This is a genomic window from Prosthecobacter sp., assembly GCF_044232965.1.
Classification (GTDB): domain Bacteria; phylum Verrucomicrobiota; class Verrucomicrobiia; order Verrucomicrobiales; family Verrucomicrobiaceae; genus Prosthecobacter.
On sequence record NZ_JBIIKX010000031.1, the window covers coordinates 1 to 57,671 of the forward strand.

Here is a 57,671-nt window from a genome sequence, read left to right on the forward strand (position 1 = left end):
AGAAGCCCTGTCACGCAGGGCGGTTTGCAGACTCCGGGTCAGTTTGTTGAACATGGCTCCTTCTCAACTCCCGCCCATTCCAGCACCTTGCCAGAAAGGCGTTTTATTTGCGAAGACACCGCCTAGGTCGAGCGGATCAGGCATTGGGATGCTGTGCCCAACCAACGCGGATTTTAAGAGACATGCCGGACAGAGTCCCTCGGACCTCACTTTGGTGACGACTGCACCGCAGGACAAACAAGTGGTGTTGTCACTCATATGGGGGGCGTTTCAAACGAGAAAATGCTGTTTGGGGTGGCTTGATCAAAGTCTTTTATCGGGCACCTGCTGTATCTTGTCTGCGATGGACCACAGCAGCAGTCCTTTCGTCGTTACAGTTGCTAAGAAACGACCGTCGCTCGAGAATCCAATTCTGAAAGCGTTCCCTGCACAATTCAGTGAACCGGAGGTGGCGAGTGTCGAAGGATCCCAGAACTGAATTTGGGCGCCCCCGTTTGAAACGGCAAGAACGCGCCCGTCAGGTGAGAAGGCAATGCATTGAAATAAACTCTGTTTTCCCGTGTCGATCTGCCCGGTGATCTTCCCCGTTAAAATGTCGAGGAAGGTGATTTGGTGCTCCAAAGGTGCTGCCGCAGCTAGTTGCTGGCCATCGGGGAAAAATGCGAGGCTCATCACTCCACCGTTTGAGGCAATCCAAGCTCCGCGGCGAACCTTCCATTTCCAGCCAGTGGTGTCCCAAACAATGACCGCGCCATCCCCGCTCGCAGCCGCCATGGATTGTCCGTCTGGGCTGAATTGCAGATCGTTAAGGGTTGCCTGTGGTCCTCTGAGATTGATTTGATGCGTTGCATCAAGAAGATCCCAAATGGCGAGTTCGCTTTCTTGCCGGCCTCCAACCGCAGCTGCAAACTCACCACTTGGCGAGAAGGCGGCACGATTAATCGGATTCTTGAGCTGCCCGAGATTCTTCATCTGCTTGCCAGTCTTCGCCTCATGGAGGGCGACTCGAAAATCTGTGTCTGCGGTGAGAACCCATTTCTGATCAGGCGAGAAACTGGCCATTAAATACTGGGTCGTGCCTCCCGGCAGGGGAGAGTTGATCTTGTGGGTCTGATTGTCCAGAATCAACACCTTGCCTCCAGCGCAGAAGACGAGTGAACTGCTATCCGATGAGAAGGCGAAATCAGAGACCTTTCCTTCATACACATTCAGCGGTGGGTGTTTGATCCGTGCGGCAAAACTAGGGTTGCTGTTGTTCTGAGAACCTCGCCGCTCTTCCGCGCACAGCTTGCTTTTTGGAAAACAGCACATCGCGATGCAGAAGATCGCGGTGAAAAGAATGTGGGAGGTGTTCATGAGTTGAATGAAGGCTTCTCCGTTGATCTCTCATCAGGCCGCCATGCGGCATAATTGCGTGATGATTAACCGCATTTTCACATTGGTCATATCGTGCATCAGGGGGATTGGAAAATCTCGATGAGGGCGGACTGGCGTTTTTCATCAATCCAGCGCTTAAAGAAGGCGTCCTGATTTTGCCGGAGCACTTCTTTCAAGAGGCGCGGGCGTTCTGTTTCGAAGGGTGGGGTGGGTTTGGGCTTTTCGTCTTTGATCCAGAGGAGGACGAAGGCGGTCTCGATTTCGATGACCTGGCTGACGTCCCGTGCCTTCATGGTCTGGAGGGCGTCCTGGAGGGGCTTGTAGAGTTCAGCAGGGTCGATGGTGCCGCGGCAGCCGCCGTTTTTGGCGTTGTCGTCCTGGGAGTAGGTTTTGGCGAGTTGCTCGAAGTCCGCTCCCTGAAGGGCCTTGGCGCGGATTTCTGTGGCGAGCTGGCGTGGGTTCTGGGCCTTGCTGTTGGAATCGCCCTTGGGAAGAGTGATGGCGTGGAGGTGGACCTCACGCGCGGTCTTTTTGACGACTTGCTGGTCGTAAAAAGCGCGGAGTTCTGAGTCGGCGGGTTCTTTGACGCTGGCGGTGACCTGCGCACGAACGTACTGCACGATCATCGTTTCCCGGCGCATCTTTTTGAAACGCTCGACGGTGAGGCCGTCTGCGGCGAGGCTTTTGTGAAAGGCGGCAAGGTCTCCACCAAAGTGCTGCGTGACGAAGGTGCTGAGATCCTGCTCGATGAACTCGTCTTTGAGGGTGCCGCCGTTTTTTTCGAAGGCATCAAGGATAAGAACTTTTTGAATGAGTTCATCCAGAGTTCTTTCCCGGAGAAGCGCGAGTTGCCCATCTATTTCGGCGGGGCGGTCCATGAGTGAACGACGGATGAACTCTTCCTGCGTGCGGGCGTTTTCCTGGACCTCTGTGCGCGGGATGTCGGTGTCATTGACACGGGCGGCAACAAGAGCTGGATCTGGAGGGATGAGGAGAGAGACGGGGCCGATCTGGGCCTTCAGGTCAGCTTCGCCGCTGGTGGACCACCAATACTGGGCGACCGGCCAGAGGAGGTCGGTGGGCGGGGTGCCGGGCTTGGTGCGGAGGCGGGTGACGGCTTCGGCGAGGGGTTTTTCTAGCGCAGGGCCACCGAGGAGATGGATTTGGCGGTCATCGAGCGCAGCGAGCTTGGTGAATAGATGATTGAAGCTTTCCTGTAGACCAAGGGGGGAGCGAAAGAGAAACTCCCAGTCTTTTCGAAACTGGCCCATGGAGAGCTTTTGTGCGGCGAGCCGACGGAACATGGCTGACTGGGGCAGGTTGAGCTTTTTCAGCATGGTCTCGGCCAGCAGGGCTCCATAGGGGCCGATGTCCGGATCCTTGGCGATACGTTCGATGGCCGCCTGGGTGTTTTGAGTGCGGCCCATCTCGGCGTAGAATGCCTCACGCCCGAGTTCCCACAGCCAACTATCAGGCGGGAGGAACTGATCGGCGAACATGAACCAGAGCTCCGCCAGCAGGCTGGAGATCGGAGGCGGCACGTTGCTGTCCTGGACCCGCATGGGAATGGTGAATGAGTCCTTGCTGTTGGAGCCTTTTTGCCAGGCATCGAAAAAGGAGATCATGAAGTGGCTGGAGAGATCAAGGAGGAGGGCATAACGCTCGATCACTTCACGGGTAAGGAGGCCGTCGGTCTTCGACTCGAGGTCGGGGATCTTGAGCAGGAGACGGCCCCAGTCGCTGAAGCTGCTCCAGGGGAGATCCTGGCTCTTTTCTTCTCGAACGAGCATGGCGTCGATGGCGCGCCACTGATCTATGCCCTGGCGGATTTTGACGAACCGCCGGGATTTGCCCTTGGATGCGTCGTCGAGCGGGAAGCTCCACTCACGCAACTGTTGCTGCGGAAGATCCCAAAGGATGCGGACATCCTGATACAGGATTTCAAGGCACTCAACTCCCTGGTCGGAGATGCGGCGGACGATACTGTCCGCCCGAGTGGAGATGCGGTAGAACTCGGTGGGTGTGACAGAAGCTTGCAGCTTGAGGCCGCTGCCAGCAACAGAGCCGTTGCGAATGCCACCGCTGTAAAGAATTGCGCCTGCTGTCTGCCCTTTGTCACTCAGTTGGGTCACAAGACTGAGCTTCATTTCCATGACAGCATTCGGGACGGCTGCATGCCACACCGAGCGCTTGTTGCTTTCATCGAGCAAGGCTTTGATGCCTCCGTGTCCCATGGCAAGGATGAAGGACTTGAAGGAATCCTCAGGGTTGTTACGGGACAAATGAAGCTGGAGTCCTTTCTGGGCGGCCCAGGTGAAGCTAAAGGGCGAGTTTGGATCAGGTGTGCCGTCCGCCAGGAATGTGCGTGCCTCGAGAGTGGTGTCTCGCTTGTCCATGAGGGTGAGCCATTCGGCCAGCTTGACGAACTCCTGCTGGTCCGCATTGAGCGGTTGTTCCAACGGCAGAGCACCAGGCATTTCCTGGATGCCGAGGCAGAGATCAATGCCGTCCTTGGCATCCACCAGCAGCCCGCGCCAGCGGAGAAAGCGCATGGATCTGGCCAGCCTGTCCTCGACGCGCGCGATGATGTCGTCAGAGATGATCATGCCCTCGTGCAATCCGAGAAACTTTAACAACTTTTCGCGGGTGAAGACCTCATGGCCTTTCAGCGTGATGGTGCGCAAGACCAGAGGAGGACCTTCCTCGACGATCACGCGGGTGTCGGCCAGCCCCGTGTCCGCATGTTGCTGGTGGGAGATGGTCACCTTCGCAACGGACACGCCTTTCCAACGAAGCGCCTGGATGATTCGCTGCTCAAGTGATTTGTCCGCCGCCACGCCGAAGGAGGCGGTGTCGCCAGCCTTCCATGCGCTGAAGTGGTTGACATGGGTGATGACCGACTTGTCACCGACGAGTCCTTTGACGGAAAGTGGATCGTCATCCGATTCGTTGAAGAGTTCGCTACCGGGCTCTTTGGTGGTGACAGCCTCGCTGATGCGGCGGGCAAAGGAGTCCGACTTTTCAGCCGTCTGAAGAAAGTCTTGGGTAAACGCGGTGGCGTCGAGTGACTTGAGACCTTCGATCTTGAGCGCACCCCAGCGAAAACGCGGCCCTTCGTCGATGGCGGCTTTGATCAAATCGCGGGGAGCGTCGTAGTTCACGGTTATCCGGGCGTCAGGAAAGCCGGAATGGGAATAACCGCGATGGAGGCAGCCTTGCAGCGCTTTTAGAAATGCATCGAAATCCTCAGTGGGATACGCCGCCAGCAGATACTCCGAACTGCTGAGCAGACCGCGCCGCAAGAGCGCCCGCATGAAGGTTTTGTTTCCCTCAAAGACGATCATGTCCGCGTGCGAATAACGCCCGACATGGTGCGGACGCGCAGGCTTGGTGCCCGGAGTGGTGATGCTCTCAGCCCTGCGCTGGGTCGCCTTTTCATTCTCAGCGCAGCAGGCTGGCGCTTTAAACAGGCCGAAAAAGCCGCCGACCACAACGATGGACAAAGTGAGACGGCTTGCACTCATCGAATGGGGAGTGGTGTTGATGTTTCTAACGATGCATTTGGGCGCATCCATCGGATTGTTTTCGAGGATGACGGCGACACGGGTCCGGGGCAGTGACAAGGAAGTCATGGCGAACTACACCTGGAAAAGCTGGGTGCAGGCTTCATGGGATCAACATTTTGGGTTGAACCATGGCAAAATCCTCCATGCGCGGATTGGATTGCTGAAGGGTGGTTTTTTCATTGGAGCTGTATTCCAGGACGCCGCGAGAAAGATCGACACGCGCAAGACCATAATCGCGGATTCCAGGAGCATAGGCTGCCGACACCGAAGCTCGTCCGTTCAGGATGATCTCATTGGTCGCCGCCCGGTAGTGAATCTCGTCGGCACGACAATAATAGGAGCCAAAACGGTCGATCACGTCGATGCGGGCGTTTCCGCGCACCCGGGCGATCTGGACATCCTTCCCGTTTTTGGCAGGAACGTAGCGGAGTTCAGCTCCGGATAGCTTGATCTGACAATCAGGAGAAGGCGAGATCGTGCGCGACCTCAGGGACGGCTCAACGAAAAGATCTGGCATGTTGGTCGGCCAGTGCATTTCGGGTGGTCCGAAGCCAGAATAAATACCGGCAGCCACCAAGAATGACCCGACAACCACCGTGCCCGTAACTATCAGTGCAGATTCCACGGTTGCGCCGACCGAGAGTGAAGGCTTCTTGGTACGCAAGTTCTTGGCGTTCATCAACTCAGCGTCAGAAATCATGCGTGACGGACTCACCTGACAGGATTGAAGCAAGAGTGCGGGATGGCGGGTTGTCGATGCCGTGTGGCCAAGTTTTTGGTTTTCACAGGATGAGGAGCAGGAGGACAGGGCGAGAATGAGGTTCGCGGTAATCCAGTGCCGGGTTAGTTTGATGATAAGGCATGGTTTCATAGGATGAGGTGAGGATTCATCGCGGTATGAGCACCGCTTGATCCCCTACCTCCGGAATGGCCGTCAAAGGTTACAGGCCATCCTTGATTTCCACACGACTGCCAAAAGCATCCTCCTGACGGATGGCTTGTTCGCGTGTCAGCACCTTGAAGTTTGCCCAGGTAATCGAGCCATTTTCAGCTAGCACACCCCGCATGCTGGCAACGATGGCTGCCTCCACCGGCATGCCTGAGAAACCTTTTGGGCCGGAGGTCAGGCAGACGAGAAAACGCAGCGGTAGACGCTCTTCGGAACCCTTTTCTGACTCCACATCAATCGTGAATCCGTCAGGGTATGCGGTACCGTTGCCTCGATTCTCCTGAACGGCGGCGGTATAGGGTTCAGGTGCCGCCGCCTTCACGCGCTTCAGTATTTCTTGTTGGGATGTTCTGAGGAGGTCGGTCTGCCAAACAACACGACCATCGGCGATCTGTAGATAGGCCAGGGAGCGATGGCACCACTTGCCGGCAACGGCCCAGAGCAAGCCTGAGCCATCCTTCGTCCATTTCGCATACGCGCCGCCATGATTCATCTTCTGCATACCCGGTCTGGCCTGGATGACGGCCAGAGCTCGTCTGGTGGCGACCTCAACAAGTTTGTTCTGATGCTGTGACTCATTGAATTGATCGAGAGTTGGCACAGTGACGCCCATTTTGCCATCGGGGGAATGAGTGAAGGCGGGAACGTCCAAAGAATGCTCCACCTCAGTGACATGGAGAGAGTCCAGTCGCGTTTGCAGATCATCGGGGATGGGGGAAGGGAGGTTTTCCAATGCCCAACCTCGCAAGAACTCCGCGACGGTTTGATCTTCGGCGTGCCGGGCCAGCGCATAGTGCGCTAGCGGGCTGGCGGGATCATATTGAAGGGCCTGACGCAACTGAACCGGCCCAGCCTCTGCGGTGATCAGGCGGTCGGCAACCGCGTGGCGCGTGTCCTTGCCACCTGGTCGCACGGGGCGCTGCTCCGCAGGCGTCAAAAACCAGCGAGCGATTTCGCCAAAACGTGAATTATCCTCCCTGCACGCATCTTCAATGCTCTTTCGAAGACTTTCGGCTGTGTCCGGGCCAAGGTTGCGCGGTCGGCCGTTTTTTTGCGCCACTTCTCGTCGCACCAGGTAGCGCAGAAAATCCGCAAACCATGCAGGCACGGGGCCTTGAAAGCCTGGCAGTTCCCAAATCAGTGGGCCGCCACGCCGGGATGCCGTAATGACGCGTCTGCCATCTTGACTGAAGGCGATGCTTCTCAAATCCATCTCCGGCCAGCGCAGGCTTGTGACGAGTTCTCCCGTTCGTGCTTCCCATAGATTGAGCGCAGCCGCACGATCTGACGCCGCAGTGACAAATCTGCCGTCGGGGCTGAAGATCGCGCGTTCCATGCTCTCCCCGGATTTCTTGATGAGTGACAGACGCTGCCAGGTGGCCGTGTTCCAGATTTGCACCACGCTCTCACGCCAGCAGGCCGTGGCCAACATGGTCCCGTCAGGACTGAATGTGACCGAGGACACGGTTTGCGGATGATCCTTCAAAGTGGCCGCCAGCCGCCCGGACGCATGCTCCCACACTCTGGCCACGGAGTCGTTTGAGCCGGTTGCCAGCAGCGTGCCGTCAGGACTGAATGCTGCGGAAACCACCTCCTCATTCTCATCCAGAGAGGATTCGAACATCACTCTGCCAGAGGGCACTTCCAGCAGTCGCAGATGGTTTTTGTCAGGCACCAGCAGGCGCGTGGAGTCCGGGCTGAACAAAAGGCAGCCCAACTCAGAGCATTCATTCGGAGTTTGAAACACTTGGCGGCCGGTGCGGATTTCCCAGACACGCACGATTCGGTCTTGGGCTTGGGTCGCCACCCATTGACCGTTGGCGCTGAAAACCGCTCTTTGAACCGGCCCGGCATGGCCTTGCAGCTTCGCCTGTGATTGTTGGGTGGCGAGGTTCATCACCTCCGCTGTGCTGGCCTCGGCATCCGTCTTCGTATCTTGAGGGCGACAAACAAGTGCCATGGGGTGGTTGAAGTTCACCTCCCCAACGATCTCGTGGTTCTCAAAATAGACAGGTGGCCCGCTCGCCTCTCCGGTTTCCAAATTCCACGTCCAAAACTTTTGCCCGAACGTGCGGGCGATGATGTCCCGGCCTGAAGCACTGAAGCCCACATCCATCAGGCTATCTTCGCCGATGTCACCCGCCTGCACCATGAGGCGTGTTGCGGCGGTCTCCCAAATGCGGGCCGTGGTATCCTCCGAGCAGGTCACCATCTTGGCTCCATCCCGGCTGAAACGTGCTTGTGTCACAGGTCCGGCATGCCCGATGATCCATGCGCGAACTTCTTCTGTCTCGACATCGTGCAGGAGGGCGTTCTGGTCGGTGCCGCCAGTGACTAGCGCGAGTCCGTCAGACGAAAAACGGGCGCACAGCACTTCTCCCTCGTGTCCGTCGAGAGATCGCCCCTCTTTGCCTGCCACGTCTCGCAGCACGGCTGTTCCATTCTGTGTAATCACGCTTCGCGAACCGTCCGGCGATGGCATGGCGGTGTCACGGACGGCATTCGATTCCCAAGGCCAGTCAAAAGCCAGTGTGCCGATGCTCATCGCCACACTGGCGGGCTTTTCATTGAAGTCGGTTCTATCGGCTGCTTTCAACGCGAGACTTTCTTGAAGACGACCGGTGTTGGCATCCCACAGATGCGCAAAAGGACTCGGGGCCGTTCCTTCTCCGAAAGCTTGAGGCATGGTTTGAACCGAGAAGATGTGACGGCCATCCGAGGTGAACGCAGCATCATCGGCCCCCAGCCACTGATGCTGCTCCAGGCGCTGCAGCCAGCCATTTCGATTCAAGGGTTCGGTTGGAAACTCGCCTTCGCCCTTCAGCACCAGCAACTCTCTGGCCAGGCTTAAGGTGTTGAGTTGGAGAATCGCTGTCTCCGCGGCCAGAGTGGATTCGGGGTCGTAGTCGCAAGCCCGTGCCAGAAAGGCGAAGGCGTCCCGATGCCGGTTTTGCCCGAAAAGCTCCATCGCGGTGAGCCGGTCTGTCCGCGCCGCTTCTGCGAGTTGTCTTTTCCGGCTACTGTTTTCCTCGCTGGCATGATTTTTCGCCATCACTGCCGCATCACGCGCCTGACGCGCGAGCGATGCCTGCCAGAGGCTCACGACGGTGCCAACGGCCAAGGCCGTGCCAACTGCCACCGCCAGCAGGATTGCCTGCTTGTTTCTTCTGGCCAGCTTACGCAGACGGTAAAGCCGTGATGGAGGGCTGGCACTCACCGGCTCGTCATTCAAGTGACGCCGAATGTCGTCAGCAAACGCGCTGGCTGTTTCGTAGCGGCGGCTGCGTTCTTTCTCCAGAGCCTTCATCACGATCCAGTCCAGCTCGCCCCGAAGCTGCCTGGTCAGTTTGACAGGCTCCGTCCCGCGCTTTCGTGCGACGGTCGGCAGCGCCGCGCCCAGCGTGCTCAGGCGCGTGCTTGGACGTGGTGGTTCCTCCTCGCGGATCATGCGCTGGATCTCTTCGTAGCCAGCCTGTCGCATCCGCTGTGAGTCCAGTGGCGTGCGGCCGGTGAGCAGTTCGTAAAGCACCACGCCGAGCGAGTAGAGATCGCTCCGCGTGTCCACGTCCAACGCGTTCACCTCCGCCTGCTCAGGACTCATGTATTCCGGCGTGCCGATCATCCGCCCCAGTCCGGTGAACAGCGTTTTCGAGGTCAATTCCACGCTCAGCGCCTTGGCGATGCCAAAGTCGATCACCTTGACCACCGGTTTGCCATTGTGCGACGACACCAGAATGTTAGACGGCTTCAAATCGCGGTGAATGATGCCCTTTTGATGCGCGTGCTGCACGGCAGCCAGGACATCGAGGAAAAGCTCCACCCGCTGGCGGGTGCTGAGCTTTGCGTCATCGCAATATTCCGTGACGGGTGCGCCCTTCACCAGTTCCATCACGAAATACGGCCTTCCTTCCGTCGTTGTGCCGCCGTCATAGATTTTCGCGATGTTCGGATGATCCATCAACGCTAAAGCCTGCCGCTCCGCCTCGAAACGGGCCACGATCTCGCGGCTGTCCATGCCCGGCTTGATGACTTTCAGCGCCACCCGCCGCTTCACCGGCTCCGTCTGCTGCGCCAGATAGACGATGCCGAATCCGCCCTCGCCAAGTTCCTGGAGCAGCTTGTAGCGCCCGATCATGGCACCGGACATCGCAGATGCCGAGATGCCTGTCGGCACCTTGAGCGTGACTGTGTCCTGCCCAGTTTCATCGTGGTCTTCCAGCAGCGCTTCCGTCGGCAGTTCCAGCGGTTCCCGCACGGCTTTGAGCAGGCACTGCGGGCACTGGCCTTGGGCGCTCCCGGTCGGCAGGAGCTGTCCGCATTTTGCGCATGAATTGGAGTTGTGGTGCATCACGGAATGAATGAGCCAAGGTTGTCCAACACGACCTCCTCAAGTCTGGAGCAACCAGATTTGAGCGGCAAGCTTGTCATTACGGTCGCTGGGTCTTCGCCTTGAACGCCGCCACCCGCTTCTTGCCTTCGGCGAGCTGTTCGGGAGTCAAGATGCTTTCGAGCGTCTCTTGGCTGCTTTTCGCCTGCGTATGCCCCTGTGCGGCGGCGAGGCTTACCCATTTGTAAGCTTCCACTTGGTCCGGCGTTGTCCCCAATCCCTGGCCGTAACAGATGCCGAGCATCCATTCGGCATCGGCCAGCCCCTGTTCTGCCGCTTTACGGACCCAGATAATGGCCTCGACCTCATCTTTGGGAACCCCGATGCCCTGACCATAAAGCAGACCTAGGTAATGCTGAGCCAGGGCGTGGTTCTGAAGTGCTGCTTTGCGGAACCAGGCAAGGGCCTCAGTGTTATCTTGGGGGGCCCCTTGCCCCTGCCGGTGAGCGAGGCCCAGGTTGTATTGAGCGGGTGCAAAATTTTGGACCGCAGCCTTGCGGAACCACTGTACGGCTTGCACCTCATCTTTGACTCCGCCTTGACCGAACAGATACATGATGCCGAGGCCATGTTGAAACTGCGGATCGTTTTGATCCGCCCCCTTTTGGGTGTATTCACGCAGTTCCTCGTTCTTGCCGAGCTTTTGAAGGCTGCGGCAGAGGTTGCCCAATAAACGCAGGGTGACCGGGTGGCCGGGGCCGAGCACGCGCTCCAGGAGCTTGAGCAGCGCGCGCTGTTCCACTTCGGCCTCCACAATCCTTCCTTGGCTGGAGAGCACAAGGGCCAGGTTGATGCGGATTCTCAGTGTGTCGGGATGCTCTGGACCAAGCACACGCTCGCTGGTCTTGAGTACCGCACGTTGCGCCGCTTCCGCTTCCGCACTCCTGCCTTGGGCATCCATCACGTTGGCCAAATTGCCTTTGTTGCTCAGCGTGGTGGGATGCTCCGGGCCGAGCACGCGCTCCATGATCTTCAGCACCGCACGTTGCTCCGCCTCTGCTTCCGCGTATTTTCCTTGGTAATCCAAGGCATTGGCCAAGTTGTTCCGATTGAACAGTGTTGTGGGATGCTCCGGGCCGAGCACACGCTCCATGATTTTGAGCGTCGCGCGGTGCAACGTTTCGGCTTCTGCGCTCTTGCCTTGGGAATTCATCGCGGTGGCCAAATTATTTCGACTTACCAGAGTGTCGGGATGCTCCGGGCCGAGCACTCGTTCCCTGATTTTGAGCACGGCACGTTGCTCCACTTCGGCTTCGGCGAAGCGGCCTTGATCATACAGCGCAACCGCCAAGCTAGTTCGCCAGTTCAGCGTATCAGGATGTTCAGGCCCGAGTCGTTGTGTCCGGCTTTTGATGCGTGCCCGGTGCTGCAATTCCAGATCCGCCGCCTCTGCTTCCGCCTCGGTTACCTGGCCTTGGGCGCGCAACATGACCACGAGGGAATCCCGCGTGGTCATGGTGTCATCGTGGTCGGCACCGAGCACCCGCACCTGCAGGGAAAGCACTGTGCGCAATTCTTTGACGGCCTCCGCCGGTCTCCCGGCATCTCCGGCCAGCCGCGCCAGCCCCATTCGGTTGCGCAGCGTGAAGGGGTTCTCTGTACCGAGGCTGTTCGTCGCCTCCGCCACCACGGCACGGAACGCCGCCTCAGCCTCCAGCACCTTGCCACCTTCCGCTAGCGCGACTGCGCTCTCACGCTGCTTCACCAGTGCGGCATCAGGCTGCTTTCCGCCTTCAGCACAGTGGGCGGGTCCGCTGAACAGACAGAGAACGCCGCAGATCGCAGCGATGGAGAGGATGGATGAAGGGATCATGAATTGAGGAGATGGGGTTCACTTGCTCGTTGTCTTCGCTTGGAATGCTGCCATCCGCTTCTTCCCTTCAGCGAGCTTCTCGGGTGTGGGGATGCCTTCGGTGCTTCCCGGTCTCGTCACACCTGTCCTCGTTGTATGGTTTCTCGGCGGAAGAGACTGCTTTTTTCCCCGTGTGCTTCTTCTCCGCAACCCGGTGGGTTCCAGGATCGCCGGGCAAGAGCAGGGTGATGAGGCATGGCAGTTTCATGGCGAGGTGTCGTCACTCTTCATTACATCCAAATCACAGAGCAGAAGGTTACACCCTGGTGCGAAGAAAAAACCGGGTTGCCCGCATCAGCCGCCGCTCTGTCCAAACACCTTGAACAGATGCTCGATCTCCAGGTTCACCTCGTCGGGTGAGTCCAAAGTCAGGGCGATCTCCTCCTGCAACAAACGCCGATAGCGCTGCCGCAGTCGGTAAACGGCCACTTTCATCGCGCCCTCGCTCATGCCCAGCGACGCCGCGATCTGTGCCAGCGTGGTGCTGTCCCCATCCGCGGAGAGGCGGTCCTTCAGCGCGTTGAAAATCCCCTCTTTGCCATCCTTGGCATACTCGTCGCGCAGCTTCCCGAGCACTGAGTCCAGCAAGGCCAGCGCCCACTGCCGTTCAAACAAGACCTCCGGGGTCACCGCCGTCGCCGGCTCGGTGAAACCAGCCTGCTCCATCTCTTCCGCGTCCAGGGCCACTGTCATCTTCCCGCCGCCGCGCTTCAGGGCGGAGGCGCGTTCGTGCTCGTTGGCCGCGAAGCGCTTAACCGCCACCAGCAGGAATGAGCGCAACCGGCCTTTCCCCTCCTCGACAGTGGCGAAAGAGCCCCGCTCCAGCAGCATGGCAAAAAAGCCCTGCGTCAAGTCCTCGGCGTCATGCGGCGTGTTCCCCTGGCGGCGCAGGAAGGCGTAAACGGGCTTCCAATAAGTCTGGCACAGCTCCGCCAGCGCCTCGGCCGCCAGCGGCTCGCCAGCCTGCCGGGCCCGCAGCACGACGCTCCAATGCGTGGCAGGAAAAGCCGCGCCGTTTTGGGGGGCGGACTGGCCAGGCATGGTCAGGGCGATGGTTTCCTCATTCATGCGGCTCATCATAGCAACAGGCCCGGACTGTTGGCGAGCTTGATTTAAGGGACCTGCTGCTAACAGGGGAGAACCTGGGCCTTTATGGATGAATGGTTTGATGCAGGCGGGCTTTCTTTGGTGGATGATGCGTCAATGAGATACCGCGACCAACGCCGCTCCGCATCACCGCCCCCACGCCCGCACTTCACACCCCGCAAGAGCATGGGGCAGAATTTCCTCCAGGATGAGGAGACGGCTAAGTGGATCGGGGATCAGGTGCAGCCGGATGGGGCGGAGGTGGTGGTGGAGATCGGGCCGGGGATGGGGGCGCTGACGAAGCACCTCGTGGGCAGGCCGAAGAAGCTTATCTTGATCGAAAAAGATTCCCAGCTCGCGCCGGAACTCATCCGTGAGTTTGAGGAGCGCGAGGATGTGGAGGTGATTCACAACGACGCCACGCGCATCGACCTGCGGCCGTGGTTCCGGCATGGGCCGCTGAGTTTGGTGGGCAATCTGCCGTATTCCGTGGGTAGCGAGATCCTGAAGCACTGGCTGACGTCGCCTTCGCCGGTGGGCTGTGCGGTGTTCATGCTGCAAAAGGAGGTATGCGACCGTCTGGCGGCCACTTGTGAGGACGACGCCTACGGGGCGCTCAGCCTGCTGGTGCAGAAGGACTGGAATGTCGAACTGCTGCGCGTGGTGCCGCCGGAGGTGTTTGATCCGAAGCCAAGGGTGGATTCCGCCGTCATCCGCCTCACCCCGCGTGATCCGGCCACGCTGCCGGTGTTTGACCATGTGTTGTTTGATCGGCTGGTGCGCATGGGCTTCTCTCAGCGGCGCAAGCAGCTCAAAAATCTGCTGCCCGAGGCTCCGGGCGGCTGGGAGGCATTGATTCAAAGCCTCAATGTCTCGCCCACGGTGCGGGCCGAGGCGCTTTCACTCACGCAGTGGGTTCAGATCGCCCGCCACTACGAGCAGCGCCACGAGGCCGATGCCGGGCAGAAGGCCAGTGAGATGTTCGACGTGGTGAATGAGCGCAACGAGGTCACCGGTCAGCTCACGCGGGGGGAAGTCCACAAGCGCAAGCTGCTGCATCGTGCCGTTCACATCTTTGTCATCAACAAGCGCGGGCACATCTACCTCCAGCAGCGTTCGCACCTAAAAGATGTGTCGCCGTTGAAGTGGGACAGCAGCGCTGCCGGGCACCTTGATGCCGGAGAAGGTTATGCCAGCGCCGCGATCCGCGAAACGCATGAGGAAATCGGCATCCAGGTCGATGCGACGGAGGTCGCGGCGCAGATTCCTGCCGGAGAGAACACCGATCACGAATTCGTCGAACTGCATCTGACCCGTCACGATGGTCCCATCCGCTGCCTGCCCGAGGAAATTGCCACTGGCGATTGGTTCAAGCCTGAAGACATCACGGCGTGGGTCGAGTCGAGGCCCCAGGACTTCGCGAAGGGTTTTGTGACGTGCTGGAAGGCGTGGACGAGCAAGAAATGAAGCGGACAAGAGTGTTCCGCGCTCCCTTCGATTACCGCAGTGTGCGCGGAATAAAAACCGCCTGCATGCCGGCGGCTTTGGCGGCTTCCAGGCCGCTGTTGCCGTCTTCGAGCACGAGGCATTCGCTTGGAGCGATGCCCATGCGCTCCGCAGCCAGCAGGAACATGTCAGGTGCGGGTTTGCCGTGCTTCACGAGTTTCGGGGTGATGATGTTTTCAAAGAGGTGAATCAGACCCGTGGCTTCCAGGCAGCCGCGCACGGTGGGTTCCTCGCTGCCTGAGGCCACGGCCATGGGGAAACGGCCTTCGAGAGACTTGGCAAACTCGGCCACCGGGCGCACCGGTTGTACTTCAGGGATGCGCCTGCGGAAGATTTCCATTTTCAGTTCGTCCACACTCACCGGGTCGATGTTCGTGCCGTGCCGGGAATTCAAGATCTTGACGACATCCTGCTCCTTGATGCCAGCATGCGCGTAAAACACCTCCTCAGTGAATTCAAACGGGGCGTCGTGCTGTTTGAGCGCCTCCACCCAGGCGAGGTAGTGCAGGGGCATGGAATCAACGAGGGTGCCGTCGCAGTCGAAGATGTAGGCTTGGAAGGGGTAGTCGGGAATGTCGAGCATGGGGACGAATGACGAATGACGAATGACGAACGCGCGGGGATGGCTCAAGCGCCACCGGCGAGGGCGGAGCCACGGACGAGCAGATCAAGGAAGCGTTCTTCAAAGGCTTCGTTGCTGGTGACCTGCATGAAGTCGATGCGGTGGCTGGCGCACTCACGGGCGAGGCTTTCAGAGAAGGCGTCGAAGGTCTCGACGTAGCGCTGCACGTCCTTTTTGGTGAGCCAGAAGCGGCGGCGCTCGCCGGTTTCGACCTCGGCGAGTTCGAGTTCACCCTCCAGCTCGGGCTGGCGCTCCTCGGGGTGGATGATCTGGAGGAAATGATTTTCACCGGGCCAGGCGGAAACACGGGAGACGGCCTCGGTGGCGCTGCCGATTTCGTGGCCAAAGAAGTCGCTGATGACGAAGATGATGCCGTAGCGCTGCTTGCTGGGTCTGTACTCCTCAAAGCAGCGTTTCATGTTGGTGAGGCCGTCGAACTTCAGCTTGGAAACCGCCTGGATGACCTTTTCGATGTTGCCCTGGCCGCGTAGCGGCGGCAGTTCCTGATGCACAGTGTCACTCATCGAGTAAACGCTCACCCGCTGCTGAGCGCTGAGCGCCAGATAGGCCAGTGCGACGGAGAATCTGAGCGCCTGCCGCCGCTTCTCGGGAAATGGCTGGGCCATCGAGGTGCTGGTGTCGAGCAGGATATGCAGATTCAGCTCCTGCGTTTCCTCGTAAAGACGCACGAAGAGCTTGTCGAGCCGCGCATACAAACGCCAGTCGATGGCCCGGTAATCTTCACGCGGTGTGTAGTGGCGATAGTCTTTGAACTCGCGTGTGAAACCGGTCGCGGGAGAGGATTGAGCTCCACGCCGCATCAACTGCCGCCGTTTGCGCAGTCGCAGCGCCAAAACGCGCAGCCGGTCCAGAAAGGAGGCGTCGAAAAGGTCTTCGCGTTCGAGAGTGTCGGGCATGCGAGCGAATCACGCCGAGGTTAGGCCGCCATCTGCGCCGGAGTTTTCACCTGATCGAGCAGCTTGCTGATGATGTCGTCCACTTTGATCTGCCCGGCCTCGCCTTCGAAGTTCAGGATGATGCGGTGACGCAGGGAGACGTGGGCGATGGCGCGGATGTCGTCGGTGGAGACAGCGGTGGCTCCGTGAATGGCGGCCCAGACACGGGCACCGCGAATGAGAGCCTGCAAACCACGCGGGCTGGCGCCGTAGCTGACGTAACGCTTCACCTCAGGGATCGCATCGGGCTGCTCGGGGTGGCTGCTGAGAATCAGCCGCGAGGCGTAATGCGCCACGGGATCAGCGACGGGCATTTGCGAGAGCTTGTGCTGAATCTCCATCAACTGCGGACCGTTGGTCATGTTGGCGAGCTTCGGCTCGGAGAAGCCGGTAGTGCGGCGGGAGATTTCAACGAGGGAATCGAGGTCGGGGAAGGGGACCTTGATTTTGAACATGAAGCGGTCGAGCTGCGCTTCGGGCAGCGGGTAGGTTCCCTCCATTTCCATCGGGTTCTGAGTGGCGAGCACGAAGAACGGCTCTGGCAGCAGATGGCGCTCGCCGCCGGTGGTCACACAGCGCTCCTGCATCACTTCGAGCAGCGCAGCCTGCGTCTTGGGCGTGGCGCGGTTGATTTCATCCACGAGCAGCAGGTTCTTGAACACCGGGCCTCTTTCATAGCGCAGGGTGCGGTGGCCCTTGTCGTCCTCACCGACGATGTGGGTGCCCAGAATGTCCGCCGGCATCAAATCGGGCGTGCATTGCACGCGTCCGGGCTCCAGACCGACGACCTGCGAGAGCGTGCGCACGAGATAGGTTTTGCCGAGGCCGGGCACACCTTCGAGCAGCACATGCCCGCCGGAAAAAATCGCCACCAGCACGTCGCTGAGGAGCGCATCGTAACCGACGATGGCTTTTTGCATCTCGGCCTTGAGGTCAGTGAACAGGGTGCGGAAAACGGCGTGGTCGGGCATGGGGCGATTCTCGCCAGCGGCTCCGTTTGCGCAAGGCTGGTTGTCGCTCAATCCATCTGCACGAGAATCTCGCGCGGCTTGGCGCCTTCTCCAGGGCCGATGATGCCGCGGTCTTCGAGGAGGTCGATCATGCGGGCGGCGCGGCCGTAACCGAGGCGCAGGCGACGCTGGAGAAGGCTGGTGCTGGCCTTTTTCTCCTGACGCACGACTTCGAGGCACTTTTCCAGACACTCCATTTCCTCGGCGCTGACACCATCTTCATCACCTTCGTCATCGCCAAACGCGCCGCCTTCTTCATCGACTTTGACATCGAAGACCGGCTTGCCCTGAGCGACGCAGTGGCTGACGAGGGCGTGGATTTCATCGTCGGTGACGAGAGCGCCCTGGCTGCGGACGGGCTGCGCTCCGCCGGGCGGCACATAAAGCATGTCCCCTTTGCCGACGAGGTTCTCGGCACCTTTGCGGTCGAGAATAACGCGGCTGTCGAGTGCGGAGGAGACCTGGAAGGCGATGCGGGTGGGGATGTTCGCCTTGATGACGCCCGTGATGACGTCCGCTCGCGGCGTCTGGGTGGCGACGATGAGATGGATGCCTGCCGCGCGCGCCATCTGCGTGATGCGGGCGATGGCAACTTCGATGTCCGCAGGCGCGGTCTGCATCAAATCGGCCAACTCATCGACGATGACGACGATGTAAGGCATCGTGTCGGGAATCACGACCTCCTGCTTGCGTGGTGGTGGCGGCTGTGAATCACCGAGCCAGGTGCCGCTGGCATCGCGCATTTCAGTGTCGCCATCCACTGTGCCGACATGGGCCGTTTTGGGAGCAGTGTCAGGTGCGGCGGCTTCTTCAGCAAAGGCGGCGGAGACACTGGCGTCATCGACACCGGCTTTGATTGGCGGAGCTCCAGCCGCATTGCGGGCGGCACGGGCGGCGTCTGCCTCGGCCTTGCGCTTGCGATTGCGGTTGTTGAAGGCTTCAAAGTTGCGGCAGCCTTCCTGGGCGAAGATTTGATAGCGGTTTTCCATCTCCTTCACCACCCAGCGCAGCGCGAGCAGTGCTTTCTTCGGATCTGTCACGACAGGCAGGGCGAGGTGCGGCAGTTCCTCGTAGTTCTGCATTTCCACGACCTTCGGGTCGATCATGATGAAGCGCAGCTCATCAGGCGCGAAACGGCAGAGCAGGCTGGTGATGATGGCGTTGATACAAACCGATTTACCAGAACCCGTGGCACCCGCGACCAGGAGATGCGGCATGGCAGCGAGATCGCCGATGATCGTTTTGCCATACACATCCTTGCCGAGGGCGACGGGCAGCTTGGACTTGCCGTTGACGAAGATGTCGTCCTCCAGCAATTCGCGCAGCGGGACGATGATTTTTTCTTTATTCGCGAGTTCGATTCCCACGGTGTCTTTGCCTGGAATCGGGGCGAGGATGTTGATGCGCTCGGCACGAGTCGCACGGGCGAGGTCGGCGTCGAGACTCGCAATGCGGCTTACGCGCAGGCCATCGACGGGGCGCACCTCGTAGCGGGTGATGGCCGGGCCGCGGGTGATGTCACCGGGTTCCACGCTGATGCCGAAACTGGCGAGCGCTTTGACAATCGTGGCCTGAATGCCGAGCAGTTCGCCTTTGTCGGTTGGAGCATGGTTGCTGTTCTCCGGCCATTGGAGGAGATCCATCGGCGGCAGTTTGTAGTCCTTGAAGCGCACCGTGAGATTGCCCAGTGAGCCGTGGGGGGCCTGTTCCATCTTCTGGGCGCGCTTTTTCTCCCATACTTCGGCCAGCTTCGGCTTGTCCGCGTTGTCTTCGTGCGAGCGGGGAATCGAGGAGTCGATGATCTTTGGCGCGGGCGGGTCAAACTTGAGCGGTAGCTCCATGGTGGTGGCCACGGGAGTGTCGCCACGCAGTTCAGCGCCCTTCTTCTTGCGACGGAGTTCAGTGGGAACGGGTGTCAGTGTGCCGGGGATCGTGTTCGCGGCCTCCTCGGCGAGTTTTTCCTCGATCAGTCGCTGCGCCTCGCGTTCCTGCTGCCAGCGGGACAGTTCAGCGCGGATGCTGCGGATGGCCGTCAGCGGATGCTGGCCGGTGGTTAAAAACAAACCCACCACATAGACCACCGTAAGCAGGAGTGTGGCACCAATCTTGCCAAACAAGGTCTTGAGGATGCTGCCGCCGACGAAATAGCCCAGTGCGCCACCACCGCCGAGAGGGGTGATGTGATCGCGCTCGTTGAGCAGGTTTTGCACCTCCAGCAGGCCAGCCGCTGTCACGATCATGACCACCACACCGAGCCAAGCCACTCGGGTGATCTTCATCTTCGAGTGCAGCTTGCTCACGCCGAACCACGTCATGCTGAAGGGCAGGAGATAGCCCGCCAGGCCCATCAGCCACAGCAAATGTCCCGCTACCAGCGCCCCGGTGCGGCCCACGAAGTTTTGCGTCACCTCGCCGGAAGACTCCGACAGCGCCAGGAAGGACCACCCTGGCATGTCTCGCGGATCGTAGGACACCAGCGCCAGCAGCAGCATGGCCGAAAGCATCAGTAGCAGGATACCATGCACATCATTCCACGGACTGACCTTCTCGTCCGTGGAACGGGCGCGAGGGGGGCGGGAGGCAACAGCAGCGGCACGGCTCATGAGAATCACGAGATTCTGGCAGACGAAATTATTTAAGGCTACCGAAATATTTGGCTTGCCTCACTTTTGTGAATCGGCTTCGATCCTTGTCAGGGTTGCAGCTTGACCACGAAAAATCCTCGTGAACATCTTCACCCGCCCGCTCGTTTCACACCACCCATGAAAAACACACTCGCCCTTACCCTCGCCGCCGTGCTTGCCCTCGGTGCTTCTCTCACCTCCACCAGCAGCGCGCAGGACGCGGGCAAGGTGGACTTTGAAAAGCAGATCCTCCCGATCCTCAAAGAAAGCTGCTTCAAGTGCCACGAGAAGGAGCACGAAGAAAACGGCAAGGTCAAGAAACCCAAGGGCGGCCTCCGTCTCGACGGTGCCGCGGTCATCATGAAGGGCGGTAAAGAATACCCGGATGAAAACGTCGTCGCTGGCAAGCCTGACGCAAGCTGGCTGGTCAAGACCATGCTGCTTCCAGATTCCGATGACATGGCCATGCCTCCTGAAGGCAAGGGCGACCGCATCACTCCTGCCAACATCGACCTCATCAAGAAGTGGATCACCGAAGGCGCGAGCTTCGGCGCTTGGAAAGGCGTCGAATAATTTCCCAGCACAACATCTCACCACGAAGGGCGGAGCCTCGGCTCCGCCTTTCTTATTTCTCCTCATGAACGCCCCCTTTCGCTTCACCACCTGCCGCGCTGGATCAGAACCCGTGCTCAAGCGCGACATCGCCACGCACTTTGCCGGTGAGCTCACGCCTGCGTTCATGAAACCGCAGTTCATCACCTGGAAGGTGCGCAGTCCCGGTTTCAGCCCGCCGCGAACGCTCAGCACCTTTGCCCGTGTGAGCGGCACCTCGCTGGGTTTGTGCAAAACGATCGCCGAAGTCGTCGATCATGCCCGCAAACTCACCACCAAGCCGGTTCGCCTCCACGTCTTCCCACGCCTCACGAATGAAGACGGTGTCGAAGCTGCGGAATGGCAGCGCATGGACGCCCTCGCAGTCGAAATCACGCGTGAGCTTCAGCAGGCAGGTGTTCAACTCGAAACCCGGCTGCCTTATGCTCACGGCGATTTGATTCTCGATGTCATTGTCGGTGAAACCAATGCCGAACCGCTCTTTCTCGGCCATCACGAGCATCAAAACAGCTCCCACACGCATCCTGGTGGCCTGCCTCGCATCACCTTGCCAAAAGACGTGCCTTCGCGGGCCTGGCTGAAGCTAGAACAAGCCCTTGCGTGGCGTGGCTGGGATCAGCTCGATCTGCGCGGCCAGACCGCTCTTGATCTCGGTTGTGCGCCCGGCGGTGCCACCTTTGCGCTGCTGCAACGCGGCATGGATGTCCTCGGCATCGATACTGGCGAGATGGACGAGCGCGTGCTCCAATTCGCCAAAGCCCAAGGCGTTCGATTCGACCACTGGCGCACCGCCGCAGGCCGCCTCAACCTCACCGCCTTGCCTCAGGAACCCGCCTTGTTGCTCTGCGACATCAACCTCGCCCCGCCTGAGGTACTGCCACAAGTGGCGCGCATCCAAGAGGCCGTTCAGGCCCGCCGGCTGATCCTCACGATCAAACTCAACACACCGGCGCTCGAAGACCGCGCCCACGAGTTCATCGACGCCATTCGTGACTGGGCACCCGCGCCCGTGTTTGCCACGCAACTCGCGGCTAACCGTCGCGAGATTTGTGTGTGCGCTGGTTAAGCCCGCAGCGGCACCACCTTGCGGTCCAGATCATGCACGGCGTGAATGCGGCGCACGGTGCCGCTGCGTGAGCGCATCAGGATCGAATGCGTTTCGACACGGTGACCAACCAGACGGCAACCGGGCAGCAAAGGACTGTCGCTGATGCCGGTGGCGCAGAACAGAGCGCTCTCGCCGACGATGAGCTCATGCACACGGAAAACCTGGTTCAGTTCCGAGGCGGAAACCTGCGCGGCCACCTCGGCCCGGTGCGCATCGTCATGAAACCACATGCGCATCTGCATGTCCCCACCGAGGCATTTCAGCGCGGCGGCGGCCAGGATGCCCTCAGGGGAGCCTCCCATGCCGACGTAGAGATCGCAGGATGATTCGGGCATGGAAGGGGCCACGGCGGCGGCGATGTCGCCATCCGTCACCATACGCAGCGCCGCGCCGGTGCGGCGCACCTGGTCCACGATGTCGTGATGACGCGGACGATCCATGGTGACGACAACGAGGTCGCGCTCACGTTTGCCCAGCGCCTCGGCCACAAAAGTGATGACCTCTTGCAGCGGCATGTCGAGGAAGCAGCGATCGCCCCGGCCTTCGAGCGCGCGCTTCACAGCGGGGCCGTAGGCGATCTTGTGGCTGTAGAAGCTGGGGATGCTTTTCATCGCGCAGGGAGCACCATCAGGGATCTGGGCGGCGGCGATGACGGAAATGCTGTTCGGCAGGCCCTTGGCGATGTTGCTGGTGCCGTCGATGGGATCGAGCGCGATGTTGAAGCGCGGGCTGCCGTCACGCCAGGTGCCGAGGTGCTCGCCCACGAAGATGCCAGGGGCGTTGTCCTTGATGCCCTCGCCAATGACGACCTCGCCGCGGATGTCGAGGATGTCGAAGACGCCGTAGATCGCACTGCATGCCGCGCCGTCGGCCAGTTCCTTTTCGCCACGTCCCAGCCAGTGGATGGCCTGGAGCGCGGCATTTTCCGTGGCACGGACAAATTCAAATTCGAGGACGCGTTCGAGGTCGTGGGCGCTGCGCAGAGGTGGGAGGCTGGTGGACATGGGAGGGAAGGACAAATGACTAAATCCGAATGACGATGGAATGTCGAAGCAAGAATGACAAACCAGGGTCAGAAAGGCTATTTTTGGCACTTCGGGCAGAAGTAAGTCGAGCGCTGGCCCAGGACGATGCGTTTGATCTTCGCTCCGCAGATCCGGCAGGGCTCGCCCTCGCGGTCATAGACACGGAGCGTCTGCGCAAAGTAGCCCGGTTCGCCGCTCTCGTTCACGAAGTCGCGTAAAGTCGTGCCTCCCATCTCAATCGAGGCTTTCAGCACGGCCTGAATGGCTTTGACGAGGTTTTCGAGGCGCGGTTTCGTCACTTTACCCGCTGGTTTGCTTGGATCAATGCCTGCCATGAACAGCGCTTCGCTGGCATAGATGTTGCCGACACCGACGACCACATGCGCGTCCATGATCAGTTGCTTGATGGCCGCCGTTTTACCCTGGCAGGCGGTGCGCAGATGCGTGGCGGTGAAATCACTGCCCAAAGGCTCGGGGCCGAGGTCTTTGAGCAGAGGATGCTGCATCGGATCGCCCTCAATCCACAGCGCGGCTCCGAATCGGCGCGGATCGTGAAGGCGGAGTTGTTTGCCAGAGTCGAGCGTGATGGCCACATGATCGTGATTCTTGAACGGTGCGTCTGGAGTGAGCACCCGCAGATTCCCGGACATGCCGAGATGAATCATGAGCGTGCCCTTTTTTGTGCCAAACAGCATGTATTTGGCCCGTCGGATGCCAGTGTCGATGCGGCAGCCTTCTAGCTCATAAATCGTATCCGGCACCGGCCAGCGCAATCGTTTGTCCCGCACGATCACCTCCCGCACGCGTTTTCCGATCACATGCGGCAAGACGCCGCGTAGCGTGGTTTCGACCTCGGGTAGTTCTGGCATGGCCTTATTTGCCTTCGAGTGCCTGCTCCACCGCCCGCCAGGCCAGCATGGCGCATTTCACGCGCTGGGGGAATTTTTGCACTCCTTCGAGGAGGATGAGTTCGCCGAGAGCATCTTCGTCGGCAGGAGCGCCGTCGCCCATGACGACACGGCGGAAGTCCTCGCGCATGGCGGCGGCCTGCGTCTTGGATTTGCCTTTGATCTTTTGCGTCATCATCGAGGCGCTGGCCTGGCTGATGGCGCATCCCTGGCCGGTGAACTTGAGGTCGTCGATGTTTTGACCGTCCTCGGACAAACGCAGCCAGACGTCGATTTCATCGCCGCAGGAGGGGTTGTCGCCATGCGCGTGGAGGCAGGGCGGGGGAATCTCGCCGCGATTGCGCGGGTTCTTTGAGTGATCGAGGATGACCTGCTGGTAGAGGTCGCGGAGCTCTTCGGAGAGGGGCATCAGGAGAAGAATTGGTTGGCGGCACGCAGCACTTCGACGAGGCGGTTGATTTCCTCGATGGTGTTGTAGAAGTAAAAACTGGCGCGGGTGGTGCCGGGCACTTTGAAGCGCTTCATCAGCGGCTGCGTGCAGTGGTGCCCGCCGCGCATGGCGACTCCGTGCGTGTTGGCAAACTCGACCAGATCGTGCGGATGAGCGGAATCGAGGTGGAAGGCGACCAGGGAGCCACGTTGGCCGGACTGCGGGCCGAGGATGCGGATGCCGGGCACCTCGCTCATGCACTGGACAGCGTAAGTAGCGAGATTGTGGTCGTGGCGGTGGATGTGTTCAAGTCCCACAGCCTCCAGGTAGTCGATCGCGGCGGACAGACCGATGACCCCGGCTATGTCGGGCGTGCCGGCCTCGAAGCGATGTGGCGGCGGCTTGTAGGTACTGCCTTCAAGCGTGACGGAGAGGATCATTTCGCCACCACCCTGCCACGGCGGCATGTTTTCCAGCAGCTCCATTCGTCCGTAAAGCACGCCGATGCCGGTGGGGGCGCACATTTTGTGACCGGAGAAGGCGAGGAAGTCGCAGCCGAGCTCACGCACGTCGATGGGCATGTGTCCGACGCTTTGCGCCCCGTCGAGCAAGGTCACCGCGCCGACGGCTTTCGCCTTGGCGCAAAGTTCGCGGGCGGGATTGATGGTGCCGAGGGAATTCGAGATGTGGACGAAGGCGAAGATCTTCACCCGCTCCGTCAGCAGCGTATCGAGATCAGCGAGATCGAGCGTGCCGTCGTCGAGCACCGGAATGTGCTTCAGCGTGGCTCCGGTGCGCTGCGCCAAGAGCTGCCAGGGCACCAGATTGCTGTGGTGCTCCATGCCGGTGACGAGAATGACGTCCCCGGCGCGAAGATTCTGCGTGCCCCAGGTGTTGGCCACGAGATTGATGCCCTCCGTCGTGCCACGGGTGAAGATGATCTCGTTCTCCGAGGCGGCACCGATGAAGCGGGCGGTCTTTTTTCGTGCCACCTCAAAAGCCTCGGTGGCACGGGCGCTCAGCTCGTGCAGGGCACGGTGTACGTTGGAATTGTCCCGCTCGTAGTAGTGCGAAAGCGCCTGGATGACAGCCCTCGGTTTCTGGCTGGTGGCGGCGCTGTCCAGATAGACCAGCGGGTGCCCGCTCACCTGCTGGGCGAGGATGGGAAAATCAGAGCGGATGCGGTGCCAGTCCATGGGGTTGGTTTCGATACGTCTGCATCTCCACAAAGATCGCCCCGGAATCAAGCGCGGCTTTTGGCCGCCGGTGTTTGCCTGCCATCAGATGACGGGGAACTTTTAGCGTGCGGCAACCTTGCCGACGGGCAGGGCTTTGCCACCCACGCCACCCGCGTAAAGTCCTTCGGATTGCACCTGGCGGGCTCGCTCCTCAATGGATTGTGGTTTGCCGTTGGCTGGAAGCGTGTTGTCTCCCAAATACCCCATCAATGCAGAGCCGGTCTGGTCCAAGATCCGAAATGCAGAGCTGTTCATCAGACTTGCCAGTGTGCTGCAACTGGTGAGGCTGATGGCAATCAGGGCAGAGATCGTGAGGCGGGCGAATTTCATTGTGGTGGTGTTTATCATGAGGCGTTGTTTCTGTAAACAACGATTCTTAGCGGGCAGCCATCTGCTGGCGTGCGGAAGGCAAAGTATGGTTTGGCGTCTGATAAAGACCACGGTTTTCGATGAACTCTGCACGCTGCTGAACACCCCCCGAGGGCTTGGCTGGCGATTTCTCCACCAGCATTAGCAATGGGGCTAAGCGCAAGGCTGTATTGATGAGGCCACAACTGTTCAGCAGCAAGCAGGCTGTGAGGGCGAAAACAAGGCGTCCAATAGAAATCATTTTATCTTGTTTATCACACCACGCCATTTCCGTAAACCCTTTTGCTTCCGCTTGGGCAAAGCGTACGCATCAAGAGGCGAATGATATCGGCGATGAACTGGGTCCGATGGCAGGGGATCAAGGACGGTACACATTCGCTTGGCGCACACCGGCCGAAGGTCTGCGCTCGACCCTCTGCTGCGGTGAGCTCTCATGGAAGTTCTCAAAACCCGGTGCCACGCGGGCGAGGAGGTCGCGGATCTGGTTGCAGTTCGTCCCCAGTTCCAGCCATGGGGTCCGGCTGCGGCTGCTGAGAGCGGTGGCCGCCGCCTTGCGGGCGACGATTTCCGGCTCGGAGAGCAGGTTAGGTGAGGCCGGGTGCAGCTTGCCGTGGGAGGCGTGGACCACGCTCATACTGTTCTCCACCGTGAGGAACTGACCCACCCTATTTCGCGTTTCTTTTTCGCTACGTCCGAGGCAGGGCAGGATTAAATCGGTGCGACCGGTGATGACGTGGCTGCGATTAAGCTTGGTGCAAATGTGAACGGTTAAGTAACAATTAAGTAACGTTAACGACGTAAATACTGTGTAAGGGGTGGCTTGGATGTAGTCGCCGCTAAATGCGTAAAATACATTCGCTTCTCCTTCATGCATAGACATGATTGACGTCACAGTATCGTAACCATGCTGGCGCGCAGTTTTGAGTTGGAACTCGCGTTCCAGATTGCTCAAAAACCACTCCGGCATCTTCTCAAAGACGCCCATGGTTCGGTCGCCCTGGCCGTTGTTGTGGCCGCGCACCGGGCAAAGCCCTGCGCTGTCGCGGCCGATGGCGCCCAGCAGCAGATGGAGGTTCACCAGCTCCTGAATCGTCGCCACGGTGTTCTTGTGCTGCGTCAGTCCCATGGCCTAGCAGGTAATGACTTTCTGCCCACCTCGGGCGCAGGTGCGGGCGACCTGTTGCATCGCCTCCCGGGAAATCCCGCTCTCACGCTCCAGCTCCACCCAGTCCAGCGTCCGCAGATGCGCCTCGTAGTCGGCGAATCCGACCGTGTGCTCGGAGATGAACGCCCGGTCGATCGTGCCGTCCTCGGCCAGCGTTTTGGCGATGCCCTTGAGCAGCGCCTGGTCGCCGTTGCCACGCACCTGGAGGAATTGCTTCGCCAGCGGCGTCGCCATGCCCAGCACGCCTTCGACCTGCTGCGGGTGCATGAAACCCGTCAGCCCGGCTTCCTTCATCAGGTTCACCGCGATGATTTCCGCGCCGTTTTCCACCGCCCTTTGCAGGGAGCTGAGCATGCGCGGGTGGTTCGTACCCGGATTCTGCCCGATGATGAGGATCGTTTCCGCCTTCTCCAGATCCTTCAATGTAACGGTACCTTTGCCCACGCCCACGCTCTGGTTCATCGCCGCGCCGCTGCTCTCGTGGCACATGTTCGAGCAGTCCGGGAGGTTGTTCGTGCCGAACTCGCGCACAAAGAGCTGGTAAAGAAAGGCCGCCTCATTCGTCGCCCGGCCACTGGTATAAAACGCAGCCCCATTGGGTGAATGTAACGGATTGAGCGATTCTTAATTAACGGCAAAAGCGTCACTCCACGAGATAGCCTCGTAGTGCTGCGCTCCAGGCCGCAGAATCACCGGCTGAGTGATCCGCCCGGCCTGATCCATCTCGAAATCGCTCATTTTGGCGATCTCCGACAGCCCGAACTGGGCGAAAAACTCCGGCGTCACCCGTTTCTTCGTCGTTTCAGGGGGCGATGGCCTTGGCCCCGTTCTCGCAGAACTCAAAGGCGCTGCGGTGGTCCTCCGGGTCAGGCCAGGCGCAGCTCGGGCAATCAAAACCCTCCCACTGGTTCAGGTTCAGCATCGCCGACGTGCCACGCATGAGTCCGCTGCTGCCATAGACATGCTTCAAGGAATTCGTCACCGCCGGCACCCCGGCGGCGGCCGCCTTCGGATCATCCAGCTCGATCCCGGTGAAGGCTTCAGGCGGCTGGGACGAAATGACGGGAATGGAAGCAGGGGCAGGGGTCATCGGGGAAGTTTTACGTCAGCCATGCCATTCCAGACGGCCCAAGCAAGTAGATCGAACTTCCAAGTTCGGTCTCAGGCGCGCCACGCATCCTCAGCTCTTTCTCGGGCCAGCCAAGTCACCAATTAATTGGCTGGAATTGGTTATGTACTTGGTTCAAGAAATCAAAACCGCCTGCAACGGCCTTCCGAAAGAAGAACTCTGGATTCTTGCGGATTTGTTTCTGCGTAAAGGAATAGGGGTTGGGTTGACTGGATTTTTTGTTTGAGGAAGCCGTAGTCGTCCGTCAGGCCAGATGATAAGGCATTTTAAGCCCTCAAAGTCTGGTCTAATAAACTACAAACAATCAATGTAATGTTGAGTATCCAGGTGGTGGGTCTGCGTGAATGTGGGGATTTTTGTATTCAGGGTGGGCTACTGAATCAGTTCCTCCAACTCCCCCTCGCTCAGGCCTTCCATCATGGGGGCTTGGTCGTTGAGGGCGGCTTCGACGAGGCCGCGTTTTTGGGTTTGGAGTTTGAGGATGCGCTCCTCGACGGTGCCGCGAATGGCCAGGCGGTAGGCGTTGACGACCTTTTGCTGGCCGATGCGGTGGGCGCGGTCGATGGCCTGGGATTCGACGGCGGGATTCCACCACGGGTCCGCCAGGATGACGCTGTCGGCGGCGGTGAGGTTCAGGCCGTAGCCGCCGGCTTTGAGGCTGATGAGGAAGATGCGGCAGTTCGGATCTTTTTGGAAACGCTCCACCTGGGCCGAGCGGTCCTGGCTGCTGCCGTCCAGGTAGGCGTGATCGAGTTTCTGGGCCTGGAAAAGTTCACGCATGAGGCGTAAGAACTGCACGAACTGGCTGAACACGAGTATTTTACCGCCAGATTCGAGCGCGGAGTCGACCTGATCGTGCAAGGCGGCCCATTTGCCGGACAAGTCGTCTGGCTCCAGCCCGGCCAGCGCCTCCGGCCGGATGCCTGTGAGGCGAAGATCGCAGCAGACCTGGCGCAGGCGCAGCAGGACGGTGAACATGGTCATCTTGGCACCGTTCTGGCCGGAGCGGCGGCGGGCGGCCTTGATCTCCTCCCGGCCCTCCTCCAGGATTTTGCGGTAAAACTCGGCCTGGGCGGCGCTGGGCACGCACCAGAGCACCTGCTCGATCTTTTCCGGCAGATCCTTCAACACCTGCCGCTTCATGCGGCGCAGGAAGTACGGCTGGGTCAGCTTTTGCAACCGCTGGGCCGCCGCCTGGCCGGCGGGCAGGCTTAAACCGGACTCGATCGGGCTTTCAAACCGCTCTTTGAAGGATTTCTGGTTCCCGAGGTAACCCGGCAGCGCGAAGTGGAAAATGGACCACAAATCCCGCACCCCGTTCTCCAATGGCGTCCCGGTGAGCGCGATCCGGCCCGTGGCCTTGAGGCTGCGCAGCGTTTTGGCAGCGTCCGTGTCGGGATTGCGGATGAAGCTGGCTTCGTCGAGCAAAATTAGCCCAAACTTGATATTTAAGTAGTGTTGATTATCTCTGATAATCAATTGATAAGAGGTCAATATTACGTCATGGGCGGCTATCTGCCCCAGCGCCTTTTCCCGGCTCGAACCCTGCACCTGGAGCACTTTCATCTCGGGCGCGAAGCGCTCAAACTCCGCCTGCCAGTTCCCCAGCAGCGATTTCGGGCACACGACCAGCACCGGCCCCGAATTCCCGCCCTGGCGCTTCAAAAAAAGCGCCAGCGCGATGCTCTGGACGGTTTTTCCCAAACCCATCTCATCTGCCAGGATGCCGCCGCGTCCTTCCAGGATACGAGAGGTCATCCAGCACACGCCTTCCATTTGATAAGGCCGCAGCAGACCGGCCAACTCGCCGATCTGGGCGCGGATTTCCTGGTCTGAGACGGTCTTTTGCCCCCCTGCTCCGCTGTCCTCGCCACCAAAGTAAGCCGCATGCGCCCCGTGCATCCGCGCTCCTTCCGGGGTCAGTTCCAGTGGCACGTCCCGCAGAGATTCTTCCAAATCGTCCACCGCCGCTAGGTCGAGAACGTAGCGCTTGCCGTTGCCCTGCACCGAGCGCTGCCCGGAGCGCACCAGCCGCAGCACCTCCGCGCGTGGCAGGCGGAAGCCGTCGGCTGATTCATAGGCGAACTCCATGTTCATCCAATCGCCACCGCCGGAGCGTCCCGTGTCCGGCACAAACCGGGTCGTGGGAGCGATCCGCTGCACGCCTCGGGTGGCCGTGCGCCAGCGTTCGCCTTCGATGATCGTGGCCAGTTCACGCAGGCGGTTCAGTTCCGAGGCGTAGAACCGCAGGACGTTCTCCCCGCCCTGCAAACGCCAGCTTTGAACCGTGTCCGGCTGGAAGCCGAGCGCCTCCAAACGCCGTGAGAGGCGGGATTCACTATCTATGTTTCGAACGTAAAATATAAACTTATGTGAATCATCTTGAAGCGGAAATGGCGAGGTATTGCCGCTGACCTGCCCCCCTTCCGGCACCACCGGCCAGCGATGCGGGCCGTGGCGGGCAATGATCCGTGCTTCGACACTTTGAAGCGAGCCTTCGAGGTGGATTTCGAACTCACACGGCACCGGCGAAACGTGAAAACGCTCCAAACCGCCCCGCAGCTCCATTTGGAAGCATTCGCCCAAGCGCTCCCCCTGCTCTGCCAGCCAGCGCAACGGCCGGGTGGCGGCAGCGCGGCCCAATTCGGCTGCCAGGGTGGCGAGTTCGGGATGGTCCGAGGCATGGCGAAACAGCGCCCCGGTTTCCTGGCAGACCCACCAAGCCCCCCAAACCGGGCGCTGGGCACCACCCGCCAGTTGCAGCCGCACGGTCTGCCCGGCGGCCGATTCCACCACCAGCGGCAGCCGCACCGGCTCGGCGGCGACCTGGAGCAGCCGTTCCTTGCCATTCGGCTTCCCGGCAAAGACGCGGGGATGGTCCGCCAGTGTCTTGAGGAAGGTGTTCAAGCCATCCCCCCGCAGGGTGATCGGCAGGCTCTGTGGCTGCTTGATCCCCTGCCCCGCCAGCCAAGCTGCGAAGGCGGAGGTTTCTTCCTCACCCCCGGCCTCAAACTTCACAAACACCCCAAACGGCTCCCTCGCCTGCCCTGTGAGCACTGTTTCCGGCAAATAGATCGAAAACCGCCCCGGCACGGTGACAATCAAAGGTTTGGGTATCGTACTCCCGCCTTTAGGCGGCTCAGAACCGCCTGAAGATGGGGCTACAGTGGTCTTTCTGACCGGCGCGGCATTCGCCCGCACCTGCATCAGCGCCACCGCCAGCGCGTGCTCGCAGATCTGCCCGCTACGCCGGGCATGCGGGCAGGTGCAGAGATTGTCCACATCACTCGAACTGCGGATGCGCAGGCCGGTGGTGAACTTCATTTTGCCCGATCCAGCCACGCCGCGCATCAGTCCGTCCTCGGTGCTCGACACCGCTGCCAATCCAGCATCCGCCAGACTGCGCGCGGCCTTCATGACCTGCCAGCCGCCGATTTCACCGAGCCATTTCTCTGTGATTTCCATTTCCTTCTGGCGTGTCCCATGGTTTCTCGCCAAAGTCCAGCGCCAAGTGCCTATGCGGATCGTTGCTATTTCCAATCAAAAAGGTGGGGTCGGAAAAACGACCACCGCCGTGAACCTCTCCGCATGCCTCGCGCAACGCGGCGTGCGCGTGCTGCTGGTCGATCTCGACCCGCAAGCGAACGCCACCAGCGGCCTCGGCCTCGCCCAGGAAGACGGCGGCAGCCTCTACTCGGCCCTCGTGGATGGCACCGACCCACGTCTCGCCATCCGCAGCACCCGGCTGCCGAACCTTTCCATCATCCGCTCCCATCAAGAACTGGCGGGTTGCGAGATCGAGTTGGCGCAGTCTGGCAACCACCTCGCCCGCCTGCGCGAAGTTTTGGAGCCGTTGCGCTCCTCCGGCCACTTCGATTACGCCATTCTCGACACCGCCCCGTCCCTCGGCGTCCTCATGACCGGCGCCCTGGCCGCCGCAGATGAACTGATCGTGCCCATCCAGTGCGAGTACTTCGGCCTCGAAGGTCTCTCCAAGATCGTCAGCATCACCCAGCAGATCCGCGACTGCGGTGCGAATCCCAATCTGCTGCTCGAAGGCATCGTCATGACGATGTTCGACAGCCGCGCCAACCTTGCCAATCAGGTCGTCAACGACGTGCGCAACTACTTCGCTGAGACGGTCTATCAAACCATCATCCCGCGCACCGTGCGCCTGGGCGAGGCACCGAGCTTTGGCAAGAGCATCATCGAATACGAGCCGACGGGCAAAGGAGCGCTCTCTTATGTAGCGCTGGCGGATGAGTTCATCGCCCGTCGCAGCGGCCAGACCGCTCAGGTTCCCGCCGCAGCCTGATTGCATCCCAGGAGGCCCGCATGGAGACTCCTTCCAGCATTCGCGGACGCGGCGCGGGTTTCAATCCCGCCCAGCGCTTTGCCGAACTGCGGTTGGATTACGATCCCGGCGAAGCGCCGGAAAAAATCGCCACCAAGTTCCTCCGCGATCACTCGTCGTCGATCATCTCGAAGAACAGCAGTCCTGATCTGCCGTTCGAGGCCAGTTTGAACCCCTACCGTGGCTGCGAGCACGGCTGCGCCTACTGTTACGCCCGGCCCACGCAGGAATATCTCGGCTTCTCAGCCGGAGTGGACTTCGAGTCCCGCATCATGGTCAAGGAGGACGCCCCTGCCCTGCTCCGCGCCGAATTGCTCAGACCATCCTACAAACCCGTCACCCTCTCCCTCAGCGGCGTCACCGATCCGTATCAGCCCGTCGAGAAAAAACTGCGCATCACGCGTGGCTGCCTCGAAGTCCTGGCCGAGGCGCGGCATCCGGTCGTTTTGATCACAAAAAACCATCTGATCACACGGGATGTCGAGCTCCTCGCCGAACTCGCCCGTCATCACGCCACCGCCGTTTACATCTCCGTCACCACGCTCGACGCCGACCTCGCCCACAAACTCGAACCCCGCGCCTCCGCGCCGAAGATGCGTCTGGAGGCCATCCGCATCCTCAACGAGGCCGGTGTGCCCGTCGGCGTTTCCACCGCGCCGATCATTCCCGGCCTGAACGACTCCGAAATCCCCGCCCTCATCGACGCCGCCCGCGCCGCCGGGGCGCAATTCGCCGGCTACACCGTCGTACGCCTGCCCTTCGCCGTGAAGGACATCTTCCGCGCCTGGCTGGACCAGCATTTTCCCAACATGCGCGACAAGATTTTGAGCCGCATCGAGGAAACCCAGGGTAAAACTCTCTCCCACGGCGAGTTCGGCAAGCGCCTCAAAGGCATCGGCGTCTGGTCCGAGCAAATCGCCTCCCTGTTCCGTGTCTCCATCCAACGCGCCGGCATGCTTCACCGCCGCCCTCAGGTCAATGCCAACGCGTTTCGCCGTCCGCGTGATCCCAGCGGGCAGATGGAGCTGTTTTAAGATTCGAGTTTCCAATTGAGTCACCAATCCGTTCTTGCCTCTATGCGATCCGATGGCATTTCCTCTTCTGACATGAGCAACACTTGGGATGTCATCATCATCGGCGGCGGGCCGGCGGGATCTTCCGCCGCTTGCACGCTGCGAAAGGCTGGACGGAAGGTGCTGGTGCTGGAAAAGGAAAAATTCCCCCGCTTCCACATCGGCGAGTCGTTGCTGCCCTACAACCGTCCCATCTTTGATGAACTCGGCGTGTGGTCAAAAATCCAGGCCGCCGGCTTCATGGTGAAACGCGGCGCCCAGTTCTGGATGGGCGACGGCTCGCTGCACACGCGGTTGAATTTCTCCAAAGGCTCCTTCACCGAATTTCCCGAGTCCATCCAGGTCGAGCGTGCCAAATTTGACGACATCCTGCTCCGCCACGCGGAGGAACTCGGAGCCGAGGTGCAGGAGGAAGCGCTCGTCACCGAGCATCGCATCGAAAAAGAGCGCGTGACCGTCAAGTTCCGCGCCAAAGATGGCACGGAGCACGAGGCGCAGGCCGCCTTTCTCATGGATGCCAGCGGCTTGAACAACTTCACCGCCAACCGCGATAAACTGCGTGAGTATTATCCCGGCCACAAAAAAATCGCCATCTTCGGCCACTACAGCGGCGTGCAGATGACCGAGGGCGAGGAGAAAGGCGACATACTCATCGTGCGCCGCGAGAACTCCTGGTTCTGGATGATCCCGCTGGCGGATGACAAGGTCAGCGTGGGCCTCGTGCTCGACGTGAATGATTTCAAAGCCCTCCAGCAAGAACCGCAGGCGGTGTTCGATGACGCCGTGCTCAGCACCAAGGCCGTGCATGATCGCATGATCAACGCCAAGCCGATCACACAGGGCCATGTGCTCAGCGACTTTTCCTACACGAACCGTAAGCTCGTCTCCGACCGCGTCGTGCGTGTGGGCGATGCCGCAGGCTTCATCGACCCCATTTTCTCCAGCGGCGTCATGCTCGCCATGCACAGCGGCCAGCGTGGCGCGCAGGTGGTGCATGCCGCGCTTGCTGCTGGCAAGGCGATGACCTTTGCCATGCGGCGTTACGAATGGTCCACACGGAAGCATGTGAGCCGCTTCTGGCAGTTCATCGAAAAATTCTACACCAAGCACTTCGCGCAGCTTTTCTTCCAGCCCAGCAACAAGTTTCGCATGGTCTGCGCCATCAATTGCGTCCTCGCCGGCCGCCCGGAGATGACCTTCGCCACTTGGTGGCGTCTGCGCTTCTTCTTCGCCCTCGTGTGGCTTCAGAAGCGCTTCTCACTGGCAAAGCCCATCGAGATTCGCTGATCACCTCAGCTTCACGCGCAGCATCGGCGCGGAGCGCGTGTCATTCTCCTTCGTGGCAAAGGCATGCACCAGGCCGCTGGCGGCGTTTTCATTCGTCTCTCGGCAGATGATCAGCGTGGCGATCTGATTTGTGTCGGCAGCGAGGAAATCAACGAGGTCTTTGCCACGCAGCTTCCGCGTGCCACGGTTGATGCCCTGGGCGATCTCGAATTTGCCGAGCAGTTTCACTTTCGCGGCGGCTGGCAGGTGGTGATCTGGCTGTGAAGGATCATGCGCGGGAGCTTGCTGCCATGTCAGACCGTTTTCTTCCCAATGATCCGCCGCTTCATCGAGCACGCCATAGACAACGAACGTGCTGTCCGGCACGAAGCTGGCGAAACCAAGTTCGCTCGGCTCGATGGTGAGCACCAGTTCCGCATCTTCAATGTTGCGACCGCTGAACTTGCTTAAATCAAATGCGATATAGCCCTTGCGGTTCAGTTCCGGCTTCGAGTCGATGCTGTGCTTCACACGGAAGAAAGGATGCTGGCCGAAATCACCGGACGTTTTGTCGGATGACTGGATGTAGCTGTCCTTCCCACGGCCAAAAGCCGTGGTGATCGCTTGCCAGCCGTCGCCAGCGTCCATCACTGTCGTCGGCTGCCAGCGGTTCGGCTCGGGGTCGTCCCCAGCAGGGTTTAAGAGGCTCTTCGACCAGCCTCGGTCCAGGCGCTGGCCTTTTTCGAGCCTCTTTGAGGCGGTGCCGGATTTGTCATCGACCTCCACAAGACCTTCGAGCACCTGCACCATGTATTTGCCATCCTCACCGGCACTGATGCCGAATTTGGTGCCCCAGTCGATGACTTTGGCATCCTTGGTATCAATGCTGAAGCCCTTAGCCTGAGGCGGCACTTCAGCGACGAGCGTGCCACGGCGGAGTTTGCAATTCATCGCGTCGAGCACTTCCACAGTCGCAGGGGCTTCGAGAACGAGTTCCGCGCCACTATCGAAGCGCAGCACGGCCAGGCCCTCGATCAAATCGAGCACGCCGGGCTGCAAACGCGCGCCTTCCACCGTCGGCAGACTGCTGCCGGCCCACTGGCATTGCTGGGAACGAATCAGCGTCGCCACCGTGCCATCACGGCTGCTTTGGAGCCAGAAAATGCCAAAGGTGATGCACGCCGCCGCTGCCGCTGTGATCGCATGACGCCACCAAATCGGCTTCGCAGCAGGTTTGGCCTCCGCAACGGTCTGCGTGTGCCATGAATCATCAAAACACAACTCGGCGCGTTGATGCAGCGCTTTGGCGAAAAACGCGCGTGCTTCCGTTTCGTCGCGCAATTCGGCTTCCAGCGCGGAAATCTCCTCCGCGCTCAATTTTTCGTCCGCGTAGCGCTCGGACAGCTCCAGCAGTCGAAATTGATCGGCAGGTTTCATGCTCATGCTCCTTCCAGTTTGAGTTCTTTCTCCACGCAGGTCATGAGACTCATGCGAATGCGGCTCAAAGCGCGATAAACAGCCCCCGCCGTGCTGCGGATGCGCTCGGCAACACCGTCGATCTCCAGGTCTTCGAAATAGCGCAGCGTCACGAGCTGGCGGTGCGCGGCGGGTAGTTTGGCCACGCAGGAGCGCAGCGCGTCGCGACGGCGGTCGCCGCTGTCGCTGAGCTTGGAGACCTCGTCGTGCAGCAGTTCCAGGATTTCATCGCTCAGCGGCGTCGCCTCACGCTTCTTCTGCCTGCGATGCGTCAGCACCTGATGAAACGCCGTCTTCCGCGCCCAGGCCAGGAAGTTTGTGCCCGTCTCGAATTGATCAAAGCAGCGCCACAGAATCATTTTTGTCTGCTGAAGGATGTCATCCGCGTCATGGGGCTGCGGCACCATGCTATAAACATAGACACCCAGCGCACGGTCATGGTGCGTGAGCAGTTCGAGAAATTCCTGGGTGCGGTCAGTGTCAGGCATGGCGTGGAAACATCGCGGAAGGGGCGGTCGTACTCAACAGGTCGCTGCGGCGGCGCTTTGGACAGAAAAAATCATGTCCAAATGACCCCACGCGGCACACTCTATTGCCAGCACCATGATCCGCGCCTTTTTCCTCCTCTCCGCCACTGCCGCCGTCGCCGCCCCGAATGCGGAGTCGCTCAAGTTTTTTGAGAAGGACGTGCGCCCGCTGCTGGTTGAGGCCTGTCAGGAGTGCCATGGCCCGCAGAAGCACAAAGGCGGCCTGCGCCTCGACAACCTGCCCTACATCCTGCAAGGCGGCGAAAGCGGTCCGGCCATCGTGCCGCACAAGCCAGATGCCTCGCTGCTCATCAAGCTGGTCAATTACGAAGACCCCGACATGGAAATGCCGCCGGACGGCAAGCTCAGCTCGGCGAAGATCGAAATTTTGAAAAAGTGGATCGCCATGGGCGCTCCGTGGCCTGAGGCGGAAGTCGCGGCGGCCAAACCCTCGCGCAAACCCGGCGACATCACCGAGGAAGACAAAAAGTGGTGGTCCTTCGTGCCGGTGAAATCGCCGACGGTGCCGAAGTCGAAGGCCTCATCGCCGATTGATGCCTTCGTTCAGGCCAAACTCGCCGAAAATGGACTCAAGCCTTCGCCACCAGCCGATCCCGTGGCTTTCATCCGCCGAGCGACCTTTGATCTAACCGGACTGCCGCCGACGCCGCAGGAAGTCGAAGCCTTCGCGCATGAGGCGTATGCATCGAAGGAGGCCTATGCAAAGCTGATCGACCGCTTGCTCGAATCTCCGCGCTACGGCGAGCGCTGGGCGCAGCATTGGCTCGATCTCGTTCGCTACGCGGAGAGCGAAGGCTACCGCCTTGACGCCTACCGCCCGAATGTCTGGCCGTATCGTGACTACGTCGTGCGCTCGCTGAACAACGACAAGCCGTATGACCAGTTCGTGCGCGAGCAGATCGCAGGTGACGAGCTGCTTTACGCGACAGGCAAAACGGTGCCGCAAACCGCCGACGATCTCGACTTGCTCACCGCCACCGGCTTCCTGCGCCACACGATCTACGAATACAACCAGCGCGACTCCGAAGGCCAGTGGAAGCTCATCATGAACGAGGTCACCGATGTGACCGCCGATGTCTTCATGGGCATGAGCGTGCAGTGCGCGCAGTGCCATGATCACAAGTTCGATCCCATTTTGCAAAAGGACTATTACCGCCTTCAGGCCTTCCTCTCGAACATCACCTGGGCCGAGGACAAGCCCTTCGCCACGCAGGCGCAGATCGACGACTACAACGCGAAGCTCAAGATTTGGGAAGAAGCCACGAAGGAGCCGCGCGCGGTGATCGATGCCATCGTCGAGCCGAAGATCATCGGGGCGCAAAAAAGCGCCATCACGAAGTTCCCGGAGGAAATTCAGGCGATGTTTGCCAAGGAGCGCGGGCAGCGCACGCCGTATGAGGAGCAGATCGTCCAGCTTGCGGGCCGGCAGGTGTATTACGAGCGCGAACGCTACAAGGCGGACAAATTGAAGGAACCCGAGGCCACGCAGTATCGCGAGGCGCAGGTGAAGCTGGCCGAATTCGCGCATCTCAAGCCGAAACCGCTCATTCCCACGCTCGCTGTCGGTGAAACCGGCCCGCAGGCTCCCACGACGAAGTTTGTGACACGTAAAGTCGGCGAGGTCACCACCACGCCCGGCTTCCTGACCATCCTCGATCCTTCTGACGCCAAAATTCCCGCGCCCAAGCCTGACGCTCTCACCAGCGGACGCCGCACGGTGCTGGCGAACTGGCTCGCCAGCCCGCAGAACCCGCTCACCGCACGCGTGATCGTGAACCGCGTGTGGCAGTATCATTTCGGCAAAGGACTCAGCACCACCGCGAGCGATTTCGGCCGCCTCGGCGACAAACCATCGCATCCCGAGCTGCTCGACTGGCTCACCAGCGAGTTCATCAAGAGCGGCTGGAAATTGAAGACGCTGCACAAGCTCATCATGGCCAGCGCCACCTACCAGCAGAGCACCGCGAGCGACAAAGACGCGCTGCTCAAAGATCCCGAGAACCGCCTGCTCTGGCGCTACAGCCCGCGCCGCCTCGATGCGGAGCAAGCACGCGATTCCATGCTCAGCGCCAGCGGTGAACTCGATCTCACCATCGGCGGCGAGGGCGTGGAGAAGTCCAAGCCGCGCCGCAGTCTCTACTTGCGCAAAATGCGCAACACGCCGGACGATTTCCTTGCCAGCCTCGACGCTCCTCCCGGATTCCAGAGCACACCTGAGCGCCAAAGCACCACCACCGCCACGCAAAGCCTCCTCATGGTCAATGGCGACTGGCCACTCGACCGCGCCCGCGCCATGGCGGCCCGCTTGACGAAGGAAATCCCCAAGGACGATGCCAAACGCGTCGCCAGCGCCTACGCGCTCGCCTTTTCACGCCAGCCGACGAAACAAGAGAGCACAGCGGCGCTCGCCTTCCTCAAATCCCAACGCGCCGTGCTTCAACGCGAAGCTCCGCCGCCTCCGCCCGTCGCCACGCCGCTCGCGGACGCACAAAAGTTCTTCGGCCCGAATCCCGCCGCACGCACCACGAAGACCTTCCTGCTTCAACCCGGCTCCGCGAATGAAAAACTGCGCGTGAACCTCGAAGGCAAGACCGAGAGCGATCAATTCGCCATCGAGGCCGTCGTGAAGCTCAATTCGCTCTATCCCGATGCCAGCGTGCGCACCATCGCCGCGCGTTGGGACAACGACAAAACCAAGCCCGGCTGGTCCCTGGGCGTCACGAGTGAAAAATCCGCGCACAAGCCGAACAACCTTATTGTGCAGCTCAGCGGTTCCGATTTCCAAGGCAGCCCTGCGTATGAAGTCGTCGCCTCCGGCCTCTTCATCCCAGTCGGAAAGCCGTATTACATCGCCGCCAGCCTCGACAACCATCCCGCGCCCGGCCAGAATTTCGGCGGCACCGTCACCTTCTACGTCCGCGATTTGAGCGATCCCGCCGCCGCGATGCAAACGGTCACCGTCCCGCATCAAATCGTCGGCAGCTACATCAACAAGGACCGCGCCTTGTATGTCGGCGGTCGTGAGATCGACAAACGCAGTGTCTGGGACGGCGCCATCGCCCGTGTGGCCCTCCGTGCCGGAAAACTCGACGCCGGCAAGCTCATGAGCTGGACCGTGAACAGCGATCCCACCTGCATCGCCGACATCTCCGCCGACCAGGCCGCCACGATGCTTCAGGCACCCAAAGAAAGCCGCTGGGCCTGGGAAAGCAGCGCCGCGCCGACGAAAAACAGCGGTGCGCTCGATCCGAGTCGCGAAGCACTCACGGATCTGTGCCACGCGCTGCTGAACTCGAACGAGTTCTTCTATTTGCAGTGATGCGATGGGGAACGAGTTGGAAAACTCGTTCTACTTCTTGTCCGCCTTCCCGAAGAACATCAGGTGCTGCCAGGGCAGGCCGTCGTATTCGCGTTTGAGCACGAAGCCGTTGGCGTTCATCTCCTTGTTGATCTGATCCTTGGTCATCTTGTGCTCGGGCTTGATCGGCACGTTGTCGTCCTCGGCGCGGAATTCGACGAGGACGAGCTGGCCCTCGGGTTTCAAGGCGGCGCGCATGCTGGCGAGCATCTGCACCGGATGCGAGAACTCGTGATACACATCGACAAGCAGGATCATGTCGCAGGTGTTCGGCGGGAGTTTGGGATCGTGGTAGAGGCCGTTGATCGGCTCGATGTTTTTCAGGCGCTTGCGCTCGATGTTCTGGCGCAGCATTTCGATCATCTCGGGCTGCACATCGACGGCGAGGATTTTGCCCTTTTCCCCGACCATTTCGGCCAGCGGGAGGGTGTGGTAGCCGTTGCCACAGCCCATATCGCAGATGACCATGCCGGGCTTCACCTGGAGCTGCGCACGCATCTTGCTGGGGCCTTCCTCCTGCTCACGCACGCGGCGCATCAGCCACTCGGCACCTTTCCAGTGCATCGTTTGGGCGATCTGGCGGCCCAGATACTCCGTCAGCGCGGGCGGGGCCTCCTGGGCGGGCAGATTCAGGATGGCGAGGACGAGGAAAGAAAGGATCAAGCGCATGGGTGGGTGCCATCAAACGTCGGTTTGAGCGGAAATGTAGCGATTTGGCGCAGGGAGAGACTTTTCCAGACTCGCGCTGGAAATCGCCGGGCGACTCCGTATCATCGCCCATCATGACTCGCGGACTCCTTTCTCAGACGCAGCTTTTCGTTCTCGCCACAGCTTTGGCGCTGCCGCTCGCTGCCCAGGAGGCAGCACCGCCCGCCCCGCCGAAAAACCCCATCCCGGAGGACATCATCGGGGATGAGCATGTGCGTGAGGAGTTTGGCGTGAACGAGTTCACCACGCCCTCGATTCGCAAGCTCTTCGACATGCTCAACCATGTGGGCAAGCTGAGCTACGACAACCTGAAGCGCCCTTTCACCGACAAGACCCCGGCGGACCGTGTGCTGGTGTCCATGGGGCTGGGCACGCTCATCGCCGACGGCTTCCTCATCGTGCAATGTGAGAAGGTGGAGGAAATGGAGGCCGTGGGCCGGGCGATGATCAAGTACGGCAAGGCGCTCGGCGCGGGCAACCGCATGAACAAGCACACGGGCAGCCTGTTTGAGTACAGCATGAAGGGCAACTGGCAGGATCTGCGCATCGAACTGGCCAAAACACAGGCGGATGTCGAGGCGGAGATGGTCATGCTGCGGGATGTGGACATCGCGCATCTCATCAGCCTCGGCGGCTGGCTGCGGGCGCTGGAGATCTCCACCCAGAGCATCGCCGACAATTACGCCGAGGAGAAAACCCGCCAGCTTTCGCGCCGGGACATCGCTGAATATTACCTCATGAGCCTCGACAGCCTGCATCCCAGCCTGATGAAGAACGTCACGCTTCAGGCGCTGCGCAAAGGCATTGAGGAGCTGATGCCCGTGGTCGATGTGCCCGAGGGCAAGGCCCTCACGCATGATGAGGTGAAGGCGCTGCATCAAAAAGCCGCCGCCCTCTCCCATCTCATCACCGACAAGATGAACGGCTGATCCTCACGTTCTTTCCGCCTCGCAAACACCCTCATGGCCAATCTTTCCCCGCAGCAGCGTCAACTCGTCGAACAATGGGCCGCTGAAGGCGCCAACCTCAATCAAATCCAGGACCGCCTCCGCTCTGAGTGTGAGATGACGCTCACCTACATGGAGGCGCGTCTGCTCATCCTGGAACTGGGCGTCAAAATCCAGGACAAGCCGCGTGAGGTGCCACCAGAGGAAAAACCCGCGCCTCCGCCTGAGCCAGTCGCCGAAGATAAAGCCGCCACGCTTCCCGGTGATGACTCCGCTGACCTGCCCGCAGGCGGTGGCGATTTGAAAGTGACCGTCGATGAAATCCCTCCCGCTGGCGCGGTCATCAGCGGCAAGGCCACCTTCAGCGATGGCAACACCGTCATGTGGTTCATGGACCAAATGGGCCGCTTCGGCATGCGCGGACCCACCCCCGGCTACCAACCGCCCGCCGCAGACATCCCCGTCTTCCAGCGCGAACTCGACACGATCCTCAGCGTTCGCGGCTTCTGAAACTTGAAACCTTAAACTTGCCAATCTGATCCCGTGCTCCTGATCATCGACAACTACGACTCCTTCACCTACAATCTCGTCCAGTACTTCGGCGAGATGGGAGCCGTCATGGAAATCCGTCGCAATGACCAGATCACGCTGGAGGAGATCGAAAAGCTCAAGCCCGACCACATCTGCGTCTCCCCCGGCCCTTGCACGCCAAAAGAGGCGGGCATCAGTTGCGCGGTGATCGAGCGCTTTGGCAAATCCATCCCGCTGCTCGGTGTGTGTCTCGGTCATCAGGCCATCGGCCATGTGTTCGGTGGCGATGTCGTCCGCGCCGGACGCCTGATGCACGGCAAGACGTCGATGATTCATCACAGCGGACAGTCCGTGTTCAAAGGCCTGCCGGAGCCGTTTGAGGCCACGCGCTATCACTCCCTGCTCGTGAAGCGCGACACCCTGCCCTCCTGCCTCGAAATCACCGCTACTGCCAGCGACGATGAGTCCGAGATCATGGGACTGCGGCACAAGGAACTGCCTATTCACGGCGTGCAGTTCCATCCCGAGTCCATCCTCACACAGGAAGGCAAGCGGCTGCTAAAGAACTTCCTGGAGATGTGATCAGCCTTCTTTGCGCGGGCGCTCGCCAAAGATGGCGGTGCCCACGCGCACGAGGGTTGAGCCTTCCTCGATGGCGATCTCGAAGTCGTGGCTCATGCCCATGCTGAGCAGCGGCAGTGGCTTTCCGCCGCTTTTTTCCAGTTCATCACGCAATTCACGCAGCCGGGTGAAATAAGGGCGGCTCAGCTCAGCATCAGCTTCAAAGGGCGGGATGCACATGAGCCCCTGAATGTTGAGACGGTCCAGGCCATGCAGAGCCTCCAGGCTGGCACGCAGGTCTTCCACCTTGAAGCCGTGCTTGGTGCTTTCCTCGGCCAGATTGACCTCCAGATAGACCTTGGCAGTCAAACCCAACTCGGTGGCGATGCGGTTCACATCCCGCGCCAAGTCTAGTGAGTCGATGCTATGGATGGCCTTCACCAGCGGCAGCACTTTGCGCACCTTGTTGGACTGAAGATGGCCGATCAGGTGCCAGTGCAACTCGGCGGGCAGTTGCGGAGCCTTGGCGAGGATCTCCTGCACTTTGTTTTCACCAAAGAGAAGCTGCCCGGCCTCCACCGCCTCCCGGATCACCTCCACCGGATGAGTCTTCGACACCGCGAGCAGTTCAACCGTCGCAGGATCACGCCCGCAGCGCACAGCGGCGGTGTGAATGCGGTCGCGGATGACTTGCAGGCGGGCGGAGAGTTCGTTCATGGGTTTTAGAAGGAGAAAACGGAAGATGCACCGCCTGCGCAACGTATTTTCGCGCTCATTCGACCTCTCACTCCCGACTTTTCTCCTCACATGCAATCCCGCCGCCATTTCATCCGTCAGTCCGCCGCCACACTCTTTGCTGCCCCCTGGGTCACCACCGGTGTGCGGGCCGCGTCTCCGAACGGCAAGCTGCGTCACGCGGCCTTCGGCGCGGCCGGGATGTCCATGGCGGACATGACCGCCATGTCGAATCATGCGATGTGGGAGCTTGTGGCCGTGTGCGATGTGGACACCCGCAACTTCAAGAAGGCGCAGGAAAAGTGGCCGAACATCAAGGTCTATCAGGACTGGCGTGAGCTGTTGGAAAAAGAATCCGCCAACATCGACAGCGTGAACGTCTCCACGCCCGACCACATGCATGGCAGCATCGGCCTTGCCGCCATCGCCAAAGGCAAGCATGTTTATGGCCAGAAGCCCCTCGCCCATAACCTGTGGGAATGCCGCCAGATGGTCGAGCGCGCGCGTGAAAAAGGCGTCATGACGCAGATGGGCATCCAGGTTTCCTCGGACTTCACCGAGCGCCTCGCCGTCGAGCTCATTCAGCTCGGTGCCATCGGCAAAGTGAAAGAAGCCCACACCTTCTCCAACAAGAAGTGGGGCGACATGGAAACGCGCCCCGCCACGAGCGATCCCATCCCTGAAGGCTTCGACTGGGACAAATGGCTCGGCGTCGCCTCCGAGCGCAGCTACATCAAGGGCTACGATCATCCCGGCAACTGGCGCAAACGCCGCGACTTCGGAACCGGCACACTCGGCGACATGGGGTGCCATATGTTCAGCGGCTGGTTCCGCTCCCTCGACCTCGCCGCGCCGACATCCGTTATCTCCCGTGGTCCTACGCCGAACAAGGATAACTGGGCCATCAACGCGGTCGTCGAATACACCTTCAAAGGCACCAAGTTCACCTCCGGTGAAAGCATCAAGGTCACCTGGACCGACGGCGACGCCCGTCCGCCCGCTGAAGTGATGGCCTTGATCGGCGACACCGCCAAGTTCCCCGGCCAGGGCACGATTTATCTCGGCACCGAGGGTGTTCTGCTTCATCCGCATGGTTCCACGCCGATGCTCTACCCGCGCGACAAGTTCACCGGCTACAAATACCCGAAACTCGAAAAGCGCGACCACTGGGGCGACTTCATCGACTGCTGTCTCCGAGGCGGCAGCCAGAAACCCACTGCGAACTTCGACTACGCCGGCCCGCTCACCGAAGCCGTTTTGCTCGGCTGCCTCGCAAGCGCCTTCCCGAACGAAAACCTCACCTGGGACGCCCCGGCCCTCAAGATCCCCAACAACGCCGCTGCTGACAAGATGGTTCGCCGCGACTACCGTAAAGGTTGGGAATTGGTGTGAGGTCACGCTGCGCTTGAGGCAAAAGGCACGGACCTTGCATGAGCGATGATGCTCGTCACCGTTGCTTTCTATGAGCAAGCACGGTGGCACATTCCTGTCGGGGGTTTTGACTCTTTTCCTGGGGGCGGCCCAGCCAGCGCTGGCGGAGACGATCCAGGTCAACGTCCGCCTGGTGCGTGAGGATGGAAGCCCGCTGGCAAACACGGCGGTGCGGGTGGTCATTGGCAGTGAGAAGGCGGCACGCTCCCCGGACGCGGGCAAGCGCCTGACGACTGACGCGGACGGCCGCCTTCGCTACCAGGTGGAGGCTCCGATCAAACAACGCCGCATCAAACTGGACTCGTTTTTCGCCCGTCATGACTCACAACTCGTGGAGGTGGGCTTGGAGTTGGAACTGCTCGGACGACGGGCTCTGTACTGGGTGGAGATCGACCTCGTGAAGGCGGGGCCGCTGGCGGGCATGCATGTTTTCCTGCCGGGCCGAAGCGGGCAGTTTGACCTGCCGCTGCGGTTCAACGACAAGAGCCATTCATGGAGCTTCCCCGACCAGCCGGACGGCATGCAACTGACGGGCATGGGCGTGCGATTGCTGGAGCATCACATGAAGATCAGCCCCAGCGGTGTCTGGATGGTGACACTCAAGATGGAAAAGCAGCAGTTCACCGTGCGGTAAGGTCTTCCGCCATAGTTTGCACGACAGGGCGGATTGGCGTGGAGAGGACGGCGGAATCAACGTGCTTTCCTATTCGTCATCATCATCGTCGCGGCCACCGTTGACGGAGCGTTTTTTCTTCACAGCAGAAATGTTGCGGTGGACCCAGACGCTCTGGACCATGCCCATGAGGAAGAGTGTGACGATGACAAAGGTGCCGCCGTAGCTGATGAAGGGCATGGGCAAACCAATGACGGGGAGCATGACGAGATTCATGCCGGCGTTTTGAAAGGTGTGGACGAAGAACATGGCCACCACGCCGACGACAATGAGCCGCCCGAGCTGGTCGCGGGCACAGAAGGCGACGAAGATGCTCTGCAAGAGGAGCAGGGCCATGCCGGAGAGCACCAGCACGGAGCCGCGGAACCCGAACTCCTCGGCGATGACGCCGAAGATGAAGTCGTTGATGGACTCGTGGGGGAAGAAGGTGCGGTGGATGGAGGCCTGGTCGGGCACTTTTTTGGACTCGGGCCCCTTCCCTTCCAAGCCACCAGTGGAGACAGCGATTTGCAGGTGCTTGGCCACCCAGCCCTCGTTTTGCAAGTCCACCTTATCGAGCTGATTGGTCATCATGTACCAAGTGGAGTTGATACGGGCCTGCTGGTAGGGCTTGAGGGCAAAAACATACACCAGCGGCACGAAGCTGGCGACGCAGAGCAGCAGGGTGATGAGGTAACGCAGCGGGATGCTGCCAATGAGCATCATGGAGAGAAACACCGGACCCCAGACAAGGCCGGAGCCCAAGTCTTCCTTGATGACCATGATGGCGGGCACACCGGCAACCATGCCGGCCAGCATGATGCGCAGCCAGGGACGGCGGAAGACGGGCAGCAGGCGCGGCAGCTCACCAAAGATGACGGCAAGGATGAGGATGCCGGACATGATGGCGAACTGCGAGGGCTGGATCATCATGCCACCGACGCGAATCCATGCTTTGTTTCCGCCAATCTCGACGCCGATGAGCAACACGGCCACGAGACCGCCAATACCCGCCAGATACATGGGCAGGCAGGCCCAGCGGATCCATTTGTAGTCGAGCAACGAGGCGGCGAAGAAGAACGGCAGGCCCATGAGCACCCAGCGGATCTGATCGCGCCATTTGAAGGCGAACTCGGCCTCCTCCTTGTGCGCGGAGGCGTTGAAAATGGCATACACGCCAAAGACGATGAGACCGGCGATGTTCAGAATGAGCAGCCAGTTCATGCCGAGGAATTTTTTGAAGAGCGGAGTCATGGAGGCAGTAAAAGAGAATCAGGGATGTGGCGAGAGCGTCCTAATGACGAAATCAGAATGACGAATGACGAACTTGATCGCGAAACGGCGGCTCATTCGGCATTCGGGCATTGGAAGTTCATTCGTCATTCGGTTTTAGTCATTCGTCATTTGCCAGCGCCGCACACACCTGCGGCTTTGTTAAATGAGCGCTGGCACGGCTTCGAGCAGGCGCTGGGTGTAGTCGTGGCGCGGGTTTTCGCAGAGTTCGTCAGCATCGCCCTGCTCGACGACTTTGCCGTGGTGCATGACAACGATGCGGTCGCTCATATGACGGACGACGGCGAGGTCGTGGGCGATGAAGAGGAGGGTGAGCTGAAATTCTTCCTGCAAGTCCTTGAGCAGGTTCAAAATCTGCGCCTGCACGCTGACGTCGAGGGCGCTGACGGGTTCGTCGCAGATGAGAAACTTCGGCCGCACGGCGAGTGCGCGGGCGATGCCGATGCGCTGGCGCTGGCCGCCGCTGAATTCATGCGGGTAGCGTTGCAGCGCGTCCTCCGGCAGGCCGACTTTGCGTAGCAACAGGGCGGAGACCTCGCGGTGCTCGTCGCGGCTCTGCTGCTTAAAGTGAATCTGCTGCGGCTCGGCGAGAATGGACTCGACCGTCATGCGTGGGTTGAGGGAACCGATGGGATCTTGAAACACCATCTGCATCTCCTTGCGCAGCGGGCGGAATTCATTCTCCGGCATGGAGAGAATTTCGCGTCCCTGGTAAGTGACCGTGCCGCCGGTGACGGGCGTGAGCTTCAACAAGGCGCGTGCCACGGTGGATTTGCCACTGCCGCTTTCACCAACGAGGCCGACGGTGCTGCCCTCCTCGACATCGAAGCTGACCTTGTCCACCGCCTTGATGACGTCGGTGGCACGGCCGAACCAGCCCCCGCGCACGGGGAAGTGTATTTTGAGATCCTGTACTTGCAGCAGCGGCATGATGGAAAGACGTGAGTTTAGCACAGGAGACGAAACGAGCGAAAGTTTCATTGCGTGAAAGGCTGGAAGTGCCAGCGTCCGCCCCCAATGAATGAGCGCTACGAACTCCTCGCCCCCATCGCCGAAGGCGGCCTGGGGACTGTCTTCCGAGCCCGCGACCGGCAGTTGGGCCGTGAGGTGGCGGTGAAACGCATCCGGGCGGACAAGGCGGGAGACGTGGGCTCCGCCGTGGACACGTTGATTCGTGAGGCGCAGCAGCAGTCCGTGCTGCAGCACCCGAACATCGTCACCGTCCACGATGCAGGCGTGGATGACGAGGGCGGCTTCATCGTGATGGAGCTGGTGAAGGGTGAGACGCTGGAGGACATCATCATGCGCGGGGCGTTGACGCTGGAGGACTTCGATTCGCTGGTCCGCCAGGTCATGGAAGGCATGAGCGCCGCGCACGAGCAGGGCATCATTCACCTGGACCTGAAGCCTGGAAATCTCATGGTCCAATGGCTGAACGCCGGGCGCTTCCAGGTGAAGATTCTTGATTTCGGTCTGGCAAAAACGGCCAAGCAGCCGGTGCAGCAGGACACCGACTCGCAGGGCGCGTTGTTTGGCTCCGTCCACTTCATGGCTCCTGAGCAGTTTGAACGCTCCGAAGTGGACATGCGCACCGACATCTATGCGCTGGGCTGCATTTTTTATTATGCGCTGACGCAGAAATATCCCTTCACCGGTGACACGAACCCCCAGGTGATGGTGGCGCATTTGTACCACCGCCTCACACCGTTGTCCGCGCTGCGCCCGGATCTGCCCGCCAATCTCGTGCAGTGGGTGGACTGGCTCATCAACCGCGTGCCGGCCAGCCGCCCGGCTTCCATCGCCGAGGCGCTGCAGGTTTACCAAAACACCGTCTCTGAAACCGGCGCAGGTGCAGGAAGCGGCACGAAAAGACTCATCACGGGCGGATCAGTGGGCACGAGTTCCTCGCGTTTAGTCACAGGCGGCACGACCGGCACCTCCTCATCAAGACTGGTCACAGGTGGCACCACGGGAGGAGCATCCGCATCACGCCCGGCCTCAGGTGTCGGTGTTCCACGTTCTCCGCTGCCGACCCCACCGGCCAAGGTGGGCTTTCCGAAATGGGCGTCTGTGACGCTGCCGTTCCTCATCATTCTTATTGGCGGTTTTGGAGTGAAGCGTTTCATCGAGCGCTCACGCGAGGCCGGGCGTCAGCAGCGGTTCGCGGAGATCGCCAATTCGGACAAGGCGCAGGTCACGCCGCTCGACATGCAGATGCTGTTTGACTACCTGGAGAATCCCAAGACCAGCGCCGCCGCCGCGCAGGCGTTGAGCCAGGCCGAGGGTGGAGACCACATCGACAGCATGCTGGTGAGCCATCTGGGCTCTGCGAGACACCCGATGGCGCGGGCCAACCTCGTCAAAATCATCGGCCTGCGCGAGATCAGCGGCACCTTCCCGCAAATCCTGCCCCTGGTGCGGGACAAGGACACCAACGTGCGCCGGGCCGCCTGGACCGCGCTCGGATTCATCACCCAAGGGGAGAACCTCGCGTCGTTGCTGGCCGAACTGCGCAACGTGCCGGACAAAGAGGCCGACTTCGCCGAGCAGGCCGCCGTTTCCGCCATTGAATCACAAAGCGACCGGAACACCGCCGTCGCTCCAGTCATTGCCGCTTATCGCGGCGGCGCGGGCAAAGACGCGCTTCGGGCCTTGCTGCTGCGCGTGCTCGGACGTGTCGGCGGGGGCGATTCACTCGCAGTGATCATGGAAGCTGTCGCAGATCCGGCAACAGGTGTGCGCAAGGCCGCGCTCATCGCCATCGCCCAGTGGCCGTCATGTGACCCCGTGCCCGCATTGGCCGCGCGCCTGCCGCGTGAGAGCGATCCCGCCTGCCGTCTGCTGCTGCTGACGGCCGCCACACAGCTCTGCTCGCAGTCGGGCGAGTTGCCGCAGTCCGAGCTCTTTGCGCAGGCGCAGCGACTTTACGAAGCCTCCAAGGACGTGCGTGAAAAAGACCAGGCTCTCGCCGCGATGAGCCGCATCACCGATCCGCAGGCCGCCGCGTTTTTTGACGCGCTGTCCGTTAGTGAACCTCAGCGCAAGGCCCAGGCCGCCGCCATGAGCAAGGCCATCAACACCGCGCTGGCCAAAGTCACGGTGGTGACCGGCAACACCACGGTCTCCGCTGAAAAAGCCGACTATCCCAAGCTGGGAACCATGGATTTGATGGCCGATATTCTGGTGAACTGGCTCAGCGTGGGCGACTGGGCCGCCTGGTATCTGCAATTCGACCAGCCGGGCAAGTATGAGATCGCCGTGCGCCAGGCCTCCGATTCGCAGCGTGAAGGCGTCTATCAAGTGGTCATCGGGGGCAAAACCCTGCGCACCAGCGTCGTGCGCACTGGCAGCGCGCAGGAATTTCGCTCCTGTATCGTCGGCGAGGTCGAGATCACACGTCCTGGCATTTACCGCCTGCGCATCAACGCCGTCGAAGTGCCGGAGCGGCAGCAGCTTTTCCGCCTCAAGGCTGTCGAACTGGTCAAGAAGTGACCTGCTCGGCTTCAGGATGACGAAAGCTCCTTGCCATCGCGAGAAGCGGCTTCCATCATGCAGGGCTATTTTATCAAAATGACCATGATCCGCGCCATTTGCCTCCTCCTGACCGCCGCTTTCGCTGTTCTCATGCTCAACTCCTGCGGCATGATCCAGGCTCTCGATCCTGAATTCAAAATGCCTAAGATTCCGCTGCCCAGCCTGCGGACCGTGACCAAACTCATCCCTGGCATGCCCGAGAAAGATCAGGTCAATGCCGAGGACCCCACCGTGCCGTTCAACTCACGCGGCACTCTCGGCTACGGCCACACGGTGCGGGTGGAAGTGTATGAGGGAGCGCGCGGCTCGGAGCAAATCTACCGCGACATCTCCATGGTGGACACTCAGGGTCTGCTGCCACTAGGCAGCGTGGGCACAGCCCGAGTCGGCGGTTTGACACTGCCAAGAGCTGCTGAGGCCATCGCTGCCGTGTTTCGCTTGGCTGGACGCAACACCCGCCCCATCACCGTCCACATCATCTCCGTGGAGAATACGCCGGTCATCTCGATCAATGGCGATGTGCGCGAGGCTGAGTTTGTCCCCGTGTTTCAAGACATAAGCGTGCAGCAGGCGGTGACCGTCAGCGGCGGGCGCAAGCCGGGCTCCACCGCGCGCGGCGTTTACATCGCTCGTGAGGGCCAGCGCCGCTTCTTCACCTCGCTGGAGGCCGCCAGTCATGACTGGAAACCGCAGGCCGGCGACATCATCACACTCTCTCCTGACATTTGATCCATGCTCGAATACACCGGAGGCAATCCAGCCGCAGTCCAGAGTCCGCTCAGTTCGCTTTTCAAAACCGTCGCCATCGTCCGCATCGGCACCGGGACGCTGCTCATGACGCGGCATGGCTTCAGCGCGGCGCTGAGCGCGTATCAATTCTTTTGGAAAGAGCAGCCCTGGGCCTGGGTGACCGCTTTTCGTGATGCCGGACTGCCCTACCCGCACTTGATCGCGCCGTTCACCGCCCTGCTCGTCGCGGGCGTGGCACTGAGCTGGATCATCGGCTTCCTGACGCGGCTGTTTTCCGTGATTTTTCTGCCGGTGGTCATCACCGCGCTGGTCATCCTGCAAAAAGCCGGCTCCGTGCAGGTCGAGGCCGCCTGGCTCTATCTTTTCATCACCGTGACGCTGCTGCTGTACGGTTCCGGCGCGGTGTCGGTGGATCAATTGTTCCGCCTCGGCCAGGGCGGATCCAAAAAACGCCGCTGATGGCCCGCATCGTCCGCAGCAGCGAGCCGCCCGCCGCCAGCGCGGGCGAACGCGTGCTTGCCATCGACCCGGCTCTGCGAAAAACGGGCTGGGCCGTGGTCGAATGCGAGAAAGGGCAGTTGCGCGCCCTAGCCTGGGGCGTCATCCATAACAAACCCAATCTGCTGCCCTCCGGCTGCCTCGTGGCCATCCGCGAAGGATTGATCGAGGTCATCCGCCAGCATGCGCCGACCGTTTGCGCCATTGAATCGACCATTTTCGTGCAGAGCTTCAAAACGGCTATCGTGCTTGGCACCGCGCGTGGCGCGTGCTTGATCGCTGCCGCCGAACACGGCCTGCCGATCTACGAATACGCCCCGCGTGAGATCAAACAAGCCGCCGTGGGCCGGGGTGCCGCGCAAAAAGAACAGGTGGCCTTCATGATCCGTGCCCAACTCCGTCTGCGTGAGACACCGCCGCCCGATGCCGCCGACGCGCTGGCCGCCGCGATCACGCATTTTCAGAACAGCGCCGCCGCACGCGCCACGGAGCGCGAAACACGGCGGGTGTGAACCCTTCTCTGCTCAATTTTGCGAATGGGTGATTGCGCATTGTGTTTCAGCCGGGCATAAGGTTAATTTTCCACTCCCGTCCCATCGCAACTTCCCTTTTCCCGGTCCATGATTGATGTACAGAACCTCACCAAGCAGTACGCCGGGCGGACTGCGGTGAACAACATCTCCTTCCAGGTTGAACCAGGCGAGATCGTGGGGTTTCTGGGACCGAATGGAGCGGGAAAATCCACCACCATGCGGATTTTGAGCGGTTACATGCCCGCGACGTCCGGCCGGGCGCAGGTGGCGGGTTTTGACGTGTTTCATCAGTCGCTCGATGTGCGGCGTTCGGTCGGTTACATGCCGGAAATGGCCCCGCTCTATACGGACATGAAGGTGAAGGAGTACCTGCGCTTCCGGGCGGAGCTGAAAGGCCTCTCCGGCCACGCCATGCGCCGCCGCGTGGGAGAGGTGATGGAGCTGACCGGCGTGAACGACATGCGTCGGCGTTTGATCGGCAACCTTTCCAAGGGCTATCGTCAGCGCGTGGCGCTGGCAGACGCGCTCGTTCACCGGCCCAAGCTGCTGATTCTCGACGAGCCTACCAACGGCCTTGACCCGGTGCAGATCCGCCAGGTGCGCGACCTGCTGCGCAATTTGAAGTCCAAACACACCGTGCTGCTCTCCACGCACATTTTGCACGAGGTGGAGCAGACCTGCGACCGCGTGGTGATGATCCACCAGGGCCGCATCCGCGCCAACGACACGCCGCAGAACCTCACGCGCCAGCTCCGCTCCACCACGCTGCTGCACCTCGAGATCGAGGGCGGGGGCAATCTCGCTGAAAAGTTGGCCGCCCTCCCCGGCGTGCGCAAAACCACGGAGGAGAAGCTGCTGCTGCATCCCTGGCGGCGCTTCACCCTGCGTGTGGAGCCGGAACATGACGTGCGCGACGCGGTACTGGACCTGGCCTTGAAACAAAAATGGCGCGTCCGCGAGATGCACCTTCAGCTCCCGACCCTGGAGGATGTCTTCGTCGAGCTGTCCATGAACGCCGGCATCCCCGGCGACATCCCCACCCACGTCCTATGAGGATTTTCTGGATTCTTCTCAAAAAGGAACTGCACAGCTTCTTTGTCTCGCCGGTGGCCTATGTGGTGCTGGCGCTGGTGATGATTCTGAACGGCTTTGCCTTCCGTGCCGCCCTGTCCGTGCTCGAAAGCGCCCCCAGCGAAGGTTCCATCGTGAGCTGGACCTTCCACGCCATGTGGTTCTGGCTGTCCTACTTCTTCATCTTCCCACTGCTGACGATGCGCCTCTTTGCGGAGGAGAAAAAGCTCGGCACGCTGGAGACGCTGTTCACCGCGCCGGTGCGCGCCTGGCAGGTCGTCGGCGCCAAGTACCTCGCCTCGGTCATTGTGTACTGCGTGCTCTGGCTTCCAAGTCTCTTCAACTTCAAGTTCTCGTCCTGGATCAGTGCCGGGCAGGTGGAGCTGCCTTCCGGGGCGATGCAGGGCGCGTATCTGATCCTGGTCGTGATGGGCATGTTCAACCTTGCCGTGGGCTGCTTTGCCTCGTCGCTCACCTCGAACCAGATCGTCGCCGCGATCCTTTCCTTCACGCTGAGCCTCATGCATTTCCTGCTGGGCATTTTCGTCATGGTGGTTGGCCGGAAGCTTTCCGATTCCATTGTGAGCGTGATCAATTACTTCGCCGCCACGGAGCACATCCGAATCTTCACCGCAGGCCTTATCGACACCCGGCCGCTGGCCTATTACCTCAGCATGTCGCTGCTGTTCCTCGCCTTCACGCATCATGTCGTCGAGTTCCGCCGCTGGCGCCCGTGACCGCTGATTGAAACCACCTGACCCATGCCGGATTCCGACCCGCCTGATAACCACAAAGCCAAGCCGAGCGAGATGCCGAAGCGCTACGGCATCGGCATGAACGTGCTCATCCAGGTCGTCCTGGCCCTGGCGCTGTTTGTCGGCATCAACCGCCTCAGCTACCGCCACTACTGGCGCTGGGATCTCAGCCCCAGCCAGGACTACACGCTGAGCCAGGCCACGCTGAACTACCTGAGCAATCTCTCCCGGGACGTGCAGATTTACATCGTCTTCGGCCGTGACTCAAAGGTCTATGGCGAGGTGCAGTCCCTCTCCGAGGAGTACCGGCTGCACGGACGCCAGCGCATCAAAATCCGCTCCATCGACCCCGTGCGTGACATCGAGCGCGCCGAGCAGCTCAAGGCCGACACCGGACTCTCTCTGGCACAAAACGGCGTCCTGCTGCGCTGCGGAAACAACAAACGCTTCATCACCGAGGAGGAGTTGGTCATCCGCGAGTCCGGCACCAGCACCAACCGCCAGATCATCGAGTTTCGTGGTGAGGACGCCATCAGCTCCGCCCTTATCTCCGTCGTCGAGGGGCGTGTGCGCCGGTTTTATTATGTCGTCGGCAAAGGCAGCCGCTCCGACACCGCCCTGAGCGACGCCTACAACGCCGCGCTCGACCTGGGCAGGCAGCAAAACTTTGAGGTGGCCCAGATCAACCTCTCCGAAGTCAGCGAAATCCCCAAGGATGCCGACGGGTTACTGCTCATGGGCGCGCGCTACGATCTCTCGGAGCGGGAGATCACCATGCTGAATGACTACTGGAAGCGGAAACGCGCCGGTCTTTTCGTGATGCTCGATCCGGGCGGCGAAACAGCGCGGCTCGCCGCCTTCCTTGCCCTCAACGGCGTGCGGCCGCGTGGCGACCGCGTGCTCGTGGCCGAAAGCACCAGCACCGGCGCGAAGAAGGAGTTCTCTGTCCAGGCCGAGTTCATGAAGGAAGTGCCCTTCATCCGCCATCTCACCTCGTCCTCCATCACCTTTGCCGGCCAGTCGGAGTCCCTCGATCTCCGCTCTGACGACCCCGCGCTCAAAGAGCAGTCGATCAACGTCCTGCCGCTCATTCGCGCCTCACCGCGCTTCTGGGGAGAAACCCAATTCCTCGAAGAGCTTCCCGTGGTCGATGAAGAGGACACCGTCCCGCCAATCTATCTGGCTGCCAGCATCGAACGCGGCGCGGTGGCGGATGAAACCGAGCGTGCCGACAGCGCGCGCATGGTCGTCGTCTCCAACTCAACCATGCTCGACAAGCAGACCATGCTGGCCGTGAACCGTGACTTCGTGGCCGCCGGCCTCAACTGGCTGATGAACCGTGAGAGCCGCATCGGCATCACCTCGAAGCCCAAGCGCTCTTACCGCATCCAGCTCACCCAGCGTCAGCATGAGCTGATCTTCTGGGTCACCTCCATCGCCCTGCCAGGCATCGTTCTGGGCTTCGGTTTCATGATCTGGGCCGGACGGCGGGCCGCATGAGCTGATTAATTCGCATGAACACGCGCACCACTGTCATTCTGTTCCTGTTCGTCGCCGGGCTCGGGGCTCTGATCCTCGGCATTGAGCGCTATTTTCCCTCCGCCCAGGAACTGCGCGAGATCAAGCGCGGGCCCTCCCGTTTTGAAAAGGACAAGGTCACCCGTGTCGAGGTGCTCACCGGGGACAACGCCGCTCTCATCCTGAAGCGCGACGGGGCCTCATGGCTGGTCGAATCACCGTTCACCGATGTCGCGGACCCGCAAAAAGTCGCCGCTCTTATTCTCACGCTGGACAGCGTGGAGTGGGTCGAGCGCATCCACCGCGAGGAGTTTGACGACAGCGAGTGGCTGAAGACCGGCCTCGACAAGCCGCGCCACAAAGTCCGTCTGCTCGCGGGAGACACCGTCGTGCATGAGTCCTGGTTTGGCGCGTCCGCCGTCATCGAAAACAACTACTACATGGGCATCCCCGGCAAGCCCGGCGAGGAACCGGCCTGGTATCTCGGCAAAAGCGAGGCTCCGCTGGTGCTGCAAATTCCCACCGCCGCCTGGCGTGATCCCAAGCTCCTCCGTCTGCCTGCCGAGGTCATCACTGGCATCACGCTGACTCAGGCCTCCGGCCAGATCGTCCTGACCCGCGCCAACGAGCATTCCCCGTGGTCCTTGGAAAAACCGCTCAGGACTCGCGGCAGCAAGGAGCGCATCACCGAGCTGCTCTCCACGCTGCTCAACATCGAGATCACCGAGGCCAAGGACGCCCCTTCCTCGAACGGAACTCCCCCCAAGGCCGACACCTCGGCCCTTCCCGCTGACGAAATCAAGCTCATCATCGAATCCAAGCCGCGTGGCAAAAGCTACGAGTTCACGCTGAAAAAACCCGCCGACGACAAGCAGACCAACACCACCGCCACCACCGTCTGGCGGAAGCCCGTCTTCACCGTCGCCGCCAAGAACCTCGCCAGCCTCTGGGTGCAGCCCAACAACCTGCGCGACCACCTTCTGGCCCAGATCGACGGCGAGCGGCTCGAATTCTTAACCATCCACAGCAAGACCCACCCCGAGGTCAGCCTGCGCAACGAGGGCGGCTCCTGGCACCTCCTGCGCCATGGCAACTGGGATACTGCCAACGGCGAGCGTGTCTCCCGCTGCCTCAACGCCCTCAACACCCACGAGATCCTCCAGTTCACCGCCGACACCGCCGCAGATCTCATGCCCTACGGCCTCGATGATCCGTTCCAGACCGTTACCTGGACGGCTTCGCGTGAAAAGCCCGTGAAGCTCATGTTCGGCCACAATGCGGAGAGCACCCAGTTCTTCGCCAAATACGAGCACGAGCCCTTTATCTACCGCATCGACGCCTCCCTCCTCCCTTCCCTGCCCACCGATGGCATCAAGTGGAAAGGCCTCGGTGCCCTGCGCTTCACCACCTTTGCCCTGCGCCGCATCAGCCTCGCCCTCGGAGCCAACACGCCCATCATTCTCAACTACAACCCCGTCACCGCCGAGTGGAAAGCCACGCGTGGCGGACGCGATGTCAGCGAGGAGATTGACCGCGTGAAAGCCGACCAGCTCGCCGGCAACCTTGCCAAATTCACCGTGCAAGACTGGGCGGTGGACCGCAGCGCCGCCATCGAAGCGCTCAAGACCCCTTTCCTCACCATCCAGATCGTCCTCGGCGAGCCCGGACGCAGCGACGGCCCGGTGCGCGAGGTGGAAATCCTCTTCTCTCCCACCCAACCGAACGCCACCACCGCCTTCTACTTCGGCCAGGTCAAAGGAGATCCCGACATTTTCTACATGACCCGCAACGGCCTGCTGCAAATCGCCGGCAGCGACATCTTCAAGCCGAAGCCGGTGAAGTGACCTGACAACCTGTTGAAAACCTCCCGGCGTGAGAAGTCAGAGGTGAAGAGTGAGACGTGTCGTCTGTGCGAGCACCACTTCGAGCTCTGACTTTTAACGTTTTACTCGGTGCCTCATGAATTTGATAACAGGCTGTCAGCCAGTTTCTCTTTGTTAAATCCCTGCGATGTCAGAGGAGAGGAAAACTGGCGGTGAGGGAGGGATTCGAACCCTCGGTAGCTGTTAAGGCTACGCATCTTTAGCAAAGATGTGCTTTCGACCACTCAGCCACCTCACCGTTGCGTGTTTCTGCCGGTCGGGGCAGCGCGGCGCTATT

The 57,671-nt window shown here is 60.6% G+C and carries 44 protein-coding genes, 1 tRNA gene and 1 pseudogene; 20 read left to right on the forward strand and 26 right to left on the reverse strand.

Annotation, left to right across the window (positions count from 1 at the left end; translation table 11 throughout):
• Window positions 1-303 precede the first annotated feature (303 nt).
• The 6 genes from ACILSI_RS14120 to ACILSI_RS14145 form a co-directional block, all read right to left on the reverse strand.
• Entirely contained in the window at window positions 304-1,356 is a 1,053-nt protein-coding gene (locus tag ACILSI_RS14120) for a WD40 repeat domain-containing protein (protein ID WP_395722533.1), read from the reverse strand.
• 98 nt (window positions 1,357-1,454) lie between these two features.
• The gene (locus ACILSI_RS14125; RefSeq protein WP_395722534.1) at window positions 1,455-5,009 is read right to left on the reverse strand and encodes a peptidylprolyl isomerase; all 3,555 of its coding nucleotides are present in this window, start codon (window positions 5,007-5,009) and stop codon (window positions 1,455-1,457) included.
• Between the two features lie 34 nt (window positions 5,010-5,043).
• Window positions 5,044-5,814 carry a hypothetical protein gene (locus tag ACILSI_RS14130; protein WP_395722535.1) on the reverse strand — a complete coding sequence of 257 codons (771 nt, stop codon included), beginning with the start codon at window positions 5,812-5,814 and terminating at the stop codon, window positions 5,044-5,046.
• A 70-nt stretch (window positions 5,815-5,884) separates the two neighbouring features.
• Entirely contained in the window at window positions 5,885-10,240 is a 4,356-nt protein-coding gene (locus ACILSI_RS14135; protein WP_395722536.1) for a protein kinase domain-containing protein, read from the reverse strand.
• 79 nt (window positions 10,241-10,319) lie between these two features.
• Window positions 10,320-12,092, reverse strand: coding sequence for a tetratricopeptide repeat protein (locus ACILSI_RS14140; RefSeq protein ID WP_395722537.1), 1,773 nt, complete (start codon window positions 12,090-12,092; stop codon window positions 10,320-10,322).
• A gap of 333 nt (window positions 12,093-12,425) precedes the next feature.
• The gene (locus ACILSI_RS14145) at window positions 12,426-13,199 is read right to left on the reverse strand and encodes an RNA polymerase sigma factor (protein WP_395722538.1); all 774 of its coding nucleotides are present in this window, start codon (window positions 13,197-13,199) and stop codon (window positions 12,426-12,428) included.
• A gap of 135 nt (window positions 13,200-13,334) precedes the next feature.
• Between ACILSI_RS14145 and rsmA the strand changes: the two genes are divergently transcribed.
• Complete coding sequence (gene rsmA, locus ACILSI_RS14150) at window positions 13,335-14,684, forward strand: 16S rRNA (adenine(1518)-N(6)/adenine(1519)-N(6))-dimethyltransferase RsmA (RefSeq protein ID WP_395722539.1); 1,350 nt, start codon at window positions 13,335-13,337, stop codon at window positions 14,682-14,684.
• A gap of 31 nt (window positions 14,685-14,715) precedes the next feature.
• Here the strand turns inward: rsmA and ACILSI_RS14155 are convergent, their stop codons facing one another.
• Genes ACILSI_RS14155 through ACILSI_RS14170 form a run of 4 tightly spaced genes read right to left on the reverse strand, consistent with a single transcriptional unit; the run spans window position 14,716 to window position 19,914 of the window.
• A complete protein-coding gene (locus ACILSI_RS14155) occupies window positions 14,716-15,306 on the reverse strand; it encodes an HAD family hydrolase (protein ID WP_395722540.1) in 591 nt (196 codons plus the stop codon).
• Window positions 15,307-15,350: 44 nt separating this feature from the next.
• Window positions 15,351-16,262, reverse strand: coding sequence for a DUF58 domain-containing protein (locus tag ACILSI_RS14160; RefSeq protein WP_395722541.1), 912 nt, complete (start codon window positions 16,260-16,262; stop codon window positions 15,351-15,353).
• A 20-nt stretch (window positions 16,263-16,282) separates the two neighbouring features.
• Complete coding sequence (locus tag ACILSI_RS14165; protein ID WP_395722542.1) at window positions 16,283-17,272, reverse strand: AAA family ATPase; 990 nt, start codon at window positions 17,270-17,272, stop codon at window positions 16,283-16,285.
• Window positions 17,273-17,319: 47 nt separating this feature from the next.
• Window positions 17,320-19,914 carry a DNA translocase FtsK gene (locus ACILSI_RS14170; RefSeq protein WP_395722543.1) on the reverse strand — a complete coding sequence of 865 codons (2,595 nt, stop codon included), beginning with the start codon at window positions 19,912-19,914 and terminating at the stop codon, window positions 17,320-17,322.
• A gap of 159 nt (window positions 19,915-20,073) precedes the next feature.
• Here ACILSI_RS14170 and ACILSI_RS14175 point away from each other — a divergent pair, with 159 nt between their 5' ends.
• Both ACILSI_RS14175 and ACILSI_RS14180 read left to right on the forward strand, forming a co-directional pair.
• Entirely contained in the window at window positions 20,074-20,508 is a 435-nt protein-coding gene (locus ACILSI_RS14175; protein WP_395722544.1) for a c-type cytochrome domain-containing protein, read from the forward strand.
• 64 nt (window positions 20,509-20,572) lie between these two features.
• Window positions 20,573-21,613, forward strand: coding sequence for an SAM-dependent methyltransferase (locus ACILSI_RS14180; protein ID WP_395722545.1), 1,041 nt, complete (start codon window positions 20,573-20,575; stop codon window positions 21,611-21,613).
• On the opposite strand, the gene ACILSI_RS14185 is transcribed toward ACILSI_RS14180, so the two are convergent.
• The 9 genes and pseudogenes from ACILSI_RS14185 to ACILSI_RS14225 all read right to left on the reverse strand — a co-directional run bounded on the left by ACILSI_RS14185 (window position 21,610) and on the right by ACILSI_RS14225 (window position 31,384).
• Entirely contained in the window at window positions 21,610-22,659 is a 1,050-nt protein-coding gene (locus tag ACILSI_RS14185) for a fructose-bisphosphatase class II family protein (RefSeq protein ID WP_395722546.1), read from the reverse strand. The genes ACILSI_RS14180 and ACILSI_RS14185 overlap by 4 nt on opposite strands.
• A 77-nt stretch (window positions 22,660-22,736) precedes the next feature.
• Window positions 22,737-23,549 carry a bifunctional DNA-formamidopyrimidine glycosylase/DNA-(apurinic or apyrimidinic site) lyase gene (gene mutM, locus ACILSI_RS14190; RefSeq protein ID WP_395722547.1) on the reverse strand — a complete coding sequence of 271 codons (813 nt, stop codon included), beginning with the start codon at window positions 23,547-23,549 and terminating at the stop codon, window positions 22,737-22,739.
• Window positions 23,550-23,553: 4 nt separating this feature from the next.
• Window positions 23,554-23,997: a Fe-S cluster assembly sulfur transfer protein SufU gene (sufU, locus tag ACILSI_RS14195; RefSeq protein ID WP_395722548.1), complete on the reverse strand. Its 444-nt coding sequence runs from the start codon at window positions 23,995-23,997 to the stop codon at window positions 23,554-23,556.
• A complete protein-coding gene (locus ACILSI_RS14200) occupies window positions 23,997-25,214 on the reverse strand; it encodes a cysteine desulfurase (protein ID WP_395722549.1) in 1,218 nt (405 codons plus the stop codon). The genes sufU and ACILSI_RS14200 overlap by 1 nt, the downstream gene beginning before the upstream one ends.
• 102 nt (window positions 25,215-25,316) lie before the next feature.
• Entirely contained in the window at window positions 25,317-25,604 is a 288-nt protein-coding gene (locus tag ACILSI_RS14205; RefSeq protein WP_395722550.1) for a hypothetical protein, read from the reverse strand.
• A gap of 379 nt (window positions 25,605-25,983) precedes the next feature.
• A complete protein-coding gene (locus ACILSI_RS14210; protein ID WP_395722551.1) occupies window positions 25,984-26,751 on the reverse strand; it encodes a hypothetical protein in 768 nt (255 codons plus the stop codon).
• A 3-nt stretch (window positions 26,752-26,754) separates the two neighbouring features.
• A pseudogene (locus ACILSI_RS14215) lies at window positions 26,755-27,381 on the reverse strand (molybdopterin-dependent oxidoreductase); the annotation flags it as partial.
• 211 nt (window positions 27,382-27,592) lie between these two features.
• Complete coding sequence (locus tag ACILSI_RS14220) at window positions 27,593-27,880, reverse strand: hypothetical protein (RefSeq protein WP_395722552.1); 288 nt, start codon at window positions 27,878-27,880, stop codon at window positions 27,593-27,595.
• Between the two features lie 411 nt (window positions 27,881-28,291).
• Window positions 28,292-31,384 carry a DEAD/DEAH box helicase gene (locus ACILSI_RS14225; RefSeq protein WP_395722553.1) on the reverse strand — a complete coding sequence of 1,031 codons (3,093 nt, stop codon included), beginning with the start codon at window positions 31,382-31,384 and terminating at the stop codon, window positions 28,292-28,294.
• 52 nt (window positions 31,385-31,436) lie between these two features.
• On the opposite strand from ACILSI_RS14225, the gene ACILSI_RS14230 reads away from it, so the two are divergent.
• The 3 genes from ACILSI_RS14230 (at window position 31,437) to ACILSI_RS14240 (ending at window position 34,633) form a co-directional block, all read left to right on the forward strand.
• The gene (locus ACILSI_RS14230) at window positions 31,437-32,234 is read left to right on the forward strand and encodes a ParA family protein (RefSeq protein WP_395722554.1); all 798 of its coding nucleotides are present in this window, start codon (window positions 31,437-31,439) and stop codon (window positions 32,232-32,234) included.
• A gap of 20 nt (window positions 32,235-32,254) precedes the next feature.
• Window positions 32,255-33,307, forward strand: a complete 1,053-nt coding sequence (locus ACILSI_RS14235; RefSeq protein ID WP_395722555.1) for a PA0069 family radical SAM protein — start codon at window positions 32,255-32,257, stop codon at window positions 33,305-33,307.
• Window positions 33,308-33,379: 72 nt separating this feature from the next.
• Window positions 33,380-34,633: an NAD(P)/FAD-dependent oxidoreductase gene (locus ACILSI_RS14240; protein ID WP_395722556.1), complete on the forward strand. Its 1,254-nt coding sequence runs from the start codon at window positions 33,380-33,382 to the stop codon at window positions 34,631-34,633.
• Here the strand turns inward: ACILSI_RS14240 and ACILSI_RS14245 are convergent, their stop codons facing one another.
• Together ACILSI_RS14245 and ACILSI_RS14250 are read right to left on the reverse strand one after the other, a co-directional pair.
• Complete coding sequence (locus ACILSI_RS14245; protein WP_395722557.1) at window positions 34,634-36,049, reverse strand: DNRLRE domain-containing protein; 1,416 nt, start codon at window positions 36,047-36,049, stop codon at window positions 34,634-34,636.
• A 2-nt stretch (window positions 36,050-36,051) separates the two neighbouring features.
• Complete coding sequence (locus ACILSI_RS14250; protein ID WP_395722558.1) at window positions 36,052-36,576, reverse strand: sigma-70 family RNA polymerase sigma factor; 525 nt, start codon at window positions 36,574-36,576, stop codon at window positions 36,052-36,054.
• A 115-nt stretch (window positions 36,577-36,691) separates the two neighbouring features.
• Here ACILSI_RS14250 and ACILSI_RS14255 point away from each other — a divergent pair, with 115 nt between their 5' ends.
• Window positions 36,692-39,955: a PSD1 and planctomycete cytochrome C domain-containing protein gene (locus ACILSI_RS14255; protein WP_395722559.1), complete on the forward strand. Its 3,264-nt coding sequence runs from the start codon at window positions 36,692-36,694 to the stop codon at window positions 39,953-39,955.
• Window positions 39,956-39,985: 30 nt separating this feature from the next.
• On the opposite strand, the gene ACILSI_RS14260 is transcribed toward ACILSI_RS14255, so the two are convergent.
• Window positions 39,986-40,663, reverse strand: coding sequence for a class I SAM-dependent methyltransferase (locus tag ACILSI_RS14260; protein ID WP_395722560.1), 678 nt, complete (start codon window positions 40,661-40,663; stop codon window positions 39,986-39,988).
• Between the two features lie 113 nt (window positions 40,664-40,776).
• Here ACILSI_RS14260 and ACILSI_RS14265 point away from each other — a divergent pair, with 113 nt between their 5' ends.
• Genes ACILSI_RS14265 through ACILSI_RS14275 form a run of 3 tightly spaced genes read left to right on the forward strand, consistent with a single transcriptional unit; the run spans window position 40,777 to window position 42,762 of the window.
• A complete protein-coding gene (locus tag ACILSI_RS14265; protein ID WP_395722561.1) occupies window positions 40,777-41,631 on the forward strand; it encodes a hypothetical protein in 855 nt (284 codons plus the stop codon).
• A gap of 33 nt (window positions 41,632-41,664) precedes the next feature.
• Window positions 41,665-42,159: a hypothetical protein gene (locus tag ACILSI_RS14270; RefSeq protein ID WP_395722562.1), complete on the forward strand. Its 495-nt coding sequence runs from the start codon at window positions 41,665-41,667 to the stop codon at window positions 42,157-42,159.
• A 33-nt stretch (window positions 42,160-42,192) separates the two neighbouring features.
• On the forward strand, window positions 42,193-42,762 hold the full coding sequence (locus ACILSI_RS14275; protein ID WP_395722563.1) for an anthranilate synthase component II: 570 nt from the start codon (window positions 42,193-42,195) through the stop codon (window positions 42,760-42,762).
• Here ACILSI_RS14275 and ACILSI_RS14280 read toward each other — a convergent pair whose 3' ends face one another.
• Window positions 42,763-43,458 carry a YggS family pyridoxal phosphate-dependent enzyme gene (locus tag ACILSI_RS14280; protein WP_395722564.1) on the reverse strand — a complete coding sequence of 232 codons (696 nt, stop codon included), beginning with the start codon at window positions 43,456-43,458 and terminating at the stop codon, window positions 42,763-42,765.
• Window positions 43,459-43,548: 90 nt separating this feature from the next.
• Here ACILSI_RS14280 and ACILSI_RS14285 point away from each other — a divergent pair, with 90 nt between their 5' ends.
• A complete protein-coding gene (locus ACILSI_RS14285; RefSeq protein ID WP_395722565.1) occupies window positions 43,549-44,868 on the forward strand; it encodes a Gfo/Idh/MocA family protein in 1,320 nt (439 codons plus the stop codon).
• 70 nt (window positions 44,869-44,938) lie between these two features.
• Window positions 44,939-45,541, forward strand: coding sequence for a hypothetical protein (locus ACILSI_RS14290; RefSeq protein ID WP_395722566.1), 603 nt, complete (start codon window positions 44,939-44,941; stop codon window positions 45,539-45,541).
• 69 nt (window positions 45,542-45,610) lie between these two features.
• Here ACILSI_RS14290 and ACILSI_RS14295 read toward each other — a convergent pair whose 3' ends face one another.
• A complete protein-coding gene (locus tag ACILSI_RS14295; protein ID WP_395722567.1) occupies window positions 45,611-46,813 on the reverse strand; it encodes an FtsW/RodA/SpoVE family cell cycle protein in 1,203 nt (400 codons plus the stop codon).
• Between the two features lie 180 nt (window positions 46,814-46,993).
• Window positions 46,994-47,833 carry an ABC transporter ATP-binding protein gene (locus ACILSI_RS14300; RefSeq protein ID WP_395722568.1) on the reverse strand — a complete coding sequence of 280 codons (840 nt, stop codon included), beginning with the start codon at window positions 47,831-47,833 and terminating at the stop codon, window positions 46,994-46,996.
• A 36-nt stretch (window positions 47,834-47,869) separates the two neighbouring features.
• Here ACILSI_RS14300 and ACILSI_RS14305 point away from each other — a divergent pair, with 36 nt between their 5' ends.
• The 8 genes from ACILSI_RS14305 (at window position 47,870) to ACILSI_RS14340 (ending at window position 57,355) form a co-directional block, all read left to right on the forward strand.
• On the forward strand, window positions 47,870-50,344 hold the full coding sequence (locus ACILSI_RS14305) for a protein kinase domain-containing protein (protein WP_395722569.1): 2,475 nt from the start codon (window positions 47,870-47,872) through the stop codon (window positions 50,342-50,344).
• Window positions 50,345-50,428: 84 nt separating this feature from the next.
• Window positions 50,429-51,115, forward strand: a complete 687-nt coding sequence (locus tag ACILSI_RS14310; protein WP_395722570.1) for a hypothetical protein — start codon at window positions 50,429-50,431, stop codon at window positions 51,113-51,115.
• Between the two features lie 3 nt (window positions 51,116-51,118).
• Entirely contained in the window at window positions 51,119-51,595 is a 477-nt protein-coding gene (locus ACILSI_RS14315) for a DoxX family protein (RefSeq protein WP_395722571.1), read from the forward strand.
• A complete protein-coding gene (gene ruvC, locus ACILSI_RS14320) occupies window positions 51,595-52,146 on the forward strand; it encodes a crossover junction endodeoxyribonuclease RuvC (protein WP_395722572.1) in 552 nt (183 codons plus the stop codon). The genes ACILSI_RS14315 and ruvC overlap by 1 nt, the downstream gene beginning before the upstream one ends.
• A 108-nt stretch (window positions 52,147-52,254) precedes the next feature.
• Window positions 52,255-53,220, forward strand: a complete 966-nt coding sequence (locus ACILSI_RS14325) for an ATP-binding cassette domain-containing protein (RefSeq protein ID WP_395722573.1) — start codon at window positions 52,255-52,257, stop codon at window positions 53,218-53,220.
• On the forward strand, window positions 53,217-53,975 hold the full coding sequence (locus ACILSI_RS14330; RefSeq protein WP_395722574.1) for an ABC transporter permease: 759 nt from the start codon (window positions 53,217-53,219) through the stop codon (window positions 53,973-53,975). Before ACILSI_RS14325 ends, ACILSI_RS14330 begins: the two co-directional genes overlap by 4 nt.
• A gap of 24 nt (window positions 53,976-53,999) precedes the next feature.
• Entirely contained in the window at window positions 54,000-55,493 is a 1,494-nt protein-coding gene (locus tag ACILSI_RS14335) for a Gldg family protein (protein ID WP_395722575.1), read from the forward strand.
• A gap of 14 nt (window positions 55,494-55,507) precedes the next feature.
• Complete coding sequence (locus tag ACILSI_RS14340) at window positions 55,508-57,355, forward strand: DUF4340 domain-containing protein (RefSeq protein WP_395722576.1); 1,848 nt, start codon at window positions 55,508-55,510, stop codon at window positions 57,353-57,355.
• Between the two features lie 186 nt (window positions 57,356-57,541).
• On the opposite strand, the gene ACILSI_RS14345 is transcribed toward ACILSI_RS14340, so the two are convergent.
• Window positions 57,542-57,632, reverse strand: a tRNA-Ser gene (locus tag ACILSI_RS14345).
• Window positions 57,633-57,671 lie beyond the last annotated feature (39 nt).

Bases quoted from the DNA above. Each gene is read 5' to 3' on its own strand.
- ACILSI_RS14120 (WP_395722533.1), bottom strand. From the start codon at position 1,356: ATGAACACCTCCCACATTCTTTTCACCGCGATCTTCTGCATCGCGATG.
- ACILSI_RS14125 (WP_395722534.1), bottom strand. From the start codon at position 5,009: ATGACTTCCTTGTCACTGCCCCGGACCCGTGTCGCCGTCATCCTCGAA.
- ACILSI_RS14130 (WP_395722535.1), bottom strand. From the start codon at position 5,814: ATGAAACCATGCCTTATCATCAAACTAACCCGGCACTGGATTACCGCG.
- ACILSI_RS14135 (WP_395722536.1), bottom strand. From the start codon at position 10,240: ATGCACCACAACTCCAATTCATGCGCAAAATGCGGACAGCTCCTGCCG.
- ACILSI_RS14140 (WP_395722537.1), bottom strand. From the start codon at position 12,092: ATGATCCCTTCATCCATCCTCTCCATCGCTGCGATCTGCGGCGTTCTC.
- ACILSI_RS14145 (WP_395722538.1), bottom strand. From the start codon at position 13,199: ATGAATGAGGAAACCATCGCCCTGACCATGCCTGGCCAGTCCGCCCCC.
- rsmA (WP_395722539.1), top strand. From the start codon at position 13,335: ATGAGATACCGCGACCAACGCCGCTCCGCATCACCGCCCCCACGCCCG.
- ACILSI_RS14155 (WP_395722540.1), bottom strand. From the start codon at position 15,306: ATGCTCGACATTCCCGACTACCCCTTCCAAGCCTACATCTTCGACTGC.
- ACILSI_RS14160 (WP_395722541.1), bottom strand. From the start codon at position 16,262: ATGCCCGACACTCTCGAACGCGAAGACCTTTTCGACGCCTCCTTTCTG.
- ACILSI_RS14165 (WP_395722542.1), bottom strand. From the start codon at position 17,272: ATGCCCGACCACGCCGTTTTCCGCACCCTGTTCACTGACCTCAAGGCC.
- ACILSI_RS14170 (WP_395722543.1), bottom strand. From the start codon at position 19,914: ATGAGCCGTGCCGCTGCTGTTGCCTCCCGCCCCCCTCGCGCCCGTTCC.
- ACILSI_RS14175 (WP_395722544.1), top strand. From the start codon at position 20,074: ATGAAAAACACACTCGCCCTTACCCTCGCCGCCGTGCTTGCCCTCGGT.
- ACILSI_RS14180 (WP_395722545.1), top strand. From the start codon at position 20,573: ATGAACGCCCCCTTTCGCTTCACCACCTGCCGCGCTGGATCAGAACCC.
- ACILSI_RS14185 (WP_395722546.1), bottom strand. From the start codon at position 22,659: ATGTCCACCAGCCTCCCACCTCTGCGCAGCGCCCACGACCTCGAACGC.
- mutM (WP_395722547.1), bottom strand. From the start codon at position 23,549: ATGCCAGAACTACCCGAGGTCGAAACCACGCTACGCGGCGTCTTGCCG.
- sufU (WP_395722548.1), bottom strand. From the start codon at position 23,997: ATGCCCCTCTCCGAAGAGCTCCGCGACCTCTACCAGCAGGTCATCCTC.
- ACILSI_RS14200 (WP_395722549.1), bottom strand. From the start codon at position 25,214: ATGGACTGGCACCGCATCCGCTCTGATTTTCCCATCCTCGCCCAGCAG.
- ACILSI_RS14205 (WP_395722550.1), bottom strand. From the start codon at position 25,604: ATGATAAACACCACCACAATGAAATTCGCCCGCCTCACGATCTCTGCC.
- ACILSI_RS14210 (WP_395722551.1), bottom strand. From the start codon at position 26,751: ATGGGACTGACGCAGCACAAGAACACCGTGGCGACGATTCAGGAGCTG.
- ACILSI_RS14220 (WP_395722552.1), bottom strand. From the start codon at position 27,880: ATGACCCCTGCCCCTGCTTCCATTCCCGTCATTTCGTCCCAGCCGCCT.
- ACILSI_RS14225 (WP_395722553.1), bottom strand. From the start codon at position 31,384: ATGGAAATCACAGAGAAATGGCTCGGTGAAATCGGCGGCTGGCAGGTC.
- ACILSI_RS14230 (WP_395722554.1), top strand. From the start codon at position 31,437: ATGCGGATCGTTGCTATTTCCAATCAAAAAGGTGGGGTCGGAAAAACG.
- ACILSI_RS14235 (WP_395722555.1), top strand. From the start codon at position 32,255: ATGGAGACTCCTTCCAGCATTCGCGGACGCGGCGCGGGTTTCAATCCC.
- ACILSI_RS14240 (WP_395722556.1), top strand. From the start codon at position 33,380: ATGAGCAACACTTGGGATGTCATCATCATCGGCGGCGGGCCGGCGGGA.
- ACILSI_RS14245 (WP_395722557.1), bottom strand. From the start codon at position 36,049: ATGAAACCTGCCGATCAATTTCGACTGCTGGAGCTGTCCGAGCGCTAC.
- ACILSI_RS14250 (WP_395722558.1), bottom strand. From the start codon at position 36,576: ATGCCTGACACTGACCGCACCCAGGAATTTCTCGAACTGCTCACGCAC.
- ACILSI_RS14255 (WP_395722559.1), top strand. From the start codon at position 36,692: ATGATCCGCGCCTTTTTCCTCCTCTCCGCCACTGCCGCCGTCGCCGCC.
- ACILSI_RS14260 (WP_395722560.1), bottom strand. From the start codon at position 40,663: ATGCGCTTGATCCTTTCTTTCCTCGTCCTCGCCATCCTGAATCTGCCC.
- ACILSI_RS14265 (WP_395722561.1), top strand. From the start codon at position 40,777: ATGACTCGCGGACTCCTTTCTCAGACGCAGCTTTTCGTTCTCGCCACA.
- ACILSI_RS14270 (WP_395722562.1), top strand. From the start codon at position 41,665: ATGGCCAATCTTTCCCCGCAGCAGCGTCAACTCGTCGAACAATGGGCC.
- ACILSI_RS14280 (WP_395722564.1), bottom strand. From the start codon at position 43,458: ATGAACGAACTCTCCGCCCGCCTGCAAGTCATCCGCGACCGCATTCAC.
- ACILSI_RS14285 (WP_395722565.1), top strand. From the start codon at position 43,549: ATGCAATCCCGCCGCCATTTCATCCGTCAGTCCGCCGCCACACTCTTT.
- ACILSI_RS14290 (WP_395722566.1), top strand. From the start codon at position 44,939: ATGAGCAAGCACGGTGGCACATTCCTGTCGGGGGTTTTGACTCTTTTC.
- ACILSI_RS14295 (WP_395722567.1), bottom strand. From the start codon at position 46,813: ATGACTCCGCTCTTCAAAAAATTCCTCGGCATGAACTGGCTGCTCATT.
- ACILSI_RS14300 (WP_395722568.1), bottom strand. From the start codon at position 47,833: ATGAAACTTTCGCTCGTTTCGTCTCCTGTGCTAAACTCACGTCTTTCC.
- ACILSI_RS14305 (WP_395722569.1), top strand. From the start codon at position 47,870: ATGAATGAGCGCTACGAACTCCTCGCCCCCATCGCCGAAGGCGGCCTG.
- ACILSI_RS14310 (WP_395722570.1), top strand. From the start codon at position 50,429: ATGATCCGCGCCATTTGCCTCCTCCTGACCGCCGCTTTCGCTGTTCTC.
- ACILSI_RS14315 (WP_395722571.1), top strand. From the start codon at position 51,119: ATGCTCGAATACACCGGAGGCAATCCAGCCGCAGTCCAGAGTCCGCTC.
- ruvC (WP_395722572.1), top strand. From the start codon at position 51,595: ATGGCCCGCATCGTCCGCAGCAGCGAGCCGCCCGCCGCCAGCGCGGGC.
- ACILSI_RS14325 (WP_395722573.1), top strand. From the start codon at position 52,255: ATGATTGATGTACAGAACCTCACCAAGCAGTACGCCGGGCGGACTGCG.
- ACILSI_RS14330 (WP_395722574.1), top strand. From the start codon at position 53,217: ATGAGGATTTTCTGGATTCTTCTCAAAAAGGAACTGCACAGCTTCTTT.
- ACILSI_RS14335 (WP_395722575.1), top strand. From the start codon at position 54,000: ATGCCGGATTCCGACCCGCCTGATAACCACAAAGCCAAGCCGAGCGAG.
- ACILSI_RS14340 (WP_395722576.1), top strand. From the start codon at position 55,508: ATGAACACGCGCACCACTGTCATTCTGTTCCTGTTCGTCGCCGGGCTC.